Here is a 56,497-nt window from a genome sequence, read left to right as displayed (position 1 = left end):
GGCCGCAACCCGGGGAGCAAGGTCGGCGATGTTCGCCTGCCAGTCATGAGCACTGTCCAAAACGCTCGCGGCTGTCTGGGCCAGTAGTGTTTCTGGCTGCTGGCCACGGTCCTCATCCCCGAAGGCATCCTCGAAGCGGTCTACAAGGTCTTGAAGTGTATCGACCGAATAGCGGCCTTCCGCCAGCATGTCCGCAACAGCTCCGACAACCTCATGCGCGCGTGGCGTCTTACCCATTTCCAGTTCTTCCAGCGCATCGCGCCACCACTGGAAACGAATTGCCCCCAGCGCGGGCTCTGAAACGACCAAACGAACCTTGGCGAGCTCATAAGCCAGGGCATAGAGCGCGATCAGGGCGTGACGTTCAGGCTTTGCGGCATAACGTGAGGAAAGCCAGCGATCCTCGTCACCGGAACGCAGTCTTTCATCAATATTTGCCCAAATTTCAGGGGATGTAAGGGTAGCAGAGTCCGTCATGGAACCCATATGATCAGCGACGCGCTAAGATACCAACACGAAAAGCAAGGAGCGACCAAATGGCTTTCGAACTTCCAGCCCTTCCCTATTCCCGCGATGCACTGGCACCGCATATCTCGGAAGAGACGCTGAACTTTCACTATGGCAAGCACCACCAGACGTATGTGAACAATCTCAACAAGCTCGTCGAAGGCACGGATCACGCCGACGCATCGCTTGAGAAGATCATCAATGATGCCTCAGGCGACAGCTCCAAGGCCGGCCTTTTCAATAATGCGGCGCAAGTCTGGAACCACACTTTCTACTGGCATTCCATGAAACCCGGCGGTGGCGGCAAGCCGACAGGCGCAATCGCCGACAAGATCAACGAAGATTTTGGCTCCTACGAAAAGTTTGCCGAAGAATTCAAGGCTGCTGGCGGCGGGCAGTTTGGTTCCGGCTGGGCATGGCTGGTTCTGAAGGACGGCAAGCTCGGCATACGGAAGACGCCCAACGCGGAAACGCCAGTAACTGAAGACGGTGCTACCCCTCTCCTGACCATGGATGTCTGGGAGCATGCCTACTATCTCGATTATCAGAATTCGCGCCCGAATTACATGCAGGCATTTATCGAAAATCTGATCAATTGGGACTTCGTCAACCAGAACCTGGCTGATGCATCATAACGACCCTTGAATCATCTTGATGAAGAGCCCGCCTAGCATGGCGGGCTTTTCTGTATTATGTGCGCTGCACCAGAGGCGCGAATGACGATTCGCAGCCCATAGAATTGCGCTGGAACATTTTTTGCAATCTACAGCGCGACAAACCATTTCCGGAACGGACCGATTTGACTGAGATCAAGACCACCTTCGCCGCACTGGGGCTTGGCCCCAAAATCCTCCAGGCCATTGAAGAGTCCGGATACACAACGCCGACGCCGATTCAGGCTGAAGCCATCCCCCACGTTCTCCTGGGTGGCGACGTAACCGGTATCGCACAGACGGGTACGGGCAAGACAGCAGCTTTCGTCCTACCGATGATTCACCGCCTTGAGCAGGGACGCGCCCGCGCCCGGATGCCGCGCACCCTGATCCTTGCTCCGACCCGCGAGCTGGCTGCGCAAGTGGCGGAAAATTTCGAGAAGTACGGCAAACACCTGAAACTCAGCATGGCGCTCCTGATCGGCGGGGTCTCGTTCAAGGAGCAGGAACAGGCTCTCATGCGCGGCGTAGATGTTCTGATCGCAACGCCCGGACGCCTTATCGACCAGTTCGAGCGTGGCAAGATCCTCCTTACCGGCGTGGAAATCCTCGTCATTGATGAAGCTGATAGAATGCTCGATATGGGCTTCATTCCCGATATTGAGAAGATTTGCGCGCTTCTTCCCCCGCGCCGCCAGACGCTTCTCTTTTCGGCCACGATGCCGCCGGAGATCAACAAGCTCGCACAACGCTTCCAGAAAGAGCCAAAGAAGATCGAGGTCGCACGCCAGGCGCAGACGGCCGAGACAATCAAGCAGTTCGTGGTCAAAATTCCGCGCGACGATGACAAGGCCAAACGTACAGCGCTGCGCCGCGTCATCGAGACGCGCGAGGTGAAGAACGGCATCGTGTTCTGCAACCGCAAACGCGAAGTCGATATCGTTACCAAGTCACTGAACAAGCATGGCTTCGACGCCGCCGCCATCCATGGCGATCTGCCGCAAGCCTATCGCACGCAGACGCTTGAACGTTTTCGCGACGGGGACCTGAAACTTCTGGTAGCTTCCGATGTTGCTGCCCGCGGGCTCGATGTGCCGGACGTCAGTCACGTTTTCAACTATGCCCCGCCTCCCAAGGACGAAGACTATGTTCACCGCATTGGCCGCACGGGTCGCGCCGGCCGGAAGGGTGAGAGTGTCACAATCGTAGGCCCGTTTGATGAGAAGTCCTGGGCCGGTGTCATGAAGATGATCAAGACCGACGTCGAGGAGTACATGCCCGAAGGTCTTGCAGAAGAACTTGAAAACCTTCCGGCGGATACCGGGGGCGGCCGCCGGGGGCGCCGCGGAAAGCCGGATGATCAGGGCAATAGCCGGTCACGTGGTGGTCGCAAGCGTGGAAAAACGACGAGCCGAGCCAAAGAGGACGATGGCGCACGTGAAGACAAGGCCCCTGAAAACGGGTCCGGAAAGAAACCGTCCGCCAAGACTGAGGGAAAATCCACCCCCGCCAGAGCCAATAATCGCAAGTCTTCTGACAAAGACCGCAGGCGAAACAAGGACGAACTGGAACCGGCATCCGATGTCGTGCGGGGCTTTGGGGACAATGTACCAGATTTTCTCAAGCGGTGATGGATAGACGCCCCCGCACGAGCAGGGGGCGCAATCCATAAAGGCCTGCCTATTTCTTGATACGCCCCTGAACCTGTTTGCGATATTTCTCGCCGTACGGGGGGCGGACCATGGCAAGAAGATCAGCACCGACCTGAGTATAGACCGACTTGGCGTGACTGAACTCCTTGAAACCGTCAACGCCGTGATATGAGCCCATGCCCGACGGGCCGACACCGCCAAACGGAAGATCTTCCTGCGCGACGTGAAAAAGGACATCGTTCACGGTGACACCGCCCGATGTGGTGTTTTCCAGCACGTAATCACGTTCCTTTGCATCTTCGCCAAAGTAATAAAGGCCGAGAGGACGCGGGTGGGCGTTAACATAGGCTACAGCATCCTTCGTATCCGTGTAGGATTTGATCGGAAGGATAGGCCCGAAAATCTCGTCCTGCATAACCGCCATATCGTCGGTCGGGTCGACGATAATGTGCGGAGCCATCTTGTGATGGGGCTGCTGGTCGAACTGCTCGCCCGCCGGATTGATCTCGATAATATCCGCGCCCTTTGATCTTGCGTCTTCCAGATACCCCTGAAGGCGATCATAATGGCGTTGATTCACGACCGAGGTGTAATCCCCATTATCCTTCAGCCCAGTCGGGAACATGGTCTCGACCGCACTCGTCGCAGCATCGACGAAATCCTTCGTCTTTGCCTTGGGCACAAAGGCGTAATCCGGTGCAAGGCAGATCTGGCCCGCATTCAGCGTCTTGCCCGCCATGATACGCTTGGCAGCCTTGTCGAGATCAGCGGATTCACCCAGCACGACCGGAGACTTGCCACCGAGCTCGAGGGTCAGCGGCACGAGATTGTCGGCTGCTGCCCGCATCACATGACGCGCAATCGAGGTCGCACCCGTGAATATCATATGATCGAAAGCCAGTTGCGAGAATGCCGCCCCGGCATCTGGCCCACCGGTAACGACGGCGACTTCCTCTTCTGAATAATACTCCCCGAGCAGTTTCTTCATCAGCTCGGACGTCTGTTCTGTAAACTCCGATGGTTTGATCATTGCGCGATTGCCTGCCGCGAAAATCCCGGCGAGGGGTGTGAAAGTCAGATTTACCGGGAAGTTCCACGGGCTGATAACCCCGACTACGCCTTTCGGCTGGTACTGGATATGTGCCTTTGCTCCGAACAGGTTGAGCGGGAAATCCGTCGAACGCTTTTCCGGCTTCATCCATTTCTTCAAATTCTTCTTCGCGTATTTCAACGCGCCAATGGACCCGGCAATATCGGTAAAATCAGACTGGTCGATCGAGCGGTGGCCAAAATCCGCACTCATCGCTTCACTGAGGGCCGTCCTGTGAGTCACGAGAAGATCAATCGACTTGTCGAGCCACTCCCCCCTCTTCTCGACAGACGGAATGCCATCGCGCAGATGCGCCGCTTTCTGCTTGTTGAGAACCGCATTCATGTCGCCAGGGCTTGTACCATCCAGTGCCATCTTGAACCTCCCAGAAATTGTATTGTTGAAAGCACTCTACCGGAGAATTCTTACAAACCAAACATTGCCGCCACGTCACGGTTTTCTGTCTCGAGGAAGGCGTTACCTTGATGTTCAAACCGTGACGAGGAAACGCCAAATGAGCTTTGAAAAGATCACCTATACCGTCGAAGACGATATCGCCATTATCGCGTTCAACGACCCGAAAACGATGAACGCTGCCGGCACCGATACAATCGATGAAATGAGCCTTGCCCTCGAAAAGGCAGGCGATGAAGCACGCTGTACAATCATTACTGGTAAGGGCCGTGGCTTCTGCTCTGGCGCAAATCTTTCAGGCAATATGGGTGGCTCGGGCAAATCCGAGCGCAAGCCGGATGCAGGCCGAGAACTGGACCGGGCCTACAACCCGTTCATCAAGGCGATCCGCACACATCCTCACCCCGTTATCACGGCAGTGAACGGTGCGGCTGCCGGGGTTGGCTGTTCCATTGCGCTTGCAGGTGATTTCATCGTTGCGGCTGAAAGCGCATACTTCCTGCAAGCCTTCCGCCGTATCGGCCTGGTGCCGGATGGTGGCTCGACCTATCTGCTGACCCGCGCGATCGGACGGGCACGTGCCATGGAGATGACGCTGTTCGGCGAGAAGATACCGGCCGCGCAGGCGGAGCAATGGGGCCTGGTCAACCGCGTTGTAGCCGATGACAAGCTGATGGATGAGGCGACTAATTATGCCCGTCAACTTGCAGAAGGCCCGACCACGGCTCTCGCCCTGATCCGCAATCTTGTGTGGGAAGCTGAAGACAATGACTTCGACAGTCAGCTCCAGGCCGAGCGCTTCGCCCAGCGCACTGCAGGCCGCTCACCAGACTTTGCCGAAGGCGTGAAGGCGTTCCTTGAGAAACGCCCGGCGGACTTCAAGAAGGCCTAAGCCAGTCCTTCGGAGGACCCAATCCGGTAGACACCTTTGAAACTTTCGGGGTCTACCGGTTTGCCCTTTCTATAGATCGTCACCTGTCCCGCCATGGCGAGCTTGACAGCCCGCACCCTGATCTCTCCCATCAGTAGCTGCCAATCCTCCTCTCGCTTGGCACGTGCAACTTCTGAGGGGCAAATCGTCCTGCCTGCGCCGCGCTCTGCAGTGAGTTCAAGGATCAGCTCGTCGAGCGAAGCTTTTTTGCGGCGGTTTTTGGCTTCCGTATCACTCACCAGTCTATCGCCGCATAAACGAGCTGCTGGAATTGCGGGCGGATCGGGTAGCAGCCGGACGGGATCATCTGCGTTGCCTGTATGGCGATCAGCTCCTCGGCATAATCGATCCAGAAGAAGGTGTTGGCGAGCCCGCCCCAGCTGAAAGTGCCGGGTGAGCCGGGTTGCATTGTCTCCGCCACATCGGTGACAACCGAACCACCGAGCCCGAAGCCATTCCCGTCCATACGGGCCTCGGTGAAGGTCTTGTCACCCATCTGGCGAATGGTCCTGTTCTCAGGAAGATGGTTCATGCGCATGAACTCGACCGTCTTGGGCGACAGGAGGCGTGCACCGTCCAGACGCCCGCCATGCAGCAGCATCAGGCAGAACCGGTGATAATCCTTGAGTGTCGAGACCAGCCCGCCACCTGCATTCAGGAGGGGCGGCTGGGCACGGTAGAGTTTCGACTCGTCTCCGGCTCCATCGCTGAGCGATATTTTTCCGCTTTCCGGATCCTTCGCATAACAGGCCATGAGACGGTTGAGCTTGTCTGCAGGCACATAGAAATCAGTATCCTCCATGCCCAGAGGCTCGAAAATACGCTCACGGAAGAACGTGTCGAGCGACTGGCCGGAGGCGACCTCGACAATGCGGCCCAGCACATCTGTGGAGTGACCATAGTTCCAGCGTGTTCCTGGCGAGAAAACAAGCGGCAGCTTCGCGAGGCGCGCGCACATTTCCTCAAGCGTCTCATCTGGGCGGGCAATCTTTTCCTGCCGGTAAAGCGTATCGACCTCGTTCTGAAAAAGGAAGCCATAGGTCAGCCCGGAGGTATGGGTGAATAGATCACGCACTTCCATGGGGCGGTTCGGCTTACGTGTCTCGTAATCTTCAGGGGTGCCACTTACCCAGACTTCGGTCTCGGCAAACTCGGGGATGTAACGCGAAACCTCATGATCTAGGCGCAGTCTACCTTCCTCGAAGAGCATCATAGCCGCCACAGATGTGATCGGCTTCGTCATGGAATAAATGCGGAAAATGGTATCAGCATTGATGGGCTGACCGCCCTCCAGCTGGGTTTTGCCGCGATAGGCTTCGTGAACCACCTGCCCATTTCGGGAAACAAGTGTCGCCATACAAGGCAATTTGCCACTATCGAGATAGGACGTGCCAAAGAAACCGGATATCTGCTCCAGCTTTTCTTCATTCAGGCCCACGTCGGACGCCGAAATATCATCCTGCAAGCTCATCGCTCCAGCCCCTCTGCCATGTTGATAAGCTACAGTTGATCAGCTTTCGCAGCTTTCATCAATTCACGCGCAATAACGATTTGCTGAATTTGCGATGTGCCTTCGTACAGACGGAAAAGACGTACGTCACGATAGAAACGCTCGATGCCGTAATCGGTGATATAGCCTGCACCACCGAACACCTGCACCGCCCGATCAGCAACCCGGCCGCATGCCTCCGTAGCAAAGAGTTTCGTGCTTGAGGCGAGGATGGTGACGTTTTCGCCTTCGTCGCGGCGACGTGCTGCATCCAGAATCATGCAACGTGCAGCATAGGCTTCAGCCTGACTATCAGCCATCATGCCCTGGATAAGCTGGTGCTGGGCAATCGGCTTGCCGAACTGCTCACGCTCCATGGCGTAGTTGACCATTTCCTTGATGAGCCGTTCCGAAGCGCCAGTCGCAACAGCCGAGATATGGAGCCGGCCCTTGTCGAGCACGCTCATCGCGACCTTGAAGCCCTCACCTTCCTTGCCAATCATATTCGAAGCCGGGATACGAACCTCGTCAAAATTGACGTCGCAGGCATGCGCGCCCTGCTGGCCCATCTTGCTCTCCGGGGCACCGACACTGACGCCTGGTGCATCACGCTCGACGATGAAGGCAGAAACGCCTTTCGCACCCGGCTCGTCGGGATTGGTGCGCGCCATGACGGTGAACAGGTTCGCCTTGTTGGCATTTGTAATGTAGCGCTTGGAGCCACTCAGCACATATTCATCGCCGTCTCTGACTGCCTTGGTCTTGAGACCACCGGCATCGGAGCCAGCTTCAGGCTCAGTCAATGCGAAACTCGCGATCAGGTCCCCGGATGCAATGCCGGGAAGCCACTTTTCCTTCTGCTCATCCGTGCCGAAAAGAACAAGCGCCTGGCTGCCGATCCCGATATTCGTCCCTGCGACCGAGCGGAAGGCTGGAGATGTTCGCCCGAGCTCAAGCGCAACGAGGCATTCAGTTTCCATGTCGAGGCCGAGGCCCCCATATTCTTCAGGCACGGCAAGGCCGAACAGACCGAGATTTTTCATCTCGTCAACGATAGCCTGAGGCACTTCGTCGGTTTCCCCCACCTGGGCCTCAATCGGAATGCACTTCTCTGTAACAAAGCGGCGCACCTGTTCGATCAGCGCCTGCCTGATTTCGGCATCAAAAGCCATGAGAGCCTCCTATCATCATCTCGTCACCATACGGTGTGATGGCAATCAGGCATTAGCGCAAGCATGAAGGGTTGGCGTCATCGTCGCAGGCACGATAGAGGGGGCCATCAATCGAAGGAGGATGCGCGTGCCAAGAACAGAGATCGAGAGCGGTGAGTTCGCGGGCTGGTTTACTGATGTCCACGAACCTTATGAGTATGAATCCGCCGGGCCTTTCTACTATCGTGTCGATGAATATGGGCCTGTCTCTGCTTTCCGCGCCCAGCGTAAGCACATGAACGCAGATGGCGTTGTTCACGGGGGCTGCCTGATGTCGTTTGCGGACGTCTCACTTTTCACAATCGCTCAAGGACACCTCAACGGCCCAGGCGTAACAGTCGCCTTCAATTCCGAATTTCTCTCCGGCGCGCTGGAAGGTTCGTGGGTAGAGGCGCGCGGCGAGGTCCTGAGGGCCGGGCGCTCTCTTACATTTGTCCGCGGCCTCATCACCAGTGATGGTACACCGTGCATGAACTTTTCCGGCACCATCAAGAGCCGCCCGAAAGCATAAAATATTCCATGCGGTTGCTGCATAGGTAAACACGGGGAACGATTGGGGCTGAGGTAGCGTTGAAGATCGCATGAAACATCATGCTATCTGGATTGTATCCGCTACCACCCTCCTGACCGCATGTGGGTCAGGTGAACCCGACCCTATGCCAATGCCCAGGTCCGAAGACGGTTCTGAAGCCGCCCGCGAAGATGTTGCTGATGCCGGTGCAGATACATCAGATGAGGCAGCCCCGGATATCGGCACGAATGAAGACGCCCGCTCGTCTGAAGGCAATGAGACGCAACTTGATACTGAAGCGGCCCTTGCTGAACCTGTGTCTGATGGCACCTGGGTGACACAACCCAACTGGACCGGTTTCGGACCGCCCAACAGCGAAGCTGTATTCATGGTTGAATGCGGCGAATACGGCATGATTAGACTGACCCGCCTAATTGATATCGAGTCACCTAACCCACTACGGGCCGCGATCGCCGCTGGCGAAGAAAGTGACAAGGGCTATTGGAAGATCGAAGACACGCAAAAAATACCTTCCGCGCAGTTTGAGCTTTATGCTGAAGCACCGGTTTTCAACGCCATGAAGGATGCAGACAAGATCGCTGTACTTGCCGAAGGCAAACCGAACCTGATCGTTTCTGGCAGTCAGCAGCTGACCCAGCAGATCAACTCCTGCCAGGAAAAAGGGTCCGGCACGCCATAAGGCTGAGAGAACTAGTAGCTCTTGGGCAGTCCGAGGACACGTTCAGAGATATAGTTGAGAATCATTTCGCGGCTGACCGGGGCGATACGTGCCAACATTGCCTCGCGCATGTAACGCTCGACATGGTACTCCTTGGCATACCCCATGCCTCCGTGGGTCAGAACGGCCGTCTCGCACGCCTTGAAGCCCGCTTCAGTACCGAGGTACTTGGCGGCATTGGCTTCGGCTCCGCAGTCTTCATTTGCATCGTAAAGAGCAGCAGCCTTGTAAGCGAGCAGTTCTGCAGCTTTCAGTTCTGCCCAGCTCTTCGCGAGCGGGTGCTGAATGCCCTGATTCTGACCGATCTGGCGGCCGAAGACGACACGCTCCTTGGCATACTCGGTGGCACGTTCGAGCGCAGCAAACCCAAGCCCGATAGACTCCACGGCAAACAAGACACGTTCCGGGTTTAGCCCTTGCAAGAGATACTTGAAGCCGGCGCCCTCTTCCCCGATCAGATGCTCCTTCGGCACTTCCAGCCCATCGATATAGAGCATATTACATTCGACAGCCTTGCGCCCCATTTTCGGGATTGGCTGGGCATCGATCTTCCCGCGGTCAAGGTCTGTATAGAAGAGCGACAGACCGAGGTAAGGCTTCGAGCATTCTTCCTTGGGGGTGGTTCGCGCGATAATCAGGATCTTGTCGGCACGTTGTGCGCCCGTCGTCCAGATTTTACGGCCATTAATGGTATAGCCGGAGTTGGTGCGCTCAGCCTTGGTCTCCAGGCTGGATGTGTCCAGTCCGGAATTCGGCTCCGTCACGGCAAAGCACATCTTCTCTTCACCGGAGATGATCTTCGGGAGGTTTTCCTGTTTCTGTTCGGCATTGCCAAATTTCTCCAGCGGTTTCGGCCCGAATATGTTCAGGTGGATAGCGGACGCGCCCGAATAACCGGCGCCAGAGCGTGTCACGGTCTGCATGACCTGAGCGGCTTCCGTCAGGCCGAGGCCTGCACCGCCATATTCTTCAGGAAAGGCCACGCCGAGCCAGCCGCCCTTGGCCATCGCGTCGCAGAAAGCTTCCGGCCAGTCGCCCGTCTCATCGGTCTTCGCCCAGTACTCCGCATCAAACTGCGAGCAGGTCCGCTCGACAGCGTTCCTGATGGCGATCTGGTCTTCCGTCATCTGACCGATTGAGTGCATAGCTATAAATCCTTCTGTCGCAAGCGTCACCTAGGCTATTCTTATTTACAATTCCAGCATGCCGCTGGGCTAGCGTCATGCCGTCGCGTCCATATTTCCCGAAGGCGCAAAAGCCTCTGCATCGATGGCAGAAGGTTTTCCTTCCACCAGGTCGGCAACACGCCTGGCTGTAGCAGGAGCGAGCAGGACGCCATTTCGATGTAAGCCTGCGGCCACATACTCATTTTCGCCTATCGACCCGATCAAAGGCACTCCATTTCCCCGCCTGGGGCGCAGCCCTGTCCACACCTCCATGATCTTTGCCTTCGAAAGTATGGGTAAGATGGCCACCGCCTCTTCAAACAGCGCCTTCGTGGCCTTCTGAGAAACTCCGGTATGCGAGTAAGTCTCTTCGCTGGTCGCGCCGATGATGACACGATCCGGTTTTGGTACAATATATCCTGCACCGAAGCGAAGGACCTGCTCAGGCACTCCGGCGACCGGATAGAGGGCCAGCGCCTGCCCTTTTACAATAGAATCAATGCCGACTTCGTGTGCTCCTCGCGCCCAGATGATCGCATCGAAGCTGTTTCCGGCATAGCGCTCCATCTCTTCTTGTGTATTCACCACCGCCCGTACGAACCGAAAGGACTCGGAATCACAGAGTGAGCGTAATGCGTGGATCAAGTGCCGGTTATCAACCTGGTGATCATCCGGTAATTCAAGCGCGGCCTGTACTTCGGATGAAGCTCCTAATGAACCAGGTAATGCTTGGCCATGCCTCCAATGACAGATATGACCGGCAGCAATCAGAGATTTTTTGAGAGTTACGAGCCGATCTGCTTCCTTGTCGTTTCGCGCGATAGCCAAGGTAGGTGCCCGCGCATATCCGAAGGGTATGCCCGTCTCCACTCTTAATGCTTCAGCGAATTCTGGCCAGAGCGCGGCACTTTCAAAGCAGAACCGGGCAAGCGGGGTCTTGGCACCGCCCCTATGCAACATGACTTCATAAGCCGGAGCAATCATTCCAGCCGCTGCCCAACTTGTTGACTCCGTAGGACTAGCAGCATCGAAAAGCGTAATCTCGTGACCGCGACGATAGAGCTCAAACGCACAGGCAAGGCCGACAATACCAGCTCCGGCGATTGCGATGCGGCCCCTTTCCATATGCTTGGTTTCAACCCGTCTGGTCATGATGGATATCTAGGCGATACCCCGCCGATTGAACAGCACGCACCTTCTTGCAAAAACAGATCACCTTCCCATTTGGACAAACTCACACTAGCTAGTTGAGATTGCTTCTCATTTGTGATTAAGGCTGCCTATGTCCCATACCCTGCTAAAAATTTCCATTTGTGCCGCTGCCGGACTGGTTGCGGCCTGTTCGCCATCAACGCCGTCGTCCTCAAAATCCGCCTCAGAGAATAGCGCAGAGAAAGCTGCTATCGCCCCCGGCTCAAACGGTACGCTTCGAGTCTATTCCGCCCGTCACTACGATTCCGACAGGCTGATGTATGAAGCCTTTGAAGACCAGACTGGCATCCGCGTCCTTTACCGTGAAGCAAGTGCCAATCAGCTTCTTGAGACTATGAAAGCCGAAGGTGAAAGCACGCCGGCCGACCTGATCATCGCCTCTGATGCAGGAGCCTTATGGCGCTTCGAAGATGCCGGACTGACACAGGCATTGCCTGAAGGCGAATTCGAAGAACGAATTCCAGAAAGGCTACTTGATGATGAGCGCCAATGGGTTGGTCTTGCGAGACGTGTGCGCGGGATAGCGTATGACCCCGAACGTATCTCGGCAGATCAGGTGGATCACTGGAAAGACCTGAGTGATCCAGCACTTGAAGGTGAGATATGCGTGCGCTCCTCAACCAATATCTACAATCTTTCCCTTATGGGAGAAATGATTGAGCGTTGGGGCCAGGAAGAGGCCCAAGCCTGGGCCGAGGGTGTCGTCAATAATATGGCCCGCCAACCTCAAGGCGGTGACACTGACCAGATCGAGGCTGTGGCAGCAGGCCTTTGCGGCGTAGCCATCACCAATCATTATTACTGGGTGCGCATGGCAGAAAGCAGTTCCGCAGCAGCCAGTGATGCAGCGAATTCGACTGAGCTCGTCTTTCCCGACTTTGGAGAAGGCACAAGCCCGCATGTAAACATCACCGGGGTCGCTTTGGCCGGCCCGTCGCAGAATACAGACCTCGCGCTTGAGTTTATCGAGTTTCTGCTATCACCAGAAGGGCAGGCCCGGCTCGTTACGGAAACCAAGGAAATTCCGGTCAATCCTGATGCCAAACGTCCGCAAGGACTTGAGCGAATTCCGCAAATCGGCGAAAGCAACACACGTCTAAGTGCTTTTGGGGAACATCAGTCGCAGGCACAGAGGACCTTTGACGACGCAGGCTGGAATTAGGTGTAAAGCTCAGGCCCATGCAGCAGCGCGTTGCGCCCCGCCTTCCTAGCCTCAGGCTTAGTCCCGCCGCCATGACAACGCTCGTGGCGGCGCTGTTGATCGGTGCGCCGGTTATTGCCGCACTGACGACTGGCTTGATCGGCGGGGGTGGGCAGGCTTGGACACACATCGTGTCAACACAGCTGGCAGGTTATACGCTTGCAACACTCGGCGTGCTGGCGCTGACAACTGCACTGGTCCTGCTTTTCGCGGTACCTTCAGCCTGGTTTGTCAGCCTGTTCGACTTTCCCGGACGCAGCATCTTCGAATGGGCGCTGATTCTGCCGTTAGCTGCACCAGGCTATGTACTTGCCTATGCCTGGGCTGACATCATGGAAGTTGGTGGCCCGCTCCAGTCGGCCCTCAGGGACATCACCGGCCTGTCCGCACGAGACTACTGGTTTCCCAGCCTTTACAGCATTCCTGGCCTGTCATTCGTCATGGCTTGTGCACTGTATCCTTATGCCTATCTCACAGCGCGCGCGGCATTCACGAACCTTTCGCTCTGCACAATGGAGGCTGCACGCAGTCTCGGAGCCTCGCCATTTCGTATTTTTATTCGCGTTGCCCTCCCTGCGGCCCGTCCGGCGATATTTGCTGGACTGGCACTCGCCCTCATGGAAACAGCCGCAGACTATGGGGCTGCGAGCTATCTCGGGGTACAGACACTTAGCGTTGGCATTTTCCGGGCCTGGCACAGTTTTAGCGAGCCAGCCGTCGCCGCCCGGCTTGCCTTCCTGCTCATTCTCATCGCTTTCGGTCTGCAGCTTATAGAGCGTCAGGCGCGCGGACGCGGCACCATCCAGCAAACAGCCACACGCTGGCGTACGCCAAAACGCCAGACACTTGGGCGACGGTCAGGACTTATTGTGACCGTCGGATGCACCGCCATTCTCCTTCTCGCCTTCATTTTTCCTGTCAGCCGGCTGGTATGGATCAGCATGGAAACGGGTATAGGCCAAAAAGCCATGTGGCGGCCCTTCTTCAATTCACTTACGCTCGCCTTCGCCGGCTCAGCCTTGGCCTTCTTGCTTGCTGTTACCGTCGTCATCAGTTCACGACAGAACCGGTTCAGCCAGATCATCGGCCGACTTGCCGCGGGCGCGGGGTATGCGGCACCCGGCATTGTGCTCGCCCTCGGCGCGCTCTTCATCCTGTCCTGGAGCGGGCTATCCGTTGCAGGGCCTGCCGCCCTAGTTTTCCTTGTCTGGATTTATGCTAGTCGGTTTACGGCCGCAGGCGCGGAACCTTTGAATGCAGCTTTCTCACGTGCGCCAGCCAGCCTCGGAAATGCTGCTCGTAGCCTCGGTGCAAACAGGTTCCAGCGTCTGGTACGTGTCGACTTGCCGGTCGCCATGTCAGGCGCAGCTGCGGCCTCAATCATCCTGTTTGTGGAGATGCTGAAGGAACTGCCTGCCACCCTGATGCTGCGCCCTTTCAACTGGGACACTCTCGCGGTACAGGCACATGCTTATGCCAGCGATGAACGCCTAGCGGCGGCCACGTTGCCATCCCTGATGATTACCGCTGCCGGACTCTTGCCTGTGATCCTTCTCTCGCTCCAACTTACACGCGCCGGGGAATCGAGGGCTGGCGGATGAGTGAACACCTTCCCCTCCACGCTGTCGGTGTATCGCGCATCTATGACGGTCTCGCTGTCGTGAACGATGCGTCACTGACACTTGAACCGGGCAAGATAACGGCTTTGCTTGGTCAGTCTGGTGCAGGAAAATCCACCCTGCTTCGACTGTTCGCGGGACTGGAGCCCGTTGATACTGGCGAGATCCGGCTAGGTGATAAAACCCTGTCCTCGAATACGACGCACCTGCCCGCGGAAGGCCGCTCCATTGGCCTGATCTTTCAGGATTTCGCATTGTTTCCGCACTTGAACGCGCGCGATAATGTCGGTTTTGGACTGTCCCAGCTTGGAAGAGCGGAACGGCGTAAGCGGGCCGCCGAGTGGCTTGAACGTCTCGGCCTGTCACACCGGTCCAGAGCCTACCCTCACCAACTGTCAGGCGGCGAGCAGCAGCGCGTCTCAATTGCGCGCGCCCTTGCTGCTAACCCCGTCGCCATTCTTATGGACGAACCTTTCTCCGGTCTTGACGTGACCCTGAAAAAAGAAGTCCGGGATATCGCGCTTGCGGCGGTCTCCGAGGCTGGCATTCCGGCTCTGCTTGTGACGCATGATGCATCTGAGGCCATGCGTGATGCAGACAGGATCGCCGTCATGCGTGATGGTGTCATCCTGCAGGAAGATACGCCCGAAACACTCTACCTGAAGCCGACATCCCTTGGCGTGGCGCGTGCTCTGGGGCCTTTGCAGCCTGTCAATCGCGAGGATTTGCCAACCGAATGGCTGGGCCAGCTGCCGGAAGCCGAAACATATTGCATTCGCCCTGAAGCCATTCGGTTCAATGCATCTGACGGACACCCAATGGAAGTTATCTCGTCGCGAAGGACATCAACAGTTATCGAAGTCGAGCTGAAGCTGAACGGTCATGCTGTACTCCACGGTGCTGACCTCGGTGCACGCAGGCCCGCACCCGGGGAGACAGTGAATGTAAGCCTGGTTCCGGACTTCGTCTTCAGCCTGCCACCAGATCCTGTCTGACATTTCAGTTAGCTCGTACAGGGACGTCTCGCCATCGCCGCAATCTTTCTTTACTGTCATGGCACCAAAACAATCAGGCAGGCCATGTCATTTTCCCTTACAAAATTCATTGGCGCCACACTCACAGCAATAGTGATGGCGATGACAGTCTCGGCGCAAAGCCTTATCCGGGACGCGGAAATCGAGAATACACTGCGTCAATGGACCGACCCGATTCTAGAGGTCGCAGGACTGAATCCCGATGAGGTCGGACTTCACATCATCAACGACCCCGAGCTCAACGCCTTCGTTGCCAACGGCCAGAACATCCACCTTCACAGCGGGCTGTTAATCGCGGCAGAGACACCCGGTCAGATCAAAGGGGTTATTGCACACGAAACTTGCCACATCGCTTGCGGCCATACGATTTCCCGAGCGCGTGCGGCCGAGGTTGCATCGCGCCCTGCCCTGGTTTCAATCGGGCTCGGCGTACTGGCCATTGCAGCCGGTGCCGGGGATGCTGGAGCGGCCCTGATCGCCAGTTCACAGCAGTTTGCGGCGCTGAACTTCTTTGTTCACACACGCGCCGAAGAAGCCAGTGCTGATGCCGCAGCGGTTTCCTATCTTGAAGAGCTTGGCTGGTCGCCCGCCGGGCTTGTCAGTTTCTTCGAGAAATACCGCTATCAGGAAGTGCTCTCCGAAGCGCGACGTTTTCAGTATTTCCGCTCTCATCCTCTTGCATCAAACCGGATACGCACGACCCGCCAGCTCGCTCAGGAAACCGGGTTGATGGACAAGGAACCCACTCCAGAAACCCAGCGCCAGTTTGACCTCATGCAGGCAAAACTTGTCGGCTTCCTAGAGCCACTGGCTCGCGTTTACCAGGAGTATCCACGCGATGATAACAGCGAGGCGGCCCGCTATGCCCGTGCTATTGCTTCAATGCAGTCAGCAGACCTCACTGGAACCTTGAAAGAGGTCGATTCTCTGCTCGAGGAGTATCCGGACAACCCCTATTACTGGGAGCTGAAGGGGCAAGCCCTGTTCGAAATGGGGCGACCAGCAGAATCTGTCGACCCTCATGCGAAGTCTCTGGAATACCTGCCCGGCCACCCTCTTCTTCTTATCAACTATGCACGTTCAGTTATCGCCCGAGCTGACGAGGGGGACTTGAAAGCTGGTGAGGAAGCGCTTCGCGATGCCATCATCAAGGAGCCGGACAATTCCTTTGCCTGGTCCCAACTGGCGATTGCTCTTCAAAAACAGGACCGCACGGAAGAAGCTGAACTTGCCACTGCAGAATCGGCATTCCATATCGGCGACTATCAACGCGCCTACATCTTTGCTGGCCGTGCGTTGCAAGACCTCCCCACAGGCTCATCAGAGGCGCGACGAGCCGCTGACATCCGCAATGTTACTGATCCAGCCCTGCCAGAGAATGAGAAATATTGGCGCCGACGCCGCTAGCCTCACGGGCTGCTCACATGAATGTAAACAGCTAACGCAGTCGGCATTGATGCAACATCAATCTTTAGCCTCTAGGTAACATCTATCCATAGACACCCGTTTTCAGGAGTCACCATGTCTCGCTTTGCCATGTTTTCAATGATGGTCGCAGCCACCGCGCTTGTACCTGCTTGCGCTCAGGAGGATGCGGGAAGAGCCCTTGAGCGGGAAGAGATCGAAGAGATCGTACACGATTATATCGTTGAAAACCCCGAGGTGATCGAGGAAGCCCTGATAAAGCTCTCGAAGAAGGCAGATCAGCGCGACCAGGCCGCCAAGCGCGACGCCATCAAGTCGAACCTCGACTCCATCTATAATAGCAGCAATGATTATTCGATCGGCCCAGACGATGCTGAAGTAACCGTCGTTGAATTTTTCGATTATCGTTGTGGCTTCTGTAAACGCTCGATGGAATGGACGACGGGATTACCAGAAAAGTATGATGGCAATGTGCGTGTCATCTTCAAGGAATTCCCGATCCTTTCACCTGAAAGCGAGAAAGCCGCCCTTGCCGCGCTCGCAGCCGGCAATCAGGGTAAATATACCGAAATGCACCGCGAGCTCATGGAAATGGATAATTCCACCGGCTTCGAACCGGATGATATTGACGGTGCAGCTGAACGGGCCGGGGTCGACGTCGCACAGATGCGCGAAGACATGGATTCTGTAGAGCTGAGGAAAGTCGTCGCAGACAATAAGAGCCTTGCCCGCAGTATCGGTGTCGACGGTACGCCAGCTTACTTCATTGGTGAGAACATGGTTTCCGGCGCCAATCAGGGAAAAGTTGTCGAGTTCATAGAAGCTGAACTTTCAGATAATGGCTAACCTGTTGTCCGGGCCTAGATGAGCCCACCTAGTGGCGACGAAGGGTCTGCGTAGCGTTTACGGCCCATACGTCCGGCAAGATAGGCTTCGCGGCCCGCCAGTATGGCGTGTTTCATGGCGCGCGCCATGCGCACTGGATCCTTGGCTTCAGCGATCGCGGTGTTCATGAGGACACCGTCGCAACCGAGCTCCATGGCCATAGCCGCATCCGAAGCCGTTCCAACCCCCGCATCGACGATGACTGGGACACGCGCCTGCTCGACAATGAGACGGATATTCAAGGGGTTCTGGATTCCAAGTCCGGACCCGATGAGCGAACCGAGCGGCATGATCGCGCAGCAGCCCGCCTCTTCGAGTTTCTTCGCATAAACAGGATCATCCGAACAGTATACCATGACCTCAAACCCGTCAGCGATGAGCGCTTTGGCAGCTGTCAGTGTCTCTTCCATGTCTGGATAGAGCGTCTTCTGATCCGATAGGACTTCGAGCTTCACCAGGTCCCAGCCGCCGGCTTCACGCGCAAGACGCAGGGTACGCACAGCTTCATCAGCCGTGAAACATCCTGCTGTATTGGGCAGGTAGCTGTACTTGTCCGGGGACACATGATCCTGAAGCCGATCCTGGTCAGGGTCCGACCAGTTCACGCGACGCAATGCAACAGTAACCATCTCAGCGCCAGCGGCTTTGGCCGCTTCAGCATTCTGGGCATAGGAAGCATATTTGCCAGTGCCGATGATAAGACGCGAGGTAAATTCACGTCCGGCAATGATGAGCTTATCAGTCATCTTTAAATATCCTGAGTGGTTCAGCCGCCGCCTACAAACTGGACGACTTCAAGACGATCGCCATCGTTCAACGATGTCTCGGCATGTTTCGATTTCGGGACGATTTCCCGGTTGAGTTCTATGGCGATACCGCGCGGGTCATCCGTGAGCGCCCTGACAAGATCGTTGACGACAGCGCCATCCTTGATTTCAAAAGGATCTCCGTTGACAAAAACCTGCATAACCTGCGCCTCCATGACTGGTCTATGCCTTGCCTTGCCAACAGAACAAGCGCAAGAACTTCGCCATGACAAAGCCGATTTATGTATTGAACGGGCCCAATCTCAACCTCCTGGGTACACGTGAGCCTGAAATTTATGGCCATGAAACGCTGGATGACATCCGTGATTCGCTAATAGAGACAGCGGCAGATCGCAGAATCGATTTTCGTCAGACTAATTTTGAAGGTGAACTTGTTACCTGGGTTCAGGAAGCCTCGCGGGAGGGGGCGGCACTTATTCTTAATGCTGGCGCCTACACCCATACTTCTATTGCGCTGCATGATGCTCTACGTGCTTGCACAGTGCCCATCATTGAGGTTCACCTGTCCAATCCGGCGGGTAGAGAGGCCTTCCGGCAAACAAACTATGTGGCCCCGGCGGCAGCTGCAACGATTGCAGGACTGGGGGCACGCGGTTATCACTTTGCACTTGATGCCGCGATAAGAATGACAGCTTGAGGATATCTACTCATGAGCACGGCGAAAAATGGCCTCGACACTGGCCTAGTACGAGAACTCGCCTCGATCTTGCGCGACGCAGATCTGGGTGAGGTCGAAGTCGAGCACGAAGGGCTTCGCATCCGCGTAAGCAAATCGGGGCCCGAGTCCCATATGCCACCCCCTGTGCAATATGCGGCTCCCCCGCCAGCAGCGCCTGCTGCTCCTGCACCAGCTACGGCAGCGCCCGCGCAAGAGAGCGCGCCAGCTGCCGCTCCCGCCAAGAATGCCGTCACCAGCCCAATGGTCGGTACGGTCTATCTTTCTCCTGAACCTGGCGCGAAGGCGTTCGTGAATGTGGGTGACAAGGTCAAAAAGGGCGACACGCTTATGCTGGTGGAAGCCATGAAGACCTTCAATCCTGTCGAGGCGCCCGCCGCCGGCACGGTCAAGGAAATCATCGTTGACGATGCCCAGCCCGTAGAGTTCGGCGAACCCCTGATCGTCATCGAGTGAGGTCGGTCACATGATTGAGAAAGTCCTGATCGCCAATCGTGGCGAGATTGCCCTGCGCATCCACCGGGCCTGCAAGGAAATGGGAATTTCCACGGTTGTGGTGCATTCCGAAGCTGATCGCGATGCCATGGCCGTACGCCTGGCGGACGAAAGTGTCTGCATCGGGCCCGCGCCTTCTTCGGAGAGCTATCTCAAGAAATCACGTATCCTGGCCGCCGCCGAAATCACCAATGCGGATGCGATCCATCCCGGGTATGGTTTCCTGTCGGAAAACGCGCAATTCGCTGAAATGGTCGAGGCGCACGACATAAAGTTCATCGGGCCGAAAGCCGAACATATCCGCACGATGGGCGACAAGATTGCCGCAAAGCAAGCGATGATCGAGACGGGCGTACCGTGTGTGCCAGGTTCGGATGGCGGTGTGACAAGTACCAGTGAAGCAAAAAAAATCGCCAAGAAGATTGGCTATCCGGTTCTGGTGAAAGCTGCCTCCGGCGGCGGCGGACGCGGCATGAAGGTCGCCAAGACCGAAAAAGAGCTGGAAAACGCAATTCGAACTGCCAAGACTGAAGCCAAGGCAGCGTTCGGCGACGATGCTGTCTACCTCGAGAAGTATCTCACGACGCCGCGCCATATTGAAATCCAGGTTATCGCTGACAGTCACGGAAATGTGGCTCATCTCTGGGAACGCGATTGCTCGCTCCAGCGCCGTCACCAGAAAGTATTTGAGGAAGCGCCGTCGCCTGCCCTTAACCAAGCCCAGCGTGAGGAAATCGGTACGATTGTTGCCAAGGCCGTCAAAAAACTCGGCTATCTCGGCGCCGGAACTATGGAATTCCTGTACGAGGACGGGAACTTCTATTTCATCGAGATGAACACACGTCTTCAGGTCGAGCATCCGGTTACAGAAATGATTACCGGTATTGATCTTGTGCGTGAACAAATCCGCATAGCAGACGGAAAAAAGCTGTCTTTTGCGCAGGAAGATGTAATGCTTGTCGGGCATGCGATCGAATGCCGGATCAATGCCGAGCATCCGCAAACCTTCATGCCTTCGCCTGGCACCATTACGGAATTTCACGCGCCGGGGGGGCCTGATGTCCGTCTCGACAGTGCAGCCTATGCCGGCTACCGGATTCCACCGCACTATGACAGCCTGATTGGCAAACTCATCGTGCACGGTCGGACGCGCAATGAGTGCATCATGCGCCTGCGGCGCGCCATTGATGAAATGGTCGTCGGGGGCATCGAAACGACCCTACCCCTGCATCAGCAGCTGGTAGAAGCCCAGGATGTCGTAGACGGCAACTATGATATACACTGGCTAGAACGGTTCCTCGCAAAGTCATAGTTTCATAAAGACATCGTTTCAGGACAGAGACATGTCGGCGCGGTTTGATACTGAAAAGCTTCTGGACTGCTATCGTCAGGGCATCTTTCCCATGGCGGATTCCCGCTATGACATGAACCTGTTCCTGATCTCGCCAGAGATAAGAGGGGTATTGCCCCTCAAGGGCTTCCATATTCCTAAACGCTTGAAACGGACTGTCCGCCAGATGCCATTCGAGGTCACAGTCGATCTCGCCTTCAATCGCGTCATCGAAGCATGCGCGGAAGAAGTACCTGACCGTCCCACGACCTGGATCAACGCGCCCATTCTTAACCTATATGGTAGCCTGCATAGACAGGGCTACGCACATTCCGTGGAATGCTGGGATCAGGAAGGTCACCTCGTTGGCGGGCTATACGGCGTTGCTCTTGGCGGTGCTTTCTTTGGTGAGAGCATGTTCTCACGTGCAACTGACGCGTCAAAAATCGCGCTGGTTCACCTTGTGGCCCGCCTCATTGCAGGCGGGTTCGAACTTATGGATGCGCAATTCCATAATCCGCACCTTGAACAATTCGGTTTGGAAGAAATCCCGAAAAACGAGTTCATGAAACACCTTGATCGCGCGCTGGCGGTACAAGCGGATTTCTATTCAGTTGGATTGCCCGGACTGGATGGGCTAACAGGTGAAGGCTCAGTACATCTGATCACCCAGACATCATAAACCGGGTGCTCCAGAGCACTCAGCCCCGGGGAAGATGCAAACATCCAGCCTGAAAAGAGCAATTCATTGTCCGCTACACCGTTCGCTTGCTCCTGTCCCGCTTCAGCGTCAGCAAGCGCGATAGCATCGATATTGTCATCGCTTACGCTTTCCAGCTCGCTCGCCAGGCGTGGCTCCGTCACCGACTGCATTCTGATGTTCTCAGTGGTGACAATCTTCAGAAAGGCAGCACTTTCCGGCGGCTCTTCCGGTGGGGTTTGAAAGCAGACCTCAAGGCCGATTTTGAGAGCACCATATACAACTGGTTCACCGACTTCGATTTCAAAGTCAGTTGAGCGACCTGTTATTTTGTCGAGGGCCCGCAAGGTGGCCGTTTTTTCCTCAGTGTAGGTCCTGCCCTCGTCTTCTTCGCTCTCCTCGCCAGGCTCCAGAAGCACCGAAGGTTCATTCTCCTGCACCTCTCCCGACTGGTCGGCCTCCTCGATCGTCTCAAGCTGTGCAGCTACATCAGGTGCTGACACTGCCAGAAGTGTAGCTACCCATAAAACTCTCGATAAATTCACTGATCATCTCCCGAAGACGCCGTACCCGGGTAAGGCTCTCCGAATGAAGTTGATGATTCAGACGATTCTGTGTCGCTATCTGTCTCTTCCTGCGACGGACTATCAGTTGGCTCGTCACTGGTCTCATCATCAGACGGATCGCTATAGCCGTCCGTTTCACCACTACTGGCAGAAGAGCTTCCCGAACTATCACCACCAGCAGCGTCAGAATCTTCACCGTTCCCGTTTGCAAAAGAAGCAAACAGCGTCAACAGGTCCACACTGCCCTGTGTATAAAGGATTTCGCCACAGCCTGAGCCGCCAAAAAGCTCCTGATCCGGGCCGCAGGATGCAATCTCTCCAAACCCCGGCCCAGGTTCGAGGTTAATATAATTTCCGCCAAGCAGACCTTCTGTCTGGATACGGGCAGACGTGCCATCCTGAAGTGGCATGAGGTCCTTTGATACCGCCATGGTAACGAGTGCTTCAGCGCGCTCGACATTCAACTCAATCGCCCGGACCGTCCCAACCTTCACACCAGCCATGCGAACGTCTGTGCCGCGCTCTACGCCGCTGACACTGCTGAAACGCGCACCTAGTTCAACACTGCCGGAAGGAGCCGACGCAGCATCCCCGCCACGGGCCAGGGCAAACCAGAGAAAGAGCCCAGCAACAGCAACTACGGCAGCACCGATAACGGTTTCAAATATTGATTCACGCATCTGGGGTCCACGCCTCATAATCGGCATCAGCACGCTGACGCTGGCCTGATTCCTTCAAGGAACCATCCGGACGGTAGGCAAACATGGTTCCGGTCATGTTCGGTTTATGGTCACTTTCCCAGTCGCGGCGGTTTAGAGGGGTCTCCGTCGGCGGAGTCTCGAGGGTGTGATGAAGCCAACCGAACCAGTCGGAAGGCACTTTCGAGGGCTCGGCCAGGCCCTTATAAATCACATAGCGACGATGGCGCCCTTCCAGTGATACCTTCCGGTCCTGATAATACTTGTTGCCGTACTCATCAGTCCCGACGAGTTCGCTCCGCCGCGTTATGTCGAACCAGGCCCCGAAGGTTACACTGTTCCACCATGTAAAGATCTGCTTGATCATAGCCGAATCCTGAAACTTCCTGTGCACTGGAATATGGAGCAAGCCTGGACGCGAATCCAGCTAGGCTACGGCTCACAATATCTGAACCTGCCCGTCAAGCCTGCGGCTCATCTTGTCGCGGGGATAAATTGGACGGTATCGACAGATACGAAGATTGAGGGATCAGCCATGAGCCGCCAGAAAAACCCAAGCGCTTTGCTGGATGCAGCGATCGAAGCCGGGCGCATCACCCCTATTCTGCCATTTGCGCAACTCGCTCCTGTTGCCTCCTCTTCGGAGGACAGCAATTCACAGGATCGCCTTCTCGCCGCAATAGAAAGCCAGCAAAGTATCGATCTAGCCAGGCGCACAACAATCGGAATGGCAGACCTGGTCGAACAGCTGGGTCCTGCACCGCAAAACGCCGAGCTTGCAGAAGCCATGGTGTCAGGCCTGCCTGAGCCACTTGTTGAAGCAGGGCTCACTCACCCCAACGGTTTTCCCGGCCTTGAGAAACAGCTGAGATTGAATGCCATGACAGATATGGCTCCTCTGACTGTGAGGGTGCCGCTAAAAGATCATGCCACTTGTCGTGAACTTGTCCTGCAAGCCCGTAAAATTGGTGTTGCTGTTCTGGTTGGCGAAGATACCGCGCCCTCGGAATCGCCCGCCATCGCGATGGATATCAGTACCTTTATTACCGAAAATGGACTGGAAGCACGCCTGCTCGGCGATACAATCCGTGCTGCATGTCAAAGCGCTGAAGGCGACGCCCCGGTCTATCTACTCCTTCATGGGATAGCAGCGGGTGCTCTGGCGCTCGCACCACAAGGGCCGAATGATATCCAGGGACGTGCAGCATCACTTCTAAAGGCGGTGACCAGCATCACGGCAGGCAACCCTCTGTCAGATGATGACGCCGTTAATCTCGGTCTTTCTCCGGAGACAAGCTTTGAAACCGTTAGCCGCGCACGGCCGGTTATCGCACCATACCTGCCCAACATCACTTACGGCTTCTCACCCGCTAGCGAGGGCTTGTCTGGCTATTGCGCCCTGACGGCCGGAGATGATGACGGCACGGTCCATTTAAGTCTTCCTGTGCGCCAGATGCTGTCTAACCGGCCCGATGATCTTGAAACTGTGGAAGCGGCGCTGGAAGAAGTCGGTGATATTGATTCCCTGCCCGGCCTGAGCCGCGACCTTTTACGTAGCCGCGGTTTTTCAGACGAGGCCATGTCGCGCCTGACTAATGCTCTAAGGGAAGGACTTCCTCTTTCGGGAGCTTTTTCCCGCTGGGTCCTGGGCGATGACGTAATCATCAATGATCTCAAGCTGCCGCCAGAAGCATTCGATACCGATGGCAGAGCCTTGTTGCGTGCAATCGGGTTGTCGGCAGAGGCCGTACAAGCCCTCGATACTGCTATCAACGGGCTGGGGGAGACGACCGTAAAGGCCGCAATAGAGAAGCTTGGACGACTCCTGCCAGAGACCGAATCCTTTCCACTGGAAATGGCCCGTCTCATCGGACAAGAGCTGAAAGTACCGGCCCTTGTCGACGCCAGCGACTGGTCCACAGCATCGACTGAAGCTGCAATCGTGGAAGGCCTTTCAGTCTATCTGCGCCCTGACGGCAGTGCAGGAGATGTCATTGCGGCTGATCGTATGGAGTCTATCCGTTCTCTCGCGGAAGAACTTATTGCCGAAAGCGACGCTCCCGAAATTAAGGCCGCTTTTTCGCCATCCCAGCCCGTCACGGCCGTTCAACGCACACGGCTGCCGGACCGCCGCAAGGGCTATATTCAAAAAGCCACGGTTGGTGGCCACAAAGTATACCTCCACACCGGTGAATTCGACGATGGAGAGCTCGGCGAGATATTCATCGACATGCATAAGGAGGGAGCTGCATTCCGTTCCCTTATGAATAATTTCGCGATCGCAGTGTCCCTCGGACTTCAATATGGCGTCCCGCTGGACGAATATGTCGATGCTTTCGTGTTCACGCGTTTTGAGCCGGCCGGCGAAGTTACAGGGAATGACCGGATCACCAAGGCAACCTCCATCCTCGATTACATATTCCGTGAGCTCGCCATTTCCTATCTGGCCCGGGAAGATCTCGCGGAACTGGCGGAAGATGTCAGTCATGACGGACTTGGGCGCGGGCTGCAGGATGGCACTCGCCAGGACCCTCAGCCTCTCCCTGAAGAAGCTGTACAGTTTATCTCCCGCGGTTTTTCCCGCGGACAACTGCCGGACAATATCGTTATACTCGACAGGAAACGCGCTGAACGGGAAGATGCGACAAACGGTGATGAAGAAGCTGACAGCGATGAAGCTGTTGAACCAGAGTACCTTTCACAGCCCTGTCCAAACTGCGCAAGTTTTACCCTTACTGCGCTTCCCGGCGAGGATACAGTTCACTGTGAAACCTGTGGCGAGGAAACCAGCTCCGAAACCGTTTTCAGATGATCCCGGCAACAATGGCAGGTAGTTTGCGATGTCCTGATCAACAAACAGTCTCGTACGATCGGATGTATCATGTTGAAACAACTCGTAACCGCATCTGCCATACTTATCACACCTATACCTGCGCTGGCCCAGAATGCATCAGAGATTGCAGCTGTCCAGAATGGCCAGTCGTGCACAGGCTGTAATCTGTTCCAGGCGGACCTCGCCTACATGGATCTCGACAAGATTGATGTTTCAGGCGCGCGGCTGCGCCAGGCCGATTTGCAACTTTCAACATTCGACGGCTGGGACTTCTCAGGCACAAACCTCTCTGTAGCAAACCTGTTCGGCACGCGCTTTAACAGGTCGAGCTTCAAAAACGCTAATTTCCAGAATGCGGCACTGGTCGGCACCTATTTCGGTAACTCCAACCTTGAAGGCGCGGACCTGACCGGCGCCAACGCCTCCGGAGCTGACTTCTCGATTGCAAAGGGCATGACCCAATCTCAATTGAACAAGGCCTGTGGAGATGACTCTACACGCCTTCCCAAAGGCATGACAATTCCAGTCTGCTAACACAAATCTTCGCTGAGGCGTATTCGTCACATCTAGTGAGAGTTTGCAGTTGTTACAGTGATTTTATTTCGTCAGGCAATTCTGCAGCACTATCATTGAAGCATGTTCAGTACTAAGCGCAGCATATTACTGGCGATATCCGTAGCGATCACGAGCCTCATGAGTGGTGCCGCTCAGGCGCAGGACAAGTCCATGCGCGTTTCCTGGGCGCCCTCGTATGGTGGTTCTTGTGAAGGGTGTGATCTGCGCGGTCGCAACATGTCGGGATGGGACATCTCGAATGCCAATTACCCAAAGGCGGACATTTCTTCTGCATTGCTGCGCGGGACACGTGCTCACAACGTGAATTTCTCAAGTGCCACTGCGAAAGGAACCGACTTTCGGCAAGCAGTTCTTGATGGTTCAGGCTTTTCCGAAGCACGTATGTCAGGCGCACGATTTGACAGGGCAAGCCTGATTAATTGCAATCTTACCTCGGCCAATATGACAGGAGCGAGACTTCGCCGGGCAAAACTGAACGGGGCTACGGTGAAAGGGACCAACTTGTCCGATACCTATGCAGCTGGAGCTGATTTTTCCGGTGCCAACCTGTCAGTCGCCATTTTTGATAAAGCAGACCTGAAAGGTGCTCATTTCAGTAATGCCGTCATCGTTGGAACATCCTTCAAGGGCGCAAACCTTGTTGGCGCGAACTTTTCCAAGGTTCAGCTTGTAGATGTCGATTTTAGCGGCGCAACCGGACTGGAAAGCGCCACTTTCGACGGAGCTTGCATAGGCTCTCTAGACCTTGTGCCTAAAGGCATAAGCCTTGAGGCCTGCTCCGCCCGTGAAGAGACACAGATCGTTAGCACACGATAGGCCAGTCAGGATGAGTCCCGGAAGAGATACCCATCCTTCCTTTGTCTAGCCCTGTTCCTTCTTCACCTGTGGAGCAAGACGGATATTGAGTTCCCGCAGCTGCTTCTCGTCAACCGGCGAAGGCGCTCCCATCATCAGGTCACGAGCCTGCTGGTTCATCGGGAACAGGGTCACATCCCGGATATTTGTCGCATCTGCGAGCAGCATGACGATACGGTCGACACCAGGCGCGATACCGCCATGCGGCGGGGCCCCGTAGCGGAAGGCATTCAGCATGCCGCCGAATTCCTCTTCCACAACCTCAGAACCATAACCAGCAAGATCAAACGCCTTGAGCATGATGTCCGGACGGTGGTTCCGGATCGCGCCGGATGACAGCTCGATGCCATTACAGACGATATCATACTGGAAAGCCTTGAGGTCGAGCTGCTTCTCGACCGTGTCGGCCTGCTCCAGCGCTTCCAGCCCACCTTGGGGCATGGAGAACGGATTGTGCGAGAAATCGACCTTCTTGTTGTCTTCGTCCCACTCATACATCGGGAAATCGACAATCCAGCAGAAACGGAAGATGCCCTGCTCGATCAGGCCAAGCTCCTCACCAACCTTGTCACGGGCCGCGCCAGCCAGCTTATAGGCGTCTGTGTACTTGCCTGCTGAGAAGAAGATGCCATCGCCCGCGCCCAGCCCAAGATATTCGAGCAGGCCCGCTAGATGTCCCGGCTCAAAATTTTTCAGCACCGGATCCTGGCTGTCGACACCGCCATTATCGGCTTCCTTGAGACGCGCATAACCAAGGCCCGGCGCCTGCATTTCCTTCTTCGCCCACTTGTCCATGTCGTCGAAGAACTTGCGGGATTTCTCCGCCGCCGACTTTGGGGCAGGCACCGCGATGACCTTGCCTCCACCGGCGATGATCTTGGCAAAGATGCCGAAACCGGTTTTGCTATCATCCTTGAAGAAGTCGGTAACATCAGCCAGTTCGAGCGGATTTCGCAGGTCCGGCTTGTCGGATCCATACTTCGCCATTGCCTCAGCATAGGGAATACGCGGGAACGGCCCGTCCGGCATCGTGCGGTTCTTGCCATGCCAGTCGGCAAATTCCTCGAAGACACCGCGCATGACGGGCTCGATGGCATTAAAGACATCATCCTGCTCGACAAAGCTCATCTCAATATCGAGCTGGTAGAACTCACCAGGAGACCGGTCTGCACGTGCGTCCTCATCGCGGAAACACGGCGCGATCTGGAAATAGCGGTCGAAGCCGGAAATCATCAGCAACTGCTTGAATTGCTGCGGCGCCTGAGGCAGCGCGTAGAATTCACCCGGATGCAGCCGCGATGGCACGAGGAAGTCACGTGCGCCCTCAGGTGAGGAGGCTGTCAAAATCGGCGTCTGATACTCGGTAAAGCCTTGCGCGACCATGCGCCGACGCAGCGAAGTGATGACATCGCTGCGCAATACCATATTGGCATGCAAGGTTTCACGACGCAGGTCGAGATAGCGGTGCCGCAGGCGAACATCTTCCGGATACTCTGGCTCACCGAACACTGGCAGCGGTAGCTTTGCAGCCAGGCTTTCGACCTTGAGCTCTGTCGCAGGGACTTCAATCTCGCCCGTCGTCAACTCAGGATTCACCTGATCGGCCTCCCGGGCAATCACCTCGCCTTCGATCGTCAGGACGCTCTCGGCCGTGGCGCGCTTGGCTTCTTCATAAAAGCTGGCACTGGGATATACGACGACCTGAGTAACGCCATAATGATCACGCAAATCAATAAATAGTGCATTGGGATGTTCACGCCGTCTGTGTAGCCAGCCGGACAGTTTCACACGTTCGCCAGTTTGAGCCTTGGTCAGCTCACCGCAAGTATGCGAGCGGTATGCATGCATTCTCTCGCTCCGAGGATTTGTCTGTAGGAGGATCAAGCTTTTCGCAAGCCGCCTCTCGCCTTTGTTCTGCGGATGCGATACGCGTGCGCGCCATGACTGACAAGACGCTGACACCGATTACAGAGCAGGAAGAACTGAAAAAGTTCTGCAAATCCCTCTCCGAAGGTGATTTTATCTGTGTTGATACCGAATTTCATCGGGAAACGACCTTCTGGCCGGAACTCTGTCTCATCCAGGCTTCAGCGCCCGGTGTTGAGGGATTGATAGACCCGAAAGCCGACGGAATCGATCTGCAGCCATTCCTGGACCTCTTGGCGGATACATCGCGTATCAAGGTTTTTCACGCTGCACGTCAGGACATGGAAATATTTACACGGCTCATGGGCAAGCCCCCTGCTCCAATTTTCGACACACAGGTAGCCGCAATGGCCCTGGGGCTTGGTGATTCCATTTCCTACGACAACCTTATCCAGCGCGTTCTGAAACGGCATATCGACAAGTCGAGCCAGTTCACCGACTGGAAGCGTCGTCCATTGTCAGACAAGCAACTCAAATACGCCCTTGGGGATGTCACCCATCTGCGTGATGCCTATCAATGGATGCGCGATGAGTTGAGCGCGCTTGACCGCACGGACTGGGTCGCCAGCGAGATGCAGGAGCTTACTGATCCTGCTCTTTACGACAACGACCCGAAGAATGCCTGGCAGAGACTGAAATTTCGCAAGACGCACAAGGACTATCTTGCCGTCTTCGCAGCGGTCGCTGAATGGCGTGAGCGTCAGGCACAAGCGCTCGATCGGCCCCGGCGGCGTATTCTCAAGGACGAAGCCGTTCAGGAAATTGCTGACCAGAAACCAAAGTCAGAAGAGCACTTTGATCGCCTGCGCGCCGTCCCGAAAGGCTTTATACGTTCCAGGACAGCCAACGGTCTAACAGAAACCGTTGAAGCGGCGGCAGCTGATCCGGAAGCTTACGCACCACGCCTGCCCAAGCGCCAGCAAAATCCGCAAACCCCGGCTGGCGCGCCAGAAATGCTGAAAGTCCTTCTCAAGGCCGTCAGCGATGACAATAATGTCGTCCCACGCTTGATTGCGAATGCGGCAGATATTGAGCGTATCGCTCGCGGTGAAACATCAGAGGACATTGCTGCATTTACAGGCTGGCGAAATGAAATTTTCGGCAAGAAAGCGCATGCACTCCTCACCGGAAAACTCGCACTTTCATTTGAAAATGGCCAAGTGCGTCTTTTCGAGCCGAAGACCTAGCGTCAGCTAATACCGTCATTTACGCTTCTATCGCGACCTGGGCATCCAGGTTCATGAATGAGGCAAGTTGTGACAACCGCTTCTCGACTGTCGCAGATATCATATCGGCATTTTCCGGGCTGACTTCCAGAATGAGTTTCGACTTGGTTGTCCGCAACCTTGCCTGTTTCATCAGAGCCGCAGAACGGCCTGAAAAAACAGCGCCCAACCGCATGGCTGCGCCCATTATACGCGCCACCTGCTCATCAGAATCGCGCCCCAGTCGTGCAAACGCTTTTGGTCGACGGAATTTATGTGTGTACCGAGCACCTATGGCATGAGCGAGCAAGACACGGTCGTGATGACTCAGACATCGCACGGGCGAACGCAAGATCAGATAAAAGGCCATATCCGCACGATGGTCTGGATGGTATCGCCCGCCACAGTCTGCAGCGAGGCAGGCCGCTCGAAATAGGCGCTCGCGAGAGACCGATTTCGGAAGAACCGGCCTCACAAATTCATAGAGAGCTTCACCAAACTGGTACTGGGATGTGTCCAAGCGCAAATAGGCAACCAGACCATCAAACAGAGGATCGCCAGGAAGCCAGTCCGGACTATCAAAGAGTGTCCTGCCCTGCTGGTCAAACAGGACGCCTTCTCGCAGCCCATTCGCAGAGACAACCACCTCTTTGAAGTTTCCCATGTCAAAGGCCTCGTCGAGCACCAGTGCGGCGTGGATGAGAGTGTCGTAACGACGCCCGACAAGCGAAGAAATCCTTTGTGCCATATCCTTGTCGCGCTGCACGGAAACAATTTCGCGCACGGCGTAGCGCAAAGCCTGACCATCCATACGGTAACCGTGCAATATTCCGAGTGGATAGGCGGTGAGTTCAATATGCACACTTGCAATCGCCCGCCAGGAACCACCAACGGCATATAACCGGCGGCCACCTGAGCGCAGTAACTCGGAACCCTTCAGCGCCTTTCTTATCGCCTTGCGCCGCTCGGCAGGCTTCGCATCATCCGGTATAGGCAGTGAAAAAGGGCCCAGCGGATGGGTCTCACCAGCAGTCTCTTGAACCGCTGATCCAAGTCTGTGAAATTCGAGACTGGAGCCCCCAAGGTCCCCCACAATCCCTTCGGCCTCGTTGAAACCGACCTGCACGCCAAGCGCGGATAACCTTCCCTCATCGCTACCAGATAGAATTTGCAGCCGCGCACCGAGCTCGGCAGCAGCCTGGCGTGCAAAGTCCTGCCCATCACTTGCTTCGCGCACGGCGGCGGTTGCGACGGCAATAACTTCGCTGACCTCAAGCCCTTTCAGGATCGCACGAAACCGGCGCAGCGCCGCGAGTGCCTGCTGCACACCTTCCGGCGAAAGCTTACCTGTCTCCGGAAGGCCTCTGCCAAGTCCGGCCAGAACCTTCTCGTTGAAGTATGGCAGGGCAGATGCGCCTGTCACTTCATAGATCACCAAGCGCACCGAGTTCGAACCGATGTCAACAACCGCCGATTTTTGCGGTCTTAGCGCTGGTAGCATAATCAGGTTTTGCTCCGCTTTTTCGGCGCAAGACGCGGTGGAATGCTGACGACCAGGGCATTACCACGCCCGGACAGGCTCGGATTCTCCATAAAATATCTGTGGGCGCTGAAGCCTTCCCCCCTGTCCGGCGGCCGCAGACGGTGGAAATCGCCGTCGCCGTCCATCTCCCAGCTCTGCTCATCATCGTTGAGGTTGGCAATCATGATCTGATTCAGCACCTGCCTGTGAACCGTCGGATTCTCCACCGGTACGAGGGATTCGACACGACGTTTGAGATTACGCTGCATCCAGTCAGCTGAAGAAATATAGATGATGGCTTTTGGCGATGGCAGCATCTCGCCATTGGCAAAGCAGACGATCCGGGAATGCTCCAGAAATCGCCCGATCAGACTTTTGACCTGAATGTTCTCGGACAGTCCCTTGACCCCTGGCCGAAGACAACAGATGCCGCGTACGATCAGATTGACAGGCACACCAGCCTGACTGGCCCTGTAAAGCGCATCGATAACGTCATTATCCACGAGCGAGTTCATTTTCGCCCACACCCCAGACGGCCGTCCCTCCTTTGCATTTTTTGCTTCCTGGTTAATCATATCGACTAGGCGTGACTCGAGCGTGCGCGGAGACATGGCGATTTTCTCAAAGTCTGGAGCGACATCTGGCGGCTCGCGGTAGGCGGTCACATAATTAAACAGCTTGTTGGCATCACGCGCGAGGCCCGGATCAGCAGTAAACAGGGACAGATCGGTATAAATACGCGCCGTAACTGGATGATAATTGCCGGTACCGAAGTGGGTGTAGCTGTGCAGCCTGTCATCCTCTCGGCGCACGACCAGTGAGACTTTTGCGTGCGTCTTATAGTCGATGAAGCCATACACCACCTGAACGCCAGCGCGTTCCAGATCACGGGCGAGACGCAAGTTTGTCTCTTCATCAAATCGCGCCTTGATCTCCACCAACGCAGTGACGTTCTTGCCCATCTCAGCGGCTTCCATAAGTGCCGAAACGATAGGAGAATTAAGTGTCGTTCGATAGAGCGTCTGTTTGATGGCGATGACGTCCGGGTCTACAGCCGCCTGACGGATGAACTGTACGACGACATCGAAGGACTCGTACGGGTGATGAACGATAATGTCCTTAGCCTTTATTGCGGCGAAACAGTCGCCCCCCATTTCGCGGATACGTTCAGGATACCTAGGCTCATAGGGTTGAAACTGTAGGTCCTTCCGGTCATCCACGATGAGCTCGGCGAGGCTTTTCATACCCAAAAGCCCCTTGAGAACCATGATATCGCGCTCTTCAGCACCGATCTCTCGCGTAATGAAATCCTGTAGCTGTGCGGGGGCGTCACCATCGATGTGGATACGCACAATGCGTCCTCGGCGGCGTTGCTTCAACAGGATCTCAAACTCATGGATGAGATCCTCGGCCTCTTCCTCGATCTCGATGTCGCTGTCGCGGACAATGCGGAAAACACAGTGGCCATTCGAGCTGAAGCCCGGAAACAGCATATCCATAAATTGTGCGATCACGCTTTCTAGGCGTACAAAACGGATGCCTTTTTTCGCCCTGTCCGGTAGCCGGATGAAACGCGGGGAAAAGGCCGGCATTGGCACCAGACCAACCATCGCCTCGGTGGTCGCCTTTTCAGGAACGAGCTGGAACGCGACGGCAAAGCCGAGGTTGGGAATGAAGGGAAACGGGTGGGCAGGATCCACAGCTTGAGGCGTGAGGATCGGGAAGACATTTTCCTCGAAATGCTCGCGCAACCATTTGAGATCGGCATTTGTCAGGTCGGCCATTGTGAGCACATCGACCTTGTTTTTTGACAAAAGGCCTCTCAGCTCCTTCCAACAGGCCTGCTGGGCCTCCATCAGCTTTGCAGAATGCTTCTCGATAGCAGCAACCTGCTCCTCTGGCGTCAGACCATCCTGGCTCGGCCGGGTGACGCCTGCACGAAACTGCTCTCGCAGCCCTGCATAGCGCACCATGAAGAATTCATCGAGATTGCTGGATGAGATCGACAGAAAACGCAATCGTTCAAGAAGCGGGTGTGTCGCATTATACGCCTCCTCAAGGACCCGCTCATTAAAGCGCAACCAGGACAGTTCGCGATTGAGAAAGCGCTCAGGCTTCTTCAACAAAGCCGTGTCGAGCTTTGTTGCCTCCAGCGGCTTTACGGGCCTCTGCGATACTGCCTGGCTCTCTTTTTGCGTCACTGATCATCCCCATCATCAAACAGGGGCCATGTCCCGCCCTGCTCATCCAGTACTTCCCGCGCTAGTGGCACAGTCACTTCGCGACCCTCGGCCATCTCGTGCAGGCTTTCAACAAATGTCTCGAGCGCCCCGTAGTTTCGTTCAATCCTGGTAAGAAGATAGGTTTCGACATCTTCGGGCAATTTAAGGAACCGCCGCTTCATCGCCGCGCGCAAGCGAATGGAAACCATCTCGTCGTCAGGCGGCCCAAGCTCGACCAGCGTCATTGATTTTAAACGCGACACCAGGTCGGGCTGTCGAACCCGCCAACGTGCAGGAACGGTATGTCCGGTCAGCAGGACTGAACCACCGAGACGGCCTGACAGATTGATGAGCGAAAGCAGGTTATCCTCATTCGTGATAGTATCGGCCCGGTCCACGGCAACCGCGTCAGCCGCAATGACCTCTATCTGCCTGTGCGTTAATCGATCGAAGACCTGTGCGCTATAGACATCACCGCCTGCTTTTTCAGCCCAGGCATGCGCAGCAGTGGTTAGGCCGGACTTTGGCTCTCCCGCGAGGGCAACGGCATGTGTACGCCAGTCTGGCCACCGCTTCAGAACCGCAATCGCGGTCCTGTTCGCCGGTGTCACTGAAAGTGTATCTAGGGATAGACCGGCATCAGGAAAATCCAGCGCTAGCTGGCGAGGCCTGCGTGGTTTGTTCTTTCGTGCGTTCACTCGACACCTGACAAAGGTCCTCGCGTAACAGCGGATGTCATGACCCATCCGTCAGGATCGGTATCGAGCATGACACCTCGCTCGCGAAGGTTCGTGACAAGACGTTGCGTATCACCGGCGTGAACAAATGCGACTACCGCGCCATCCTTTGACAGGCCTTCAATCACGAAATCGAAAACCAGTGGCGAACGCGCCATCGCGGAGCGCAGCGAGTTCCATTCAACAAGCGACGTGAAGAATACAGACGATCTGGCAGGGGTGCGCTCGCTTGAACGGACAATGGACTGACGCTTCCAGACATGATCCAGCAAAGAGGATGCGGCCTCTACCGCCTCTTCTAACGTGGCCACAGTGCTCGTTGATCCGAGGCTGGTCTCGCCTGCACCTGTCAATGATTGAAGCTCGACACGGAAAGCGCCGGGTTCACCGACCAGATTGGCTTTAATGGCTCGTCGGGCCCCTGCGGTTTCAACATCACCGCGAAGAAACTCCCAGCCGGACTGCGCAGAAGCCCCGGAGTTCATGGAAGTCTTATAAGTAGCGAGTCGACCTTGCGACTGCTCAGGCCAAGCATCTGCCCAGACCGAGGCTGCGAAACGTTCGGACACAGGAAAGACAACTGCTTTAGGAGCGGCCTGATCAATATAGGGAATGCCACGCTGTTCGAGAAAACGGCGTACATATTGTGGATTATAGACAATCGCGAGCTCACCTACATAGCGTCCACCACCGCGTGTTTCCTCCTGAACATCAACAGCAGCTGCCAGACGGTTGGCTACCGAGGCACTAATCGCGCCGTTTCCAAGCCGCCCCTCGCGATCTTCGGGCAGGGTTAAACGTTCAACCAGACGATAAGCACCCTTGATCCGGGCACTCATGAACGCTTCCTGCTGTGCCTGAATGACCGAGCTTGCCTGCTCCTCTACTTCAATGTCCCGTATCGTATAGATGTCACGGGTCTGCCCATACGCGGAGCTCACCACGGTAGCTGCAAATATGGCGGCGATTAGCACGACACGAATCATTGGCGGGCCCTTCTGTGTTTAAGGTTCTCTAGCAGGCCTCATCGACATCTGGAACCGCTTAGCTGGCTAGTCGAAACCTGCATCACATGCTAACGCGCTGTTCCATGAGCACCAAAGACCAAACTCCACTTTCTTACAAAGATGCCGGTGTCGATATTGAGGCAGGCGAACGGCTTGTTGATGCCATTTCTCCTATGGCGAAAGCGACCCGGCGCGCTGGCGTCATGGGAAGCCTTGGCGGCTTCGGCGCACTTTTTGATCTTAGGAAAGAAGGCTGGAAAGACCCTGTCCTTGTTTCGGGAACAGACGGCGTTGGCACAAAACTCATGCTCGCTTTCGAAACGGGCATCCACAAGACGGTAGGAATCGACCTTGTCGCCATGTGCGCCAATGACGTCCTCGCCCAGGGTGCTGAACCCCTTTTCTTCCTTGACTATTTCGCCTGTGGCAAACTCGATAGCGGTGTCGCTGAAAGCGTGATCTCCGGAATTGCTGAAGGCTGTCGCCAGGCTGGTTGTGCGCTCGTCGGCGGTGAAACAGCCGAAATGCCAGGTATGTATCCTCCAGGGCATTATGATCTGGCCGGCTTTGTCGTTGGAGCTGTCGAGCGGGATCAGATCCTGCCCCAACTTGATGACATGAAAGCTGGCGATGTGCTGATCGGCATCAGGTCATCTGGTCCGCACTCCAACGGTTACTCACTCATCCGGCGAATTGTCGAACGCTCTGGTCTTGACTGGAATGCGCCCTCGCCTTTCTCGAATGAAACGCTTGGCGAGGCGCTGCTGACGCCGACCCGGCTTTATTCGAATGCTGCACTTCCGCTCATTCGCAAAGGCCGGGTAAAGGGCCTCGCGCATATTACAGGCGGCGGCCTGACTGAGAACGTACCACGCATGCTGCCGGATGGACTGACAGCCCGGTTTGACCGGGCCAGCTGGCCAGTGCCAGAGGTCTTTCGCTGGCTCCAAGCCGAAGGTAATGTTGCAGAAGACGAAATGCACCGCACATTCAATATGGGAATTGGACTCGTTTTTGCCGTGGCTGCAGATCAGGCAGAAACGGCTATTGCCGCGCTTGAGGCAAGCGGAGAAAGTCCGGTTGTGATCGGCGATATTATACCTGAATGAAACGCCTGCGTCTTGCGATCCTGATCTCTGGCCGCGGCTCAAATATGGAGCAGCTCCTCAAGGCTTGCCAGGACGATGCCTATCCCGCTCAACCTGTCGTCGTCATCTCCAACCGGGCTGACGCATCCGGTCTCAGTACTGCTCGTGGCTTCAATGTGCGAGCGGTCGCAATCCCTCACAAGAACTACGAAAGCCGTGAGAGCTTCGAAAACGAAATAGATCGTGTCCTGTGCCAGACAGGTGTGGACATCATCGCACTCGCTGGTTTCATGAGGGTGCTTACACCTGGCTTCGTTTCGCGCTGGGCTGGCCGGATGATCAACATACACCCCTCACTCCTGCCGAAATACCCTGGCCTCGACACTCACAGACGCGCAATCGAAGCCGGCGACAAGGAAGCAGGTTGTTCAGTCCACTGGGTTACAGAGGGTGTAGACGAAGGTGATGTGATCGCGCAGTCACGGGTGCCAGTCAAAGCTGGCGATACGGCTGGGTCACTTTCAGAACGAGTTCTCCTTGAAGAGCACGCGCTATATCCGAAAGCTCTGGCAAAAGCCTGCGAACTTGTAAGAAAAAAGCCCTCATCCTGAGCGGACAAGGGCTTATTCGCTTTGGGCAGTGAGGATTCGATCACCTAGCCGACGATCTCAGCCTCGGAGAAGAACTGACGGATTTCGAGATCAGCATTCTCCTCACTATCTGAACCGTGAACCGAGTTCTCACCGATGGATTTCGCATAGAGCTTGCGGACAGTGCCTTCAGCGGCATCTTCAGGGTTTGTAGCCCCCATGACATCGCGGTGAGCCTTTACAGCATTCTCGCCCTCAAGAATCTGAACGACGACCGGGCCGGACGTCATGAAGTCAACAAGCTCTCCGAAGAACGGACGCTCCTTGTGAACAGCGTAGAAACGCTCGGCCTGCTCGCGGGTCATCTTGATACGGCGCTGACCAATGATGCGAAGGCCGGCCTTTTCGAAGACGGCATTGATCGCCCCGGTCAGATTACGCTCTGTGGCGTCCGGCTTGATAATGGAAAAAGTGCGTTGGATCGCCATGAAAGGCTCCTTCGTATAAGCATGTGGGATGGTTCTGGCGCGGCCTATAGCCGGGCGCGTGGCACGGGGCAACAGCTGCTATCACGGAACCACGTTGACCTTGCAGTGCCAAGGTGTCCTAACCTGCTTCGGTCCAGCCACCTTTCGGCGTCTGCTGGAAATAGCGTGTAGTCAGGCCGGCATCGGCAGCCGCCTTGTACTGAGCACGCGCCTTGCCGCGCACAGGCGCATCACCATCATCGAACATTACCATGCAACGCTCATAGGGCGCATCTACCGGCAGCTCAGCCCCATCCATGAGAAGAGCTACTGCAGCTTCATTCAGGTTTTCGCCTTGCCCAGCAATGAGGACAGGCTGGCTAGCCGGGTCGAGCCCGGCCGCTTCAGCCTGACCGTGCGGCAGAAAACTCTGGTCATTAAACGTCCACAAAGCCGCATCAAGCGCGCCGCGGCGACGGATATCGGGGCTGACGGCAAGCACACGCCAGCCCCGTTCCAGACATTTTTCAAGCAAAGGACCGGCAGCCTGTTCAAGCGTCGTGCGCTTGAGATGATAGAACCACCACTCAGGTTTGCCAGTCCCGCTCAAGATCAGCTCTCGTAATTGTCTGCAATCCAGCGGTCGAGCAGACGCGGTCCAAAGCCGGAACTCCAGCTCGGGTTGAGCGGGGACTTGTTACCATCCATCCAGGCGACACCTGCGATATCGAGGTGTGCCCACACCTGACCGTCATTGACGAAACGCTTGAGGAACTGTGCCGCCGTGATCGACCCGGCCGTCTTGCCGCCAATATTTTTCATATCTGCGAACTGGGACTTCAGAAGCGCATCATATTCGCTGCCCATCGGCAGACGCCAGACACGTTCGCCTTCGGCAAGGCCGGCTTTGGTGAGCTTGTCGGCAATATCATCGTCACCAGTGAAAAGGCCTGCATGATGGTGGCCAAGTGAAATGACGATCGCGCCTGTAAGGGTAGCAAGGTCGACTATGGCCTTCGGCTTGAAGTGCTCTTGCGCATACCAGAGCACATCGGCCAGGACGAGCCGACCTTCTGCATCGGTATTAAGAACCTCGATGGTCTGCCCAGAGGCAGATGTGAGAATATCACCGGGCCGGATTGCATTGCCGTCAGGCATATTCTCAACGAGGCCAACAAGTCCAACGACATTTGCCTTCGCTTTACGCTTGGCAAGCGCCAGCATGGCACCTGTTACAGCGGCGGCGCCGCCCATGTCACCGCGCATGTCTTCCATGCCCGGCCCCGGCTTCAATGAAATACCGCCAGTATCGAAACATACGCCTTTGCCGCATAGTGCGACCGGATCTTCACCCTTCTTGCCGCCATTCCACTTCATGATGGCAAGCTTGGATTCCTTCACCGAACCCTGTCCGACACCAAGCAAAGCGCCCATGCCGAGCTTTTCCATTTCCTTTTCACCAAGAATCTCGACTTCAAGGCCCTGTTTCTCCAGCTCCTTGATCCGGTCCGCAAAAGTTTCCGGGTAGAGGATGTTCGGCGGCAGGTTCATAAGGTCCCGAGCGAGCTTCGTGCCTTCGCTGGCAGCTTCGAGCGGCTTCCACGCCGCTTTCGCTGTGCGTTCGTCGGGGCAGACGACAGTAAACGTTTTCAAACTCGGTTTCTGATCTGCTTTCAGCTTTGTGAAATAGTCGTCAAACCTGTACGCTGCGAGACTTGCACCAAGCGCGGCGCGTGCTGCGAATTCCGCATCTTCAGCGTAAAGGGCAATTGTCTTATAGCCACTATCGGCCTGAGATTTGACCAGAAATGCACCGATTTTCTCTTGCGCGCGCGCATCTCGCTCCTTGGGCTTGCCGCCACCGATCAGAACAACGCGGCGGGAGGATGCAGCCTTGGGCATCACGGCATAAGTTTGCTGCCCCTCCTTACCCGTGAACCGATTTTGGCTGATCGCTTCAGCAAGCAACCCTCCGGACTGTTCGTCCAGGTCTTTCGCCGCAGCCGGCAGTTTTCCGTTTTCATCAATGACGAAAGCAGAAATGTCTGCTTCCGCCTGTTCAGCAAAAGTGATCTTCATGAATAAACTCCGTTTGCGCAGAAACTAAGCATCGACGCGTCGCAATCAACTCGCTAGGCAGTGACGCCAAGCAAAAACTACACCTGACCCCACGATGAAACGCATACAGAGCTATCTCTTCAAACAGGTTTTTCGCTCTGTCGTCATAATCATTGGCGGGCTGACCCTTCTCGCCATTCTTGCTCAAGGCCTTTCGCAGACTGACCTAATTGTTGAAAATCGTCAGTCCGCACTGGTCTATTTTTATGTAATTGCTCTTGGCGCGCCACAAGTCGTTGCACTGCTAACTCCGCTGGCGATTTTTGTAGCAACTGTCTGGTCTCTTAACAGGTTACACCGAGATAACGAAATCGTCGTGGCCGGCGCGGCGGGCCTAACACGCTGGCAGATCGCCTCACCGATAATACGTCTCGCTGTTATTGCTGCGATTGTTCACCTCGGAGTGAACCTCTGGGTACAACCCAGCGCGCAGCGGGCCTTGCGTGAAACCGTGAAAGAAGCACGGGCTGACCTTGCATCCTCCCTTGTGCGCCCCGGCCAATTCACTTCCGCGGGTGAGAATTTGACGGTTTATGCACGCGACTCTCGCGGGGGTGACCTGATCGGCGTGCTTATATCCGACAATCGCGCCGAAGCTCGTGATTACCTTGCTCAGCGCGGTCGCTTTGTAGAAGTTGATGGGGTCCCGAGCATCGTGATGTGGGAGGGGCAAATTCATCAAATGGACTCGAACGGGGCGCTGAGCACACTCGATTTCGACCAATCAACTTTTGATCTGTCTCCCTTCCTGAACGAATCAGAAGCTGTCGTTCTGAAAGCTTCGGACCGTTACCTGCACGAACTGGTTTCGATTGACCGGAAGAATTACCAGGAATTACAGGATGAAAAGAAATTCCAGGCGGAATCCCACACACGACTGACCACACCCCTTGTAAGTATCGCGATGGCCCTGATTGCCATAACGGCAGTTCTCGGCGGAGATTTCAATCGCCGTGGTTATTCCCGCCGTATAGCCTTGGCTACAGCTGGAGCTCTTTTCATCATCATGATTCAGCTGACAGTACAGTCCGCCAGTCAGGATATCGCTCTAGCCAATCTCGGCCAATGGTTTGTGCCGATCGGCACCATTCTGGTCATTTCCCTTGTTTTCTTCAAATGGCACCCCCCCGTCACGCGACAGATCGGCAGGGAGAATACGTGATGGGCCTGAACCGGATCCAGCGATATATCTTTGTCCAGTGTCTGACGGGGCTCATGCTCGTCCTTTCACTCTTTATCATCACAATCATGCTGGTTGATGTCGTGGAACAACTGCGGACCGTGGGGGGGGATATCGACCTGCCCCCGCAGAAAGCTGTGCAGCTTTCCCTGATGAAGCTGCCAGGACTGATCGAGCAGACATTGCCATTCGGAATTCTGGTCGCAGCGATGATTGCATATAGCCGATTGAACAAACGTTCCGAGCTTTCCGTCATACGCGCCTCGGGATTGTCCGCATGGCAGTTCCTTGCCCCGCTCGTGGTGCTTTGTATCGCGCTCGGCCTCTTCGCGATGATGGCATTGAACCCGCTGGGCGCGCGTCTGTCGGATCGTTTTGAGTCCTTGCGGAATGAACTCCTCGTTACAGGCGGCGTCCGCGTGGATTCCAGCAAGACTGATGTTTGGCTGCGCCAGGGTGACGGAAATTCACAGGTCGTGATCCATGCCGAACGTGTGGATGATACCGGGCAGGTCTTCGAGAATGTGAAAATGCTCGAAGAAGGGCGCGTCTTTGTTGATGGAGAACCTACTCAGCGCTTTGAATTCGTACGTCGCATTGATGCTGAACAGGCCAGGATCATTAATGGCTTCTGGCAGATGGAAGACCTGATAGAGAATGTGCCGGGAAGTCCACCCGAGCGGATGGAAAGTCTAGCTATCCCAACAGACCTGGACCCCGATACACTGCTAGATCGATTTACGTCACCGAATACGATTGGCTTCTGGCGTCTTCCTGCATTTATCCATCAAACCGAACAGGCCGGACTTGATTCATCGCGTTTTGCCGTTCGTCTGTTTGGTCTGACGGCTATTCCCGTCTTTTATACCGCGATGGGCTTGATTGGAGCGCTTGTCTGCCTCCGGCTATCCCGTCTGGGCGGTACAAGCCGGCTGGTAGCCGGGGGCGCGCTGTCTGCAACGGGTGTGTTTTTCATCATGCAGTTCAGCGCAAGTCTTGGCTCATCCGGGGCAATACCGCCCGTCGTAGCAGCTTGGTCACCGGCTCTCTTCGCACTGTTTGCCAGCCTGGCCTTTCTTGCCTACCGGGAGGATGGATGAAGCTGTCGCCGGGTTGACAGCCTCTTCCCGTCCACCCAAGTTCCGCGGCTCTCTGGAGGGTTCCCCGTATGAAAGTTGTTGTTGTTGAGTCGCCTGCCAAAGCCAAGACGATCAACAAATATCTCGGAAGCGATTACAAGGTCCTGGCATCTTACGGTCATGTTCGGGACCTGCCGTCCAAGGATGGCTCTGTAGATCCGGACAACGATTTCGAGATGGTCTGGCAGGCAGACTCAAAGTCTGCGAGTCGTATCCGCGAGATTGCAGACGCCACAAAAAGTGCCGACAAGCTTATCCTTGCCACTGACCCTGACCGTGAAGGAGAGGCGATCTCCTGGCACCTGCTTGAAGCCCTGGAGAAAAGGAAAGCGCTTAAGGATACTCCGGTTGAGCGTGTCGTTTTCAACGCCATTACCAAAAATGCTGTCACCAAGGCGATGGAACAGCCACGGGAGATCGACCAGGAGCTTGTCGATGCTTATCTCGCACGCCGGGCGCTGGATTATCTCGTTGGCTTCAACCTTTCGCCAGTATTATGGCGCAAATTGCCGGGCTCCCGGTCAGCTGGCCGCGTCCAGTCGGTCGCCCTGCGTCTCATTTGTCAGCGCGAGCTCGAGATCGAGACATTCCAGCCGCAGGAGTACTGGTCGATCGGAGCTGACTTGCGCGCAGCAGACGGGACTGATTTCAAGGCCCGCCTGCATGCCCTCGACGGCGAAAACCTGAAAAAATTCTCCCTGCCGGATGCCACCGCCGCACAGGCTGCCCTTGATGCGGTTAAAACAGGTGGTTTCTCCGTTAGCTCCGTTGAATCAAAACCGATCCGGCGTAACCCGCCACCGCCTTTCATCACATCCACGCTCCAGCAGGAAGCCTCACGCAAACTCGGCTTTACCGCCAAACGCACCATGCAGGCTGCCCAGAAACTCTACGAAGAAGGCCGCATCACCTATATGCGGACCGACGGCGTCAACATGGCTGAAGAGGCCTATGCAGACGCACGCCGCCAGATTGAAAGTGATTATGGGGCTCGCTATCTGCCCGAGAAAACGCGCCGCTATTCCTCCAAGGCCAAGAATGCCCAGGAAGCGCACGAAGCCGTTCGACCGACTGACTTCAGTATCCGGCCTGAGAGCTATCGTGGTGATGGTGACCTGAAAAAGCTCTATACACTGATCTGGCGCCGTGCCGTCGCATCGCAGATGGAGGCAGCCGAATTCGAGCGCACCACGCTCGACTTCCTGTCCAAGGACAAACGCACCCAGCTACGCGCAACTGGTCAGGTCATCGTCTTTGAGGGCTTCATCAAGCTTTACACAGAAGGCCGTGACGATGGTGATGATGACGAGGATTCTGCCGATCGGCTGCCTAAAATGAAAGAAGGTGAGCATGCCGATCTCGTAGAGGCAAAATCTGAACAGCATTTTACCCAGCCGCCACCACGTTACACTGAAGCTTCTCTCGTTAAACGCCTTGAAGAGCTCGGTATCGGACGGCCCTCGACCTACGCCTCCACACTCTCCACGCTGGAAGATCGCGAGTACGTCCGGCTCGAAAAGAAGCAGCTTATCCCGGAGGACAAGGGACGGCTGGTCACTGCTTTTCTCGAGAACTTTTTTGCACGTTATGTCGAATACGATTTCACAGCCGGGCTAGAGGAACAACTCGACATCATTTCTGACGGGAAACTCGACTGGAAAACATTCCTCAGGGAGTTCTGGACGCAGTTTCAGGCTGCTGTTTCTGAAACCAAGGAACTGCGCGTTGCCAATGTGCTCGATGCACTCAACGAGACACTCGGCCCATATGTCTTCCCGACAAAGGACGAGAATGGCGAAGAAAAGGCCAATCCACGCCAATGTCCTCTCTGTAGCGAAGGGGAGCTTTCCCTGAAGCTTGGACGTCATGGTGCCTTTGTCGGCTGTTCTCGCTACCCGGAGTGCAAGTTCACGCGCCCCTTCTCCGTCGATAGTGAGAAGGAACACGCGATCAACCCGGATGGCGAGGAGCTTGGGCTTCACCCGGACACGGGAGAGCCGGTCTTGCTGAAGACCGGCCGTTTCGGGCCCTATGTCGAAACACCCAGTGGCGAGGATAAGCCGAAACGCACCAGCCTGCCCAAAGGATGGGATCCGCAGTCACTGACCCTAGAGAATGCCCTCAAACTCCTGTCGCTACCGCGAGAAGTTGGCGTCCATCCAGAGGACGGAGAGCCTATCAAGGCCAATCTTGGCCGCTATGGCCCTTATGTACAGCACCAGCGGACCTTCGCGAACGTCTCGAATATCGAGGAACTATTCGATATTGGCCTCAACCGCGCCATTACGCTCATTGCGGACAAGCGCGCCAATGGAGGCCGCGGCGGACGCACAGCTGCGAAACCTCTCAAGAAGCTCGGCAAGCACCCGGCTGATGATGAGCCGATCCACGTCTATGAAGGTCGCTACGGCCCTTATGTGAAGCATGGCAAGACGAATGCGACCCTTCCAAAGGAGGTAACGCCGGATACGGTGACTCTCGATCACGCTATCGAGCTGATCGATGCCAAGGCAAAGAAGCCCGCAAAGAAGAAGAAAGCGCCGACGAAGAAAAAGAAGACTGCAGGCAGCAAAAAAAAGGCGCCAGCCAAGGCCGCATCGAAAAAGGAGTGACCTTGGCTGGGTGAACAAATGCCCCAAGTGTCCGTTATAAGATGAATAATTGCCACATGCCGTGGCAGAATAGCCATGCCAATTGAGCAAGCTATTCAGAACCAGACACGAGGTAATCTAATGACCGATCCAAAAGTAGAAACAGATGAGGCCAGGCAGGGTGAAACAGGCAAGGGTGTTCGCTGGGTTCTGGTCGTATCCGTGATCGCCGCCATATTTGCCATGGGCATACTTGTGGGAACCATGATCTAGGGCCCTCCCGGACCTGTGACCTGAATGAATACAAGCATTCTGTGCCAGAATCCCCTATATCGAGACTATGAGTTTTCCTGATCGCGAGACTGTTCTCGACTTCATTTCAAATAACCCTGCGCTAACAACCAAGCAGGAAATTGCCCGCGGCCTGAAGGTGAAAGGCCGCGAACGACAGGCGCTGCGAGCAATCCTGAAAGAACTTGAATCAGACGGAACGCTTGAGCGCACTGGTAAACGTGCTTGGGCCATCGCGGATCGCCCTCCTCCAACCGGAGTCATAAGTTTTGAAGAGATCGACGGAGACGGTGAGCTAATCGCCCGCGCAGTTGGCCGTGAAGGCGCTTTTGGTCCACCGATCCGCTATACAGGCTATCAAGGCAAGTCGCGTGGCCCTGCGCCGGGCATTGGAGATCGCGGTCTCGCAAAAGTGAACGAAAGCAATGGGGAGTACCACGCCAAGCTCCTGAAGCTTTTCGAGAAACGCGACGAAGAAACGCTTATGACCGGGCGCTTCGAAAGCAATCCCAAGGGCGGACGCATCATTCCCGCAAGCCGCAAGGACAAGCGTACACTGCTGGTCGACAAGAATGACAGTAAAGGGGCCAAAGATGGCGACCTCGTCACCGCCACCCCGAAACCCGGCAAACCCAACGGGCCCGCCTTTGGCATAGTAACAGAAATTCTCGGCCGTATAGACGACCCGCGCGCGGCATCACTTCTGGCGATTCATGGTCATGACATCCCCGTCGAGTTCCCGAATGACGTGCTGAACGAAGTAAAGTCCATCAAGCCTCTGGATTGCCCCCGGGAAGATCTTACCAGCCTCGATCTCATCACGATCGACCCGGCCGATGCACGGGACCACGACGATGCGATTTATGCCGAGAAACTGGAAGACGGCTGGAAAGTCATCGTAGCAATCGCTGATGTCGCTGCATATGTGCGCCCGGGCACGGCGCTCGACCGGGAAGCACAAAAGCGCGGAAACTCGACGTATTTTCCGGATCGTGTCGTACCGATGCTACCCTTCGAGCTTTCAGCAGATGCCTGCTCTCTCGTGGAACTGGAAGACCGGCCGTGTATGGCCGTGGAAATGGTATTCGACCAGTCAGGCGCGAAACGCTCACACCGTTTCATACGCGGGACGATGCGCTCCAAGGCCAAGCTCGCCTATGAAGAGGCTCAAGCGGCCATTGACGGCACAACCGGGGGAGCGGGTGAGCCTCTTCTGGATTCTGTCCTGAGGCCGCTCTGGGGCGCATATGAGGCGCTGGGCAAAGCACGCGCAAAGCGTGCACCGCTCGATCTCGACATGCCCGAGAAGAAAGTCGAAATTGGTGAGGATGGAAAAGTCAAAGCCATCGTGGAAAAAGAACGCTTTGACGCGCACAAGCTAATCGAAGAGTTCATGATCCAGGCCAACGTGGCCGCTGCTGAAACCCTGGAAGAACAGGGTGCCCCCCTGCTCTACCGGGTTCACGACCAGCCGTCTGATGCAAAAATTGCTGCTTTGGCCGATTTCCTTCAGACCATCGACATCAAATGGCCTGTGGGCGAGCGCCCACAAACAAGCCGTTTCAACCGGCTCATGGCAGATACGCGAGATGCCGACCATGCCGAAGCTGTCTCCGAGATGGTCCTGCGGTCTCAGGCACAGGCTGTCTATGACCCTGAAAATCTCGGCCACTTCGGGCTGAACCTTACCCGTTATGCCCACTTCACCTCACCGATCCGGCGCTATAGTGACCTTATTGTTCACCGCGCACTGATCAGCTCATTGAAGCTTGGAGAGGATGGTCTGACCAAAGAAATGGCAGCCTCTCTACAGGATATGGCCAGTCACCTCGTCGATACCGAGCGTCGCTCCATGGCTGCCGAACGTGAGGCTACCGACCGCTACCTCGCACTGTACCTTCAGGATCGTGTCGGTGCAGAGTTCGAAGGCAGGATTACGGGTGTGACCCCAGCCGGCCTCTTCATCCGCATGGCTGGCACCGGAGCCGATGGCTTCTCACCCATTTCAAAGCTATCAGATGACTTCTGGGTACATGACGAAGCAAGCATGGCGCTGATTGCTCGCGGATCCGGCAAGCGATTTGAGATGGGCCAGACCGTCCAGGTGAAGCTGCAGGAAGTTACACCGTTACAGGGCGGGCTTTTGCTTGAAGTTCTCTCGCCGCCAAAACCAAAACGTCCTGGAGAAAAACCGCCTGCCTCGCGTGGGGGCAGGTCTGGCCCAGGCGGTCGCGGCCGTGGCAAACTCACTGGCAAGCCCCGCAAAAAGGGGAAAACAAAAGACAAGAAGACAAAAAAGGGAGGAAAGCGCTGATGGCCGTCAAACTCGGCAGCGCTTACGACAAGGAGGATGATGGCGATATCATCCAGAAAGATAGACCTACGCCGCGGCCTCGCGATGCCGCTACATTGATCCTTGTCCGGCGTGATCAGGCAGAACCCCGCCTGCTTATGGGTAAACGCTCGGGCCGGCATGATTTCATGCCTGACAAGTATGTCTTTCCGGGCGGCCGGGTCGATACGGCCGATGGTCGTGTTCCAAGCCTCTCGGAACTACGGCAGACGGTTGAACAGAAGCTGGCTCACAAGACACGTCGCAAGCCGAGAGCCTTCGGTCTTACAGCCATCCGTGAAACATTCGAGGAAACAGGTCTTATCGTTGGCCGTGCAAGTGATTTCCCGGGCAGGCCCGCGGTTGACTGGCTGAAATATGCCGAACAGCGAGCCGCGCCCTGTCTGAAAGGTTTCACGTTCATTGGCCGGGCCATTACCCCGCCATACAGGCCCAAACGCTTCGATGCCCGCTTTTTCATGGCTGAAGCTGAAGATGTCCTGATTGACGAACGCCCGCCAGTAGACGGAGCAGAACTGCATGACCTGCAATGGGTGACACTGTCTGACGCTATGAACCTCGATCTCCCGAATGTGACCCGCTTCATGATTGGAGAGATCGGCGAACGTCTGGAAAAGAATGATCCTGAAGCCCTGCGCCCTCCTTTCTTGCGCTGGACGCCCGGCGGACATTCAAGGGACCGGATATAGGAACTGGCCACCCAGATTCATTTACCACCAACGAAACCAGCGATAGCCGCGCAGTGTGCACAGGCGCTTGACTTTGGAAGGCTCCCCCTCCATTAAGCGGCCTTCGAATTTCTGAAACACCCGAAACGAGCAACCGTCATGGCTAAGCCGACAACCATCAAGATTCGCCTGAACTCGACCGCCGGGACGGGCTTTTTCTATGTCACCAAGAAGAACCCGCGCAATCTCACCGAAAAGCTGGTGATGCGTAAATACGACCCGGTCGCGAAGAAGCATGTCGATTTCAAGGAAGGCAAGATCAAGTAAGGTCTTCCCAATCGATACTGATTATACAAAGCCGGGCAGTTTGCCCGGCTTTCTCTTTTTTCGGTTCCCGCATTTTACGTATGGACCCGAATGCCATCTCATATGTTATTATGTATAATAACAGGAGGTGCCCATGGCTCTGGAGTTCGATAAGGTCGTCGCCGTCATTGATGTAGATGACAGCCTCTCAACCCTGGTTTTCGAGACCGCACATCAACTCACTGCCGCCTCTGGTGAGCTTCATGCAATCGATTCCAACCCTTACATCACGACATTCAACTCCCCTTACGCGGGCAGCGCCATAGAAGCAGACGCCAAAGCCCACAAAGCTGATGGTGAGCGGCGCATGGCCAAGTTAAAGGAAATTACGGAAGCAGGTGGTCGCGCTGCGAAACTCGCCGTTCTGGAAGGTAACCCTTCGCGTGATGCAGCCAGTTATGCCAAGAAGAATAACATTGACCTTATTGTCATAGGTTCTCACCAGAAAGGATGGTGGAAACGCCTCCTTCAGGGGTCAGAAAGTTCTGATATGATCCGAGAAGCGCCATGCGCGGTGTTCGTTGTGACAACCGCTCACAAGAAGAAGACCGGCAACTAAGCCGCGATATTGGTGACCCTGTTCCGCCCGGCATTCTTGGCATGATAAAGGGCATTGTCGGCGCGCTTCAGCATCTCCCCGATCGTATCGTCTTCACCATTATAGGTGGCTACACCTGCACTGACTGTCACATTCAGCGTTACAGCACCTTCGGTATCCAATTCGAAAGGCTCTGCGTCGATAGCACGGCGAATACGTTCAGCCGCTTTCCAGGCAAATTCGGCAGATGTTTCCGGAAGGATGATGAGAAATTCCTCGCCTCCAGGTCTGCAAACTATGTCCTTCGGACGAACATGGCGCTGGATTCGCTCTGCAAATTGCTGGAGGACACGATCGCCTGCCTCATGCCCATACTTGTCGTTGACCAGCTTGAAATGATCGATATCGGCCGCGACGACAGATAACGGTTCGCCGCCTGAGCTTGCGCGCTTCATCCAGAGCGCCATCTGGTTCGTCATGTAACGACGGTTATAAAGCCCTGTAAGCTGATCGATAACTGAAAGCTCAAGGCCACGATCTACGCGTTGGCGCAATATCTCCACATAGCGGTTACGTCGTGTCTGGGTCGCAATACGAGCCAGCAATTCCTCAGGCGCTATCGGTGCCTGAATAATGTCGTTCGCCCCAATCTCCAGAGCCTGGGCTGCAAGTTCACGGTCACATTCATTTGCAATGACGATGATCGAGAGCGCTCGTGTCGTTTCACTGCTTCGGAAATGTGCGCATAGGCGGAGCGGGTCGAAGGTCTGATGACTTGCATTGAGCAGGACAATATCAAGTTTGCTTTTCTTGCGGTCCTGTTGGCTGCCCTTTCCGTCCAGGGTCAACAGGCGATGTCCTGCAGACTCCAGTGGCTCCAGGATCATACGTGCGGTTGAAGGATTTGAATCGACCAGCAGGATATTCGAGCCCTGCTCGAGAACCTTTGTCTCCTCCTCACTCAAAGACCCCGCATGAGCTCCGCTGGCCTCGCGTTTGCGCAGCTCATGAGCGACCGCATTATAGCGGTTGAGCGCGCCGAGACGAGCCATCAAGGCAAAATCATCTACAGGCTTGGTGAGGAAGTCATCTGCACCCGCTTCAAGGCCGCGAACGCGATCTGAAGTCTCATTCAAGGCTGTAAGCATGACGACAGGAATATGAGCGGTCTGAGGGTCATCCTTAAGACGGCGACAAACCTCATAACCATCCATGCCGGGCATCATGACATCAAGCAGAATGATTTCCGGCTCTTCCTGCCGGGTTATTTCTATTGCTTCAGCTCCATTCTCCGCCAGCAATACCGTATAGTATTTCGCCTCAAGCTTAGCTTGCATGAGGCGGCGATTAGCCAGAATATCATCGACGACAAGTATTCGTGCGCTCATGCAGCTTTCCGATCCCCGACAAGTTCCTCAACCTTGGCCAGGAATGAGCGCATCTGTATTGGCTTGGACAAATACCCCTCGCAGCCAGCTTCGCGTACACGCTGTTCATCAGCACGCATTGCAAAAGCCGTGACGGCCAAAACAGGGATATGCCGCAACGACTCGTCATCCTTGATCCAGCGGGTAATATCGAGACCGGAAACTTCCGGCAGCTGGATATCCATAATGATCAGGTCCGGTTTGTGTTTACGGGTCAGTTCGACAGCCTTTGCACCATCCCGGCACTGAAATGTCTTGAATCCATAGGCATCAAGCAGGTCACAGAACAACCGCATGTTCAGTTCATTGTCTTCTACGACAAGGACCGATTTCTGATTTACTATCGTCATTACTACGGTCTCAACTACACGCACCATTCCCTGAGCAGGCTGAAACTTATCACCAAGAGTCTTAATCTTTATTTGAACGGGAAATGTGAACTTGCACGATAGCGCGGAACATGAGAAGAACAAACATGCCCACACTTTGCAGGCATTGTTCGCATATTGCTCCTCACGGCCCAGTCACCTGCCCGGTATGTGGCAGTGACCACCTCTTGCAACACCCCCATCTTACCAGCCTCAGCATCGCCCACATTGATTGTGATGCATTCTACGCTGCAATTGAGAAGCGCGACAATCCTGAACTACGAAACAAACCCGTTATCGTCGGTGGCGGAACACGCGGTGTTGTATCGACCTGCTGCTATATTGCCCGCTTGGACGGCGTAAAATCAGCAATGCCGATGTTCAAGGCGCTCAAAGCCTGCCCCCATGCCGTGGTCATCAAGCCGGACTTCCAGAAATACAGCGCGGTTTCCCGGGATATTCGCGCGCGGCTCGAAAACCTGACACCCCTCATCCAAATGGTCTCGATTGATGAAGGATATGTGGATCTTTCAGGCACAGCCCGCCTTCATCACAGTCCTCCCGCCGCTCTTCTTGCCAAGCTTGCACGGGATATCGAGAGTAATCTTGGCATTACCATTTCAATAGGTCTGGCGTCTAACCGGTTTCTGGCCAAAATGGCCAGTGAAATGGACAAGCCACGCGGGTTTGCACTCATTGCAGAGCAAGAAGCACCCGCCATACTCGCGCCGATGCCGGTAAATGCCATACACGGCGTGGGGCCGACCTTTGCCAAACGCCTCAATAGCGATGGGTATCGTCTCATCAGCGATGTACAGAGAACAGACCGGCGGAGCATGATGGCGCGATATGGCGAAGCAGGACAAACCCTCTGGGATCGCGCCCATGGCCTTGATCGCAGACCTGTAACAGCTGGACGTGAACGCAAGTCGGTTTCTGCTGAGCGGACCTTCAGCGAGGATATTTCCACTCATGACGTCCTTGAAGACCGGCTTTGGTCTGTATGTGAGGAAACCGCAGCGCGCGCGAAACGTCACGGTGTCTGTGGCTACGCCATAACGATGAAACTCAAGCGCAAGGATTTTCGTACACTTACGCGGAGTGTTACCCTAACCGATCCGACACAGCTGGCGCAGACCCTTTTTCGCGCAACCCGCCCATTGCTTGAACGCGAGACCCGCTCAAGCACGCCCTATCGCCTGATTGGCGTGAGCCTTTCCGATCTACATCCTGCAGGTGAGGATTACGCTGACCTGATTGATCCGGGCGTCGCCAAGCGCGCTGCGGCTGAGCGTGCTGCTGATCGCGCACGTGACAAGTTTGGTCATGCCGCTGTGCAGACAGGCCGGGGTGTCAAGCTGATGTCACGGAATCAGCTAAGGAACTAGTCAACGTCTTGCCGCCCTGCGGAGCGTATGTCTAAGAGACAGGGCTTGAAGATTATGAACTAAAGCGGAGCATGACTGCCCATGAGCACACCTGAAGCCCGACTAGAAGAACTTGGCATAAAACTGCCTGAACCGATGAAAGCCGTCGCCAACTATGTACCGTTCGTGATCAGCGGCAATCAGCTTTTTATATCTGGCCAGGTCAGCGCCACCTCTGAAGGACGGATTACAGGCCGTCTCGGTGAAACCATGGACCTGCCGGCCGGGCAGAACGCTGCGCGCCATTGTGGCATCAATCTAATTGCTCAATGCAAGGCTGCGGTCGGCGACCTGTCGAAGATCTCCCGCGTTGTGAAGCTTGGCGGATTCGTCAACAGCCATTCGCTTTTCACCGACATTCCGCAAGTCATCAACGGCTGCTCCGACCTGATGGTTGAAGTGTTCGGCGACAAAGGGCGTCATGCCCGCTCTGCGGTCGCCTGTCCGACACTCCCACTGGGCGTTGCGGTTGAGATCGACGGCATTTTCGAGATCGAAAGCTAGGCCGGGTATGGCCGGACGGTTTCAGCTCGTGAAGCATGCTTATGCCCACCGTGGTTTATGGACGCCGGGCGGACTAAGTGAAAACAGCCTCGAAGCCATTCTCGCCGCTGCCGACGCCGGACTGGGCTGTGAAATTGATGTACGGCCGGCCGCCTGTGGAACCCCTGTCGTTTTCCATGACACACAGCTTGACCGCACAACGGATGAAACGGGCCCCGTCAACGCACGCACAGCCGAGGCTTTGACAGACATCCCATTGAAAGGCCGCGGGACGCTCACAACACTCGAACAGGTGCTGGATGAGTGGCCAGGCAATGCTCCCCTGCTTATTGAGCTCAAGATCGACAGCGAAACCGACACACCTGTTTTCACGAAGAAGGTCGCAGAGCTTGCTGAAGCTCACAATGGGCCGGCTGCCCTCATGAGCTTCAGTGACCTGGCTGTTCGCGAGATACCCGGGAGCCTGATGCGTGGAGCACTGGTCATGCCCAGCGCCTTGTCGGGCAACCTCAATCTGGAAGCCCTGGTTACAGCCGCAAAAGAGCTCAATCCGGATTATCTTGCCTGCCATGTGACAGATGCCGAGAACATCTGCAGCATGGCTAGCGACCATGAGCTACCTGTTGCCGCCTGGACGGTCACAAGTGCTGACATGAGCGCCTTTCTCAAGACTCTTCCAGTCGCACAGATATTCGAAGGTTTTGATCCGCACTTTGCGCAGACTGCCACCTGATCTAGTCTGGCGGTTATGGATGAACCGCATTTCCAGATCCGGCTGATACATGGCCTCAGCGAAATAGAGGCTGACGACTGGAACGCCATCGCCAACCCACCAAGTTTACCATACGATCCTTTTCTTAGTTGGGAATTTCTGGAAGCTCTTGAAGTGACGCGAGCCGTCGCGCCGGAAACGGGCTGGGGCCCACATCATATGGTCGTCGACTCCGTTGACCGGGAATTGATCGGGGCGATGCCGCTTTACGTTAAAGGTCACTCTCAGGGCGAGTTCGTATTTGATCATGGCTGGGCCGATGCCTATGAGCGCGCAGGGGGGAGCTATTACCCCAAACTCCTCTCGGCTATACCCTTCACGCCCGTAACGGGAAGGAGACGCCTGGCCAAACCCGGCCCTGACGAATCACGCATTTCCAACGCCCTGCTCGCCGGTGCTGTTCAGGTGGCTGACAATAACAACCTCTCTTCACTTCACTTGAATTTCCTCACCGAGGCCGAAGCCTGGTCGATGGAAGAAAGCGGAATGATGATCCGCACGGACCAGCAGTTTCACTGGCATAATCGCGGCTATCACAACTTCGACGACTTCCTTGCAGAACTCTCTTCATCGAAGCGCAAGAACCTGCGCAAGGAACGACGCAAAGCCCAGGATGGCCTGACATTCCTGCACCTGACCGGTGATGACATCACCGAGGCTCACTGGGATATCTTCTACGAATTCTACATTGATACCGGGGCGCGAAAATGGGGGTCTCCCTATCTAAACCGAGATACATTTTCGCTGCTAGGTGAACGGTTGCGTGACCAGATCCTGCTTGTACTCGCTATTGAAGACGGCACCCCCATTGCCGGTGCGCTCAACATGATCGGGAGCGAACGTCTCTATGGACGTTACTGGGGGACCGTCTCCCCACGTCCAATGATGCACTTCGAGACCTGCTATTATCAGGCCATAGACTTTGCGATTGAGAACGGGTTGAAAGTTGTTGAAGCTGGCGCCCAAGGTGGCCACAAGCTGGCGCGCGGCTATGTGCCGGAGACGACATATTCTGCCCACTGGATCGCACACGAAGGTCTCGCGGCCGCCGTGGACGAATACCTCGCCCGGGAAAGAAATGCCGTCGAGCATGACGCGCATTTTCTGCGCGCGCGAACACCATTTAAGAGAAATGGATGAGATCCCACGTAACCATAAGACGGTTCTCCTCTCTGCCTGAGGCTATGGCCTGTGCGTCATATCTGACTGCGCATGGACTGGATCCCGCGATAGACGAGTTTCAGCACGCTACCGTGCAATGGTATCTCATACCCGCCCTGAATGGGATTGGGCTAAGTATACCAGCAACTCAGGAGGAATCCGCGCAGCACCTGTTACATTGTGTCGACACAGGCGAGGCCAGCTTGGCCAATGAGGGCTATGAGCAGCCGCGCGCCTATGGTCGTCTAGGCGCTTGGCTATACCTGCTGATTCCCATGGGGCTGATTACCCTTCCCCTTATGCTGCTATTACTGCCATTTGTCATCGTGCAGCTTATCAGCGGCGCCATCCTGCCGGAAAATCCGGATGAGTTTGCTGAGCTGGCTTTAGTTCTGGCCGAATTTATATTTGCCTTGTTCCTCGCGTGGGCGCTTATCTCGTTCTATTTGAATACAAGGCGTTTTTTGAAGAAGCGCAATCAGGAGCAATCTTCACAATGACCCTCCACGACACCTACGATCCCAATAACATCTTCGCCAAGATGATCCGTGGCGAAGTGCCATGCGTGAAGGTTTACGAGGATGATGTCGCACTCGCCTTCATGGACATTTTCCCACAGACAGAAGGCCACACGCTTGTCGTACCCAAGGGTGTAGAGGCCCGTAACCTGCTGGAAATGCCTGATGACAGGGTCGGCCCCTACATGGAACGCGTCCAGAAGATCGCACGGGCTGTCGAAAAAGCGCTGAAGCCAGACGGACTGGTTGTCACACAGTTCAATGGTGCACCCGCCGGACAGACCGTTTACCACTTGCATTTCCACATATTACCCCGGCGCGAAGATGAACCACTCAGGCGCCATTCCGGCGGCGATCCCGCCGATAGCGGAACACTGGAAGCACTGGCAGAAAAGATCTCCGCTTTCATTTAACGGAGGAACTCCATCGTAAAACACACGTTCTGGTAGTGATTTCCGGACTGCTTTTTTTGCAGCTTGAGGCACAACTACGTGACAGACACTATGGAGCGAGTGAACTATATCCAAGCCCCTCCAATGGGAGCGGCTTACATGTATTACCAGAACGGTAGGGTCTTTAATGACTTGGCCGCAAAAAGCGGCGCGCCGCAGACACGCGCGGAAGTTGACGCCATGATTGTGTCAGCCTCCGTGACGGATATCATGATATTCGTCAAACGCTGGCTGATACTCGATGATGAACGCACGCAGCTTCAGCATCAGGCAAATCATGTTGAGCACGTCCTCGGGGACAGGCTACTTGGTATCCTGTTAAGTGAACGTCTGGCCGACATATCAGCAACAATGAAGCGCCGCGCCTTGGACCTTGCGCGCCTGACCGCCCATCAAGCTGAGGATATAGGCGCAAAATGCTATGTTCGAGCCAGAATGTGCGATCTAGCTGCAGATGATAGCGCACTTCTCAAACGTTTATGTGAGAGCATACGCAAGGACGTTGATGCACTCGGCATAGACGTGAAGCGGCTTGACCGCAGCTCAAACTGAGGCTGATTGCCAG

At 55.6% G+C, this 56,497-nt stretch carries 57 protein-coding genes (1 of these 57 running past the window's edge); 35 read left to right on the top strand and 22 right to left on the bottom strand.

Going from position 1 to position 56,497, the window contains the following annotated elements; genetic code table 11:
• Positions 1-477, bottom strand: partial view of a squalene/phytoene synthase family protein gene (locus Q1K31_RS07975; protein ID WP_300378546.1) — the 5' portion only. The gene continues 174 nt to the left of window position 1, outside the view; only the first 477 of its 651 coding nucleotides appear in the window; its start codon is at positions 475-477; the stop codon falls past the left edge of the window.
• Positions 478-536: 59 nt separating this feature from the next.
• Here Q1K31_RS07975 and Q1K31_RS07970 point away from each other — a divergent pair, with 59 nt between their 5' ends.
• A complete protein-coding gene (locus Q1K31_RS07970; protein WP_300378544.1) occupies positions 537-1,142 on the top strand; it encodes a superoxide dismutase in 606 nt (201 codons plus the stop codon).
• Between the two features lie 164 nt (positions 1,143-1,306).
• The gene (locus Q1K31_RS07965; protein WP_300378542.1) at positions 1,307-2,791 is read left to right on the top strand and encodes a DEAD/DEAH box helicase; all 1,485 of its coding nucleotides are present in this window, start codon (positions 1,307-1,309) and stop codon (positions 2,789-2,791) included.
• Between the two features lie 49 nt (positions 2,792-2,840).
• On the opposite strand, the gene Q1K31_RS07960 is transcribed toward Q1K31_RS07965, so the two are convergent.
• Positions 2,841-4,277 (bottom strand): coniferyl aldehyde dehydrogenase, encoded by a 1,437-nt coding sequence (locus tag Q1K31_RS07960; RefSeq protein ID WP_300378540.1) that lies wholly within the window; start codon positions 4,275-4,277, stop codon positions 2,841-2,843.
• 139 nt (positions 4,278-4,416) lie between these two features.
• On the opposite strand from Q1K31_RS07960, the gene Q1K31_RS07955 reads away from it, so the two are divergent.
• Positions 4,417-5,208 (top strand): enoyl-CoA hydratase/isomerase, encoded by a 792-nt coding sequence (locus tag Q1K31_RS07955; RefSeq protein WP_300378538.1) that lies wholly within the window; start codon positions 4,417-4,419, stop codon positions 5,206-5,208.
• Here the strand turns inward: Q1K31_RS07955 and Q1K31_RS07950 are convergent.
• Genes Q1K31_RS07950 through Q1K31_RS07940 form a run of 3 tightly spaced genes read right to left on the bottom strand, consistent with a single transcriptional unit; the run spans position 5,205 to position 7,908 of the window.
• On the bottom strand, positions 5,205-5,486 hold the full coding sequence (locus Q1K31_RS07950; RefSeq protein WP_300378536.1) for a DUF3253 domain-containing protein: 282 nt from the start codon (positions 5,484-5,486) through the stop codon (positions 5,205-5,207). The genes Q1K31_RS07955 and Q1K31_RS07950 overlap by 4 nt on opposite strands.
• On the bottom strand, positions 5,483-6,718 hold the full coding sequence (locus tag Q1K31_RS07945; RefSeq protein WP_300378534.1) for a serine hydrolase: 1,236 nt from the start codon (positions 6,716-6,718) through the stop codon (positions 5,483-5,485). The genes Q1K31_RS07950 and Q1K31_RS07945 overlap by 4 nt, the downstream gene beginning before the upstream one ends.
• 29 nt (positions 6,719-6,747) lie before the next feature.
• The gene (locus Q1K31_RS07940) at positions 6,748-7,908 is read right to left on the bottom strand and encodes an acyl-CoA dehydrogenase family protein (protein WP_300378532.1); all 1,161 of its coding nucleotides are present in this window, start codon (positions 7,906-7,908) and stop codon (positions 6,748-6,750) included.
• A 127-nt stretch (positions 7,909-8,035) separates the two neighbouring features.
• Between Q1K31_RS07940 and Q1K31_RS07935 the strand changes: the two genes are divergently transcribed.
• Together Q1K31_RS07935 and Q1K31_RS07930 are read left to right on the top strand one after the other, a co-directional pair.
• A complete protein-coding gene (locus Q1K31_RS07935; RefSeq protein ID WP_300378530.1) occupies positions 8,036-8,458 on the top strand; it encodes a PaaI family thioesterase in 423 nt (140 codons plus the stop codon).
• 145 nt (positions 8,459-8,603) lie between these two features.
• Positions 8,604-9,158, top strand: a complete 555-nt coding sequence (locus tag Q1K31_RS07930; RefSeq protein ID WP_300378528.1) for a hypothetical protein — start codon at positions 8,604-8,606, stop codon at positions 9,156-9,158.
• An 11-nt stretch (positions 9,159-9,169) separates the two neighbouring features.
• Here the strand turns inward: Q1K31_RS07930 and Q1K31_RS07925 are convergent, their stop codons facing one another.
• Both Q1K31_RS07925 and Q1K31_RS07920 read right to left on the bottom strand, forming a co-directional pair.
• Complete coding sequence (locus Q1K31_RS07925) at positions 9,170-10,342, bottom strand: acyl-CoA dehydrogenase family protein (RefSeq protein ID WP_300378526.1); 1,173 nt, start codon at positions 10,340-10,342, stop codon at positions 9,170-9,172.
• Between the two features lie 75 nt (positions 10,343-10,417).
• Complete coding sequence (locus tag Q1K31_RS07920) at positions 10,418-11,515, bottom strand: FAD-dependent oxidoreductase (RefSeq protein ID WP_300378524.1); 1,098 nt, start codon at positions 11,513-11,515, stop codon at positions 10,418-10,420.
• A 130-nt stretch (positions 11,516-11,645) separates the two neighbouring features.
• On the opposite strand from Q1K31_RS07920, the gene Q1K31_RS07915 reads away from it, so the two are divergent.
• From Q1K31_RS07915 to Q1K31_RS07895, 5 genes are all read left to right on the top strand, one after another.
• Positions 11,646-12,737: an extracellular solute-binding protein gene (locus Q1K31_RS07915; RefSeq protein ID WP_300378522.1), complete on the top strand. Its 1,092-nt coding sequence runs from the start codon at positions 11,646-11,648 to the stop codon at positions 12,735-12,737.
• A gap of 71 nt (positions 12,738-12,808) precedes the next feature.
• Positions 12,809-14,377: an iron ABC transporter permease gene (locus Q1K31_RS07910; protein WP_300378520.1), complete on the top strand. Its 1,569-nt coding sequence runs from the start codon at positions 12,809-12,811 to the stop codon at positions 14,375-14,377.
• Positions 14,374-15,390 (top strand): ABC transporter ATP-binding protein, encoded by a 1,017-nt coding sequence (locus Q1K31_RS07905; protein ID WP_300378518.1) that lies wholly within the window; start codon positions 14,374-14,376, stop codon positions 15,388-15,390. The genes Q1K31_RS07910 and Q1K31_RS07905 overlap by 4 nt, the downstream gene beginning before the upstream one ends.
• Positions 15,391-15,474: 84 nt before the next feature.
• Positions 15,475-16,836, top strand: coding sequence for a M48 family metalloprotease (locus Q1K31_RS07900; protein WP_300378516.1), 1,362 nt, complete (start codon positions 15,475-15,477; stop codon positions 16,834-16,836).
• Positions 16,837-16,950: 114 nt separating this feature from the next.
• Positions 16,951-17,700, top strand: a complete 750-nt coding sequence (locus tag Q1K31_RS07895; RefSeq protein WP_300378514.1) for a thioredoxin domain-containing protein — start codon at positions 16,951-16,953, stop codon at positions 17,698-17,700.
• Between the two features lie 14 nt (positions 17,701-17,714).
• On the opposite strand, the gene Q1K31_RS07890 is transcribed toward Q1K31_RS07895, so the two are convergent.
• Positions 17,715-18,485 (bottom strand): thiazole synthase, encoded by a 771-nt coding sequence (locus Q1K31_RS07890; protein WP_300378512.1) that lies wholly within the window; start codon positions 18,483-18,485, stop codon positions 17,715-17,717.
• 20 nt (positions 18,486-18,505) lie between these two features.
• The gene (gene thiS, locus Q1K31_RS07885; protein ID WP_300378510.1) at positions 18,506-18,706 is read right to left on the bottom strand and encodes a sulfur carrier protein ThiS; all 201 of its coding nucleotides are present in this window, start codon (positions 18,704-18,706) and stop codon (positions 18,506-18,508) included.
• Between the two features lie 65 nt (positions 18,707-18,771).
• Here thiS and Q1K31_RS07880 point away from each other — a divergent pair, with 65 nt between their 5' ends.
• The 4 genes from Q1K31_RS07880 to aat are packed head-to-tail and all read left to right on the top strand — an operon-like array spanning position 18,772 to position 21,749.
• Positions 18,772-19,203, top strand: coding sequence for a type II 3-dehydroquinate dehydratase (locus Q1K31_RS07880; RefSeq protein WP_300378508.1), 432 nt, complete (start codon positions 18,772-18,774; stop codon positions 19,201-19,203).
• Between the two features lie 12 nt (positions 19,204-19,215).
• Entirely contained in the window at positions 19,216-19,698 is a 483-nt protein-coding gene (gene accB / locus Q1K31_RS07875; RefSeq protein ID WP_300378506.1) for an acetyl-CoA carboxylase biotin carboxyl carrier protein, read from the top strand.
• Between the two features lie 10 nt (positions 19,699-19,708).
• Complete coding sequence (gene accC, locus Q1K31_RS07870; protein WP_300378504.1) at positions 19,709-21,049, top strand: acetyl-CoA carboxylase biotin carboxylase subunit; 1,341 nt, start codon at positions 19,709-19,711, stop codon at positions 21,047-21,049.
• Between the two features lie 31 nt (positions 21,050-21,080).
• Entirely contained in the window at positions 21,081-21,749 is a 669-nt protein-coding gene (gene aat / locus Q1K31_RS07865; protein WP_300378502.1) for a leucyl/phenylalanyl-tRNA--protein transferase, read from the top strand.
• Here aat and Q1K31_RS07860 read toward each other — a convergent pair.
• The 3 genes from Q1K31_RS07860 to Q1K31_RS07850 are packed head-to-tail and all read right to left on the bottom strand — an operon-like array spanning position 21,674 to position 23,398.
• A complete protein-coding gene (locus tag Q1K31_RS07860; protein ID WP_300378500.1) occupies positions 21,674-22,312 on the bottom strand; it encodes a DUF2155 domain-containing protein in 639 nt (212 codons plus the stop codon). The two genes, aat and Q1K31_RS07860, sit on opposite strands and share 76 nt — an antisense overlap.
• Positions 22,309-23,013 carry an MlaD family protein gene (locus tag Q1K31_RS07855; protein ID WP_300378498.1) on the bottom strand — a complete coding sequence of 235 codons (705 nt, stop codon included), beginning with the start codon at positions 23,011-23,013 and terminating at the stop codon, positions 22,309-22,311. The genes Q1K31_RS07860 and Q1K31_RS07855 overlap by 4 nt, the downstream gene beginning before the upstream one ends.
• Entirely contained in the window at positions 23,006-23,398 is a 393-nt protein-coding gene (locus tag Q1K31_RS07850; protein WP_300378496.1) for an NADH:ubiquinone oxidoreductase subunit NDUFA12, read from the bottom strand. The genes Q1K31_RS07855 and Q1K31_RS07850 overlap by 8 nt, the downstream gene beginning before the upstream one ends.
• A 168-nt stretch (positions 23,399-23,566) precedes the next feature.
• On the opposite strand from Q1K31_RS07850, the gene Q1K31_RS07845 reads away from it, so the two are divergent.
• From Q1K31_RS07845 to Q1K31_RS07835, 3 genes are all read left to right on the top strand, one after another.
• A complete protein-coding gene (locus tag Q1K31_RS07845) occupies positions 23,567-25,843 on the top strand; it encodes a hypothetical protein (protein WP_300378494.1) in 2,277 nt (758 codons plus the stop codon).
• 69 nt (positions 25,844-25,912) lie between these two features.
• Complete coding sequence (locus tag Q1K31_RS07840; protein WP_300378492.1) at positions 25,913-26,398, top strand: pentapeptide repeat-containing protein; 486 nt, start codon at positions 25,913-25,915, stop codon at positions 26,396-26,398.
• Positions 26,399-26,500: 102 nt separating this feature from the next.
• On the top strand, positions 26,501-27,256 hold the full coding sequence (locus Q1K31_RS07835; RefSeq protein ID WP_300378490.1) for a pentapeptide repeat-containing protein: 756 nt from the start codon (positions 26,501-26,503) through the stop codon (positions 27,254-27,256).
• Between the two features lie 45 nt (positions 27,257-27,301).
• On the opposite strand, the gene aspS is transcribed toward Q1K31_RS07835, so the two are convergent.
• On the bottom strand, positions 27,302-29,143 hold the full coding sequence (gene aspS / locus Q1K31_RS07830; RefSeq protein WP_300378488.1) for an aspartate--tRNA ligase: 1,842 nt from the start codon (positions 29,141-29,143) through the stop codon (positions 27,302-27,304).
• 92 nt (positions 29,144-29,235) lie between these two features.
• Here aspS and rnd point away from each other — a divergent pair, with 92 nt between their 5' ends.
• Positions 29,236-30,408, top strand: coding sequence for a ribonuclease D (rnd, locus tag Q1K31_RS07825; protein WP_300378486.1), 1,173 nt, complete (start codon positions 29,236-29,238; stop codon positions 30,406-30,408).
• Positions 30,409-30,427: 19 nt separating this feature from the next.
• Here rnd and Q1K31_RS07820 read toward each other — a convergent pair whose 3' ends face one another.
• The 4 genes from Q1K31_RS07820 to Q1K31_RS07805 form a co-directional block, all read right to left on the bottom strand.
• Positions 30,428-31,927 carry a Ppx/GppA family phosphatase gene (locus Q1K31_RS07820; RefSeq protein WP_300378484.1) on the bottom strand — a complete coding sequence of 500 codons (1,500 nt, stop codon included), beginning with the start codon at positions 31,925-31,927 and terminating at the stop codon, positions 30,428-30,430.
• Between the two features lie 2 nt (positions 31,928-31,929).
• Positions 31,930-34,101, bottom strand: coding sequence for an RNA degradosome polyphosphate kinase (locus Q1K31_RS07815; protein WP_367187557.1), 2,172 nt, complete (start codon positions 34,099-34,101; stop codon positions 31,930-31,932).
• Positions 34,102-34,145: 44 nt separating this feature from the next.
• Positions 34,146-34,781 carry a hypothetical protein gene (locus tag Q1K31_RS07810; RefSeq protein ID WP_300378482.1) on the bottom strand — a complete coding sequence of 212 codons (636 nt, stop codon included), beginning with the start codon at positions 34,779-34,781 and terminating at the stop codon, positions 34,146-34,148.
• Positions 34,782-34,864: 83 nt separating this feature from the next.
• Complete coding sequence (locus Q1K31_RS07805; protein WP_300378481.1) at positions 34,865-35,893, bottom strand: hypothetical protein; 1,029 nt, start codon at positions 35,891-35,893, stop codon at positions 34,865-34,867.
• Positions 35,894-35,997: 104 nt separating this feature from the next.
• Between Q1K31_RS07805 and purM the strand changes: the two genes are divergently transcribed.
• Both purM and purN read left to right on the top strand, forming a co-directional pair.
• Positions 35,998-37,023 (top strand): phosphoribosylformylglycinamidine cyclo-ligase, encoded by a 1,026-nt coding sequence (gene purM, locus Q1K31_RS07800; RefSeq protein WP_300378479.1) that lies wholly within the window; start codon positions 35,998-36,000, stop codon positions 37,021-37,023.
• On the top strand, positions 37,020-37,613 hold the full coding sequence (gene purN, locus Q1K31_RS07795; RefSeq protein ID WP_300378477.1) for a phosphoribosylglycinamide formyltransferase: 594 nt from the start codon (positions 37,020-37,022) through the stop codon (positions 37,611-37,613). The genes purM and purN overlap by 4 nt, the downstream gene beginning before the upstream one ends.
• A 44-nt stretch (positions 37,614-37,657) precedes the next feature.
• Here purN and ndk read toward each other — a convergent pair whose 3' ends face one another.
• The 3 genes from ndk to Q1K31_RS07780 all read right to left on the bottom strand — a co-directional run bounded on the left by ndk (position 37,658) and on the right by Q1K31_RS07780 (position 40,138).
• The gene (gene ndk / locus Q1K31_RS07790; RefSeq protein WP_300378475.1) at positions 37,658-38,080 is read right to left on the bottom strand and encodes a nucleoside-diphosphate kinase; all 423 of its coding nucleotides are present in this window, start codon (positions 38,078-38,080) and stop codon (positions 37,658-37,660) included.
• Between the two features lie 118 nt (positions 38,081-38,198).
• Positions 38,199-38,669 (bottom strand): DNA polymerase III subunit chi, encoded by a 471-nt coding sequence (locus tag Q1K31_RS07785; RefSeq protein ID WP_300378473.1) that lies wholly within the window; start codon positions 38,667-38,669, stop codon positions 38,199-38,201.
• A gap of 2 nt (positions 38,670-38,671) precedes the next feature.
• Positions 38,672-40,138: a leucyl aminopeptidase gene (locus Q1K31_RS07780; RefSeq protein WP_300378471.1), complete on the bottom strand. Its 1,467-nt coding sequence runs from the start codon at positions 40,136-40,138 to the stop codon at positions 38,672-38,674.
• 94 nt (positions 40,139-40,232) lie between these two features.
• Here Q1K31_RS07780 and Q1K31_RS07775 point away from each other — a divergent pair, with 94 nt between their 5' ends.
• From Q1K31_RS07775 to Q1K31_RS07740, 8 genes are all read left to right on the top strand, one after another.
• Positions 40,233-41,339, top strand: coding sequence for an LptF/LptG family permease (locus tag Q1K31_RS07775; protein WP_300378469.1), 1,107 nt, complete (start codon positions 40,233-40,235; stop codon positions 41,337-41,339).
• Entirely contained in the window at positions 41,339-42,457 is a 1,119-nt protein-coding gene (locus Q1K31_RS07770) for an LptF/LptG family permease (RefSeq protein ID WP_300378468.1), read from the top strand. Before Q1K31_RS07775 ends, Q1K31_RS07770 begins: the two co-directional genes overlap by 1 nt.
• 68 nt (positions 42,458-42,525) lie before the next feature.
• Complete coding sequence (gene topA, locus Q1K31_RS07765) at positions 42,526-45,108, top strand: type I DNA topoisomerase (protein WP_300378467.1); 2,583 nt, start codon at positions 42,526-42,528, stop codon at positions 45,106-45,108.
• Between the two features lie 120 nt (positions 45,109-45,228).
• The gene (locus Q1K31_RS07760; protein WP_300378466.1) at positions 45,229-45,360 is read left to right on the top strand and encodes a hypothetical protein; all 132 of its coding nucleotides are present in this window, start codon (positions 45,229-45,231) and stop codon (positions 45,358-45,360) included.
• Between the two features lie 67 nt (positions 45,361-45,427).
• Complete coding sequence (gene rnr, locus Q1K31_RS07755; RefSeq protein ID WP_300378465.1) at positions 45,428-47,692, top strand: ribonuclease R; 2,265 nt, start codon at positions 45,428-45,430, stop codon at positions 47,690-47,692.
• On the top strand, positions 47,692-48,420 hold the full coding sequence (locus tag Q1K31_RS07750) for an NUDIX domain-containing protein (protein ID WP_300378464.1): 729 nt from the start codon (positions 47,692-47,694) through the stop codon (positions 48,418-48,420). The genes rnr and Q1K31_RS07750 overlap by 1 nt, the downstream gene beginning before the upstream one ends.
• Before the next feature lie 138 nt (positions 48,421-48,558).
• Positions 48,559-48,726, top strand: a complete 168-nt coding sequence (rpmG, locus tag Q1K31_RS07745) for a 50S ribosomal protein L33 (protein WP_300378463.1) — start codon at positions 48,559-48,561, stop codon at positions 48,724-48,726.
• A gap of 133 nt (positions 48,727-48,859) precedes the next feature.
• Complete coding sequence (locus Q1K31_RS07740; protein ID WP_300378462.1) at positions 48,860-49,324, top strand: universal stress protein; 465 nt, start codon at positions 48,860-48,862, stop codon at positions 49,322-49,324.
• On the opposite strand, the gene Q1K31_RS07735 is transcribed toward Q1K31_RS07740, so the two are convergent.
• Positions 49,321-50,691, bottom strand: coding sequence for a PleD family two-component system response regulator (locus Q1K31_RS07735; protein WP_300378461.1), 1,371 nt, complete (start codon positions 50,689-50,691; stop codon positions 49,321-49,323). The genes Q1K31_RS07740 and Q1K31_RS07735 overlap by 4 nt on opposite strands.
• A complete protein-coding gene (locus tag Q1K31_RS07730; RefSeq protein ID WP_300378460.1) occupies positions 50,688-51,080 on the bottom strand; it encodes a response regulator in 393 nt (130 codons plus the stop codon). The genes Q1K31_RS07735 and Q1K31_RS07730 overlap by 4 nt, the downstream gene beginning before the upstream one ends.
• Positions 51,081-51,190: 110 nt before the next feature.
• On the opposite strand from Q1K31_RS07730, the gene Q1K31_RS07725 reads away from it, so the two are divergent.
• From Q1K31_RS07725 to Q1K31_RS07695, 7 genes are all read left to right on the top strand, one after another.
• The gene (locus tag Q1K31_RS07725) at positions 51,191-52,486 is read left to right on the top strand and encodes a DNA polymerase IV (RefSeq protein WP_367187544.1); all 1,296 of its coding nucleotides are present in this window, start codon (positions 51,191-51,193) and stop codon (positions 52,484-52,486) included.
• Between the two features lie 81 nt (positions 52,487-52,567).
• Positions 52,568-53,029: a RidA family protein gene (locus Q1K31_RS07720; RefSeq protein ID WP_300378458.1), complete on the top strand. Its 462-nt coding sequence runs from the start codon at positions 52,568-52,570 to the stop codon at positions 53,027-53,029.
• 7 nt (positions 53,030-53,036) lie between these two features.
• Entirely contained in the window at positions 53,037-53,762 is a 726-nt protein-coding gene (locus tag Q1K31_RS07715; RefSeq protein ID WP_300378457.1) for a glycerophosphodiester phosphodiesterase family protein, read from the top strand.
• 15 nt (positions 53,763-53,777) lie between these two features.
• Entirely contained in the window at positions 53,778-54,941 is a 1,164-nt protein-coding gene (locus tag Q1K31_RS07710) for a GNAT family N-acetyltransferase (protein ID WP_300378456.1), read from the top strand.
• A 113-nt stretch (positions 54,942-55,054) separates the two neighbouring features.
• Entirely contained in the window at positions 55,055-55,462 is a 408-nt protein-coding gene (locus tag Q1K31_RS07705) for a hypothetical protein (RefSeq protein ID WP_300378455.1), read from the top strand.
• Positions 55,459-55,893: an HIT family protein gene (locus Q1K31_RS07700; protein ID WP_300378454.1), complete on the top strand. Its 435-nt coding sequence runs from the start codon at positions 55,459-55,461 to the stop codon at positions 55,891-55,893. Before Q1K31_RS07705 ends, Q1K31_RS07700 begins: the two co-directional genes overlap by 4 nt.
• A gap of 138 nt (positions 55,894-56,031) precedes the next feature.
• Entirely contained in the window at positions 56,032-56,484 is a 453-nt protein-coding gene (locus tag Q1K31_RS07695; protein WP_300378453.1) for a hypothetical protein, read from the top strand.
• The last annotated feature ends 13 nt before the right edge of the window (positions 56,485-56,497 follow it).

Origin of the sequence: Henriciella sp. (genome assembly GCF_029936995.1) — a bacterium.
In the GTDB taxonomy this organism is placed as follows: Bacteria; Pseudomonadota; Alphaproteobacteria; order Caulobacterales; family Hyphomonadaceae; genus Henriciella.
Note: the sequence above shows the minus strand (reverse complement) of the source record. Positions and strands in the feature narration are given on the sequence as shown.

Coding starts and splice junctions, on each gene's coding strand:
- accC (WP_300378504.1), top strand. CDS start 19,709: ATGATTGAGAAAGTCCTGATCGCCAATCGTGGCGAGATTGCCCTGCGC.
- Q1K31_RS07890 (WP_300378512.1), bottom strand. CDS start 18,485: ATGACTGATAAGCTCATCATTGCCGGACGTGAATTTACCTCGCGTCTT.
- Q1K31_RS07940 (WP_300378532.1), bottom strand. CDS start 7,908: ATGGCTTTTGATGCCGAAATCAGGCAGGCGCTGATCGAACAGGTGCGC.
- Q1K31_RS07845 (WP_300378494.1), top strand. CDS start 23,567: ATGAGCCGCCAGAAAAACCCAAGCGCTTTGCTGGATGCAGCGATCGAA.
- Q1K31_RS07910 (WP_300378520.1), top strand. CDS start 12,809: ATGACAACGCTCGTGGCGGCGCTGTTGATCGGTGCGCCGGTTATTGCC.
- Q1K31_RS07760 (WP_300378466.1), top strand. CDS start 45,229: ATGACCGATCCAAAAGTAGAAACAGATGAGGCCAGGCAGGGTGAAACA.
- Q1K31_RS07750 (WP_300378464.1), top strand. CDS start 47,692: ATGGCCGTCAAACTCGGCAGCGCTTACGACAAGGAGGATGATGGCGAT.
- Q1K31_RS07955 (WP_300378538.1), top strand. CDS start 4,417: ATGAGCTTTGAAAAGATCACCTATACCGTCGAAGACGATATCGCCATT.
- Q1K31_RS07720 (WP_300378458.1), top strand. CDS start 52,568: ATGAGCACACCTGAAGCCCGACTAGAAGAACTTGGCATAAAACTGCCT.
- Q1K31_RS07835 (WP_300378490.1), top strand. CDS start 26,501: ATGTTCAGTACTAAGCGCAGCATATTACTGGCGATATCCGTAGCGATC.
- Q1K31_RS07880 (WP_300378508.1), top strand. CDS start 18,772: ATGACAAAGCCGATTTATGTATTGAACGGGCCCAATCTCAACCTCCTG.
- aat (WP_300378502.1), top strand. CDS start 21,081: ATGTCGGCGCGGTTTGATACTGAAAAGCTTCTGGACTGCTATCGTCAG.
- Q1K31_RS07850 (WP_300378496.1), bottom strand. CDS start 23,398: ATGATCAAGCAGATCTTTACATGGTGGAACAGTGTAACCTTCGGGGCC.
- Q1K31_RS07700 (WP_300378454.1), top strand. CDS start 55,459: ATGACCCTCCACGACACCTACGATCCCAATAACATCTTCGCCAAGATG.
- Q1K31_RS07960 (WP_300378540.1), bottom strand. CDS start 4,277: ATGGCACTGGATGGTACAAGCCCTGGCGACATGAATGCGGTTCTCAAC.
- aspS (WP_300378488.1), bottom strand. CDS start 29,143: ATGCATGCATACCGCTCGCATACTTGCGGTGAGCTGACCAAGGCTCAA.
- Q1K31_RS07770 (WP_300378468.1), top strand. CDS start 41,339: ATGGGCCTGAACCGGATCCAGCGATATATCTTTGTCCAGTGTCTGACG.
- Q1K31_RS07945 (WP_300378534.1), bottom strand. CDS start 6,718: ATGAGCTTGCAGGATGATATTTCGGCGTCCGACGTGGGCCTGAATGAA.
- Q1K31_RS07820 (WP_300378484.1), bottom strand. CDS start 31,927: ATGCTACCAGCGCTAAGACCGCAAAAATCGGCGGTTGTTGACATCGGT.
- Q1K31_RS07930 (WP_300378528.1), top strand. CDS start 8,604: ATGCCAATGCCCAGGTCCGAAGACGGTTCTGAAGCCGCCCGCGAAGAT.
- Q1K31_RS07735 (WP_300378461.1), bottom strand. CDS start 50,691: ATGAGCGCACGAATACTTGTCGTCGATGATATTCTGGCTAATCGCCGC.
- Q1K31_RS07740 (WP_300378462.1), top strand. CDS start 48,860: ATGGCTCTGGAGTTCGATAAGGTCGTCGCCGTCATTGATGTAGATGAC.
- Q1K31_RS07695 (WP_300378453.1), top strand. CDS start 56,032: ATGTATTACCAGAACGGTAGGGTCTTTAATGACTTGGCCGCAAAAAGC.
- Q1K31_RS07900 (WP_300378516.1), top strand. CDS start 15,475: ATGTCATTTTCCCTTACAAAATTCATTGGCGCCACACTCACAGCAATA.
- thiS (WP_300378510.1), bottom strand. CDS start 18,706: ATGCAGGTTTTTGTCAACGGAGATCCTTTTGAAATCAAGGATGGCGCT.
- Q1K31_RS07775 (WP_300378469.1), top strand. CDS start 40,233: ATGAAACGCATACAGAGCTATCTCTTCAAACAGGTTTTTCGCTCTGTC.
- Q1K31_RS07905 (WP_300378518.1), top strand. CDS start 14,374: ATGAGTGAACACCTTCCCCTCCACGCTGTCGGTGTATCGCGCATCTAT.
- Q1K31_RS07920 (WP_300378524.1), bottom strand. CDS start 11,515: ATGACCAGACGGGTTGAAACCAAGCATATGGAAAGGGGCCGCATCGCA.
- Q1K31_RS07855 (WP_300378498.1), bottom strand. CDS start 23,013: ATGCGTGAATCAATATTTGAAACCGTTATCGGTGCTGCCGTAGTTGCT.
- purM (WP_300378479.1), top strand. CDS start 35,998: ATGAGCACCAAAGACCAAACTCCACTTTCTTACAAAGATGCCGGTGTC.
- Q1K31_RS07805 (WP_300378481.1), bottom strand. CDS start 35,893: ATGATTCGTGTCGTGCTAATCGCCGCCATATTTGCAGCTACCGTGGTG.
- Q1K31_RS07710 (WP_300378456.1), top strand. CDS start 53,778: ATGGATGAACCGCATTTCCAGATCCGGCTGATACATGGCCTCAGCGAA.
- accB (WP_300378506.1), top strand. CDS start 19,216: ATGAGCACGGCGAAAAATGGCCTCGACACTGGCCTAGTACGAGAACTC.
- Q1K31_RS07780 (WP_300378471.1), bottom strand. CDS start 40,138: ATGAAGATCACTTTTGCTGAACAGGCGGAAGCAGACATTTCTGCTTTC.
- Q1K31_RS07915 (WP_300378522.1), top strand. CDS start 11,646: ATGTCCCATACCCTGCTAAAAATTTCCATTTGTGCCGCTGCCGGACTG.
- purN (WP_300378477.1), top strand. CDS start 37,020: ATGAAACGCCTGCGTCTTGCGATCCTGATCTCTGGCCGCGGCTCAAAT.
- rpmG (WP_300378463.1), top strand. CDS start 48,559: ATGGCTAAGCCGACAACCATCAAGATTCGCCTGAACTCGACCGCCGGG.
- rnd (WP_300378486.1), top strand. CDS start 29,236: ATGACTGACAAGACGCTGACACCGATTACAGAGCAGGAAGAACTGAAA.
- Q1K31_RS07725 (WP_367187544.1), top strand. CDS start 51,191: ATGAGAAGAACAAACATGCCCACACTTTGCAGGCATTGTTCGCATATT.
- ndk (WP_300378475.1), bottom strand. CDS start 38,080: ATGGCGATCCAACGCACTTTTTCCATTATCAAGCCGGACGCCACAGAG.
- Q1K31_RS07840 (WP_300378492.1), top strand. CDS start 25,913: ATGTTGAAACAACTCGTAACCGCATCTGCCATACTTATCACACCTATA.
- topA (WP_300378467.1), top strand. CDS start 42,526: ATGAAAGTTGTTGTTGTTGAGTCGCCTGCCAAAGCCAAGACGATCAAC.
- Q1K31_RS07730 (WP_300378460.1), bottom strand. CDS start 51,080: ATGACGATAGTAAATCAGAAATCGGTCCTTGTCGTAGAAGACAATGAA.
- rnr (WP_300378465.1), top strand. CDS start 45,428: ATGAGTTTTCCTGATCGCGAGACTGTTCTCGACTTCATTTCAAATAAC.
- Q1K31_RS07715 (WP_300378457.1), top strand. CDS start 53,037: ATGGCCGGACGGTTTCAGCTCGTGAAGCATGCTTATGCCCACCGTGGT.
- Q1K31_RS07970 (WP_300378544.1), top strand. CDS start 537: ATGGCTTTCGAACTTCCAGCCCTTCCCTATTCCCGCGATGCACTGGCA.
- Q1K31_RS07925 (WP_300378526.1), bottom strand. CDS start 10,342: ATGCACTCAATCGGTCAGATGACGGAAGACCAGATCGCCATCAGGAAC.
- Q1K31_RS07895 (WP_300378514.1), top strand. CDS start 16,951: ATGTCTCGCTTTGCCATGTTTTCAATGATGGTCGCAGCCACCGCGCTT.